The following is a 57671-nucleotide window of genomic DNA, read 5'->3' as shown; positions in this document are numbered from 1 at the left end:
ACAAAAATCTAAGGCCGAAATGAAAGACTGGATTGAGCACAATTTAGAGCTCGTTCATATGAGCCATGCCCTGCATAAACGACCTGATGAGATTTCGGGTGGTATGAAGCAGCGTGTTGGTATTGCTCGCGCATTAGCCATGCAACCAAAAGTACTGTTAATGGATGAACCGTTTGGCGCACTAGATGCGCTAACTCGTGCTCACTTGCAGGATTCTTTAATGGAAATCCAGCAAGAGTTAAACAACACGGTAATTATGATTACTCACGATGTAGATGAAGCGGTATTGTTGTCAGATAAAATTGTGATGATGACTAACGGACCAGCGGCAACCATCGGCGAAGTGCTTGATGTTAAACTTGAGCGACCGCGTGATCGAGTTGCTCTCGCTGATGATCAAGAGTATAACCATTATCGCTCGCAAGTGCTTAAATTCCTTTATGAGCGTCAGCGTAACCCGGCACAAGCTACAGAGAAAGCCAAACCGAAGTTGGTTAAATCAGGTGAAGCCGCTTAAATATTACTGTTTAAACCGCTGTTACTCAGATTTTTCTTAACAAGAAAGGCCACTACTTAAAGTTAGTGGCCTTTTTAGTGCGCGTGCTTCTCAATGGAATAAGTAACCTGAGCTTAGGATAATAAACCGGTTTCTAAGGGCTATTTTTACTTATTTCGGTGTTGAAACCACTTGCAATAGACCAGCTATTGGCGCGCAGCTTCGCCTAGAACTAAGCAAAACTATCTCGCCAGAAACATGAAGCTAGATTAAGTACAGGGTTGTAGAGTTCTCGTCACTTTCTTATCCCGAGTTCAGGTTAAATAGGTTTTTAAGCACTTTAGATTCATATTTAGGCTAAACCTCGTTTTATATAGCTTGCTTTGTTATAGTCGAGCCACAAATTAAGACGGGTGTGGCCAGTTTCAAAGGAGAATAAACATGTCGCAAGTTAGAGTGGCAATTGTTGGTTGTAACGGAAGAATGGGTAAGAATTTACTCGAAGCAGTAGATCAAAGTTCGGCCACAACCTTAGGTGCGGCAACAGAACGCCCTGGTTCAAGCTTAATCGGTGTTGATGCTGGTGAGCTAGCTGGTTTAGGCAAATTAGATATCGCCATTGTAGATAACATTGAGCAAGCAAAGGATGATATCGATGTAATCATTGATTTTACTGCACCTGTTGTTACTTTGGCTCATGTTGAGTGGGCACGCGCCAACAACAAGAAGATGGTTATTGGCACAACCGGTTTTAGTGATGAACAAAAACAGCAGTTAAAAGATGCAGCCGAAGATATAGCTATTATGTTTGCGCCTAACATGAGTGTTGGTGTTAACCTAGTATTTAAGCTTTTAGAAGTCGCCGCTAAAGTGATGGGCGACTACACTGACATCGAGATTATTGAAGGCCACCATCGCCATAAAGTGGACGCTCCATCTGGCACAGCGTTAGGCATGGGAGAGGCGATTGCCGATACACTGGGGCGTGATCTTAAAAAAGTAGCTGTATATGGCCGCGAAGGCATTACTGGCGAGCGCGATCGAGATACCATTGGCTTTGCTACTATTCGCGCCGGTGACTTAGTGGGTGAGCATACCGCTATGTTTGCTGATATTGGTGAACGCGTAGAGATCACGCATAAAGCCTCGAGTAGAATGACCTTTGCTAATGGCGCAGTACGTGCAGCATCTTGGTTACAAGACAAGCCAAAAGGTTTATTCAACATGCGAGATGTGCTCGATTTGAATGATTAATAAATAAGCTTTATTTATCTTTAATAGTGAACGTCGCTAAGCGGCGTTTTTTTATTCCCTAAATTTAATGGCAGTACTTTATCCTGAAAAAGATCTTGAAAACGTTATCAAGGTTTTCTTTGAAATCGTTTTCAAGAATTATGTTCTTTGAGCAGTCTCACAAAGCCTATAAAAAACACACTAATGTAATATTGTGTTACTCAAAGTAACGTTGTCGTCACAGTCCTTTTTGTCGCGAAATCCTACCTTATGTGCATCTCGTCCAACGGAAGGCGAGAGTAATTAAAACCCAAACATAAAAACAGTAATTTGCTGAATATCGGTTCAGTAAAAGGAAAGGAAAGGCTGACATGGATATAAAAATCAATAAGCTAGCCAAGCTTACCATGCCTATTGTAGCGACAGCTTTGCTGGCTGCTTGTGGTAGCGACGATGATAATAACGGTGGCGGTGGCAACGTCATTGATGGACTGTACACTGCAGGTGAAAACGAAGTTGTTATCTATTACAAGCGAGATGAAGCGCACGAGCGTGTAGATGAGTCTGCTTATGAAGGCTGGGGTTTACACCTTTGGAATGGTGAAGGCTGTACAAGTACTGACCTAGAAGCCATGGGCATTGCCGATGGTGGCACTGATTGGGGTGCTCCTCATCCCGCGACTGGTATCAGCGAAACTTACGGCGCTTACTACGTATTAACCGTTAACCCTGATGCTTCTGACCCGCATGAGTGTATGAACTTTATTTTGCACAAAGGTGACGACAAGGCATTTGGTAGCGCAAACTCAAAAGTTGAACTGACTAAACTTGAAGCTGACAAGGGTATATTTGGTTTCCATGGCAGCAGCGAATTGTTTTATGCGCCAATTGCAGAGCGTCCAGTTGCTATCGATGGCGCAAAAGCCCACTGGGTTGATGCCATAACAATCGCTTGGGAAGCTGCAGGTAATGCTACTCAGCTAGAACTTCGTTACGATCCTGAAAATGGCATTGCTATGGATCCAGATACTAAAGAAGTTACTGGTGGTACTGCTATAGCACTTGATGCTGGTACATTGACCGATGAAGCCAAAGCACGTTTCCCTCACTTATCTGGTTTAAGCGCAGCTGAAATCGATGTTGATGATGCAACGTTAAAAGCAATTCTTAAGAGCCAAATTGTTGTGGTTGCCATGGACGCTGAAGGCGTTGCAACTGCGGCTACTCAAGTTCAAAAACCAGGTGTAATCGATAAAGTATTCGTGGAAGGTGAAGGTGGTGCACTAGCTGAAGAGCTAGGTGCTATTGTTAGCGGCGATGATGTTAGCTTTAAAGTTTGGGCACCTACTGCACAGAGTGTAAAGCTTTATCTTTACAATGATGATATGACATCAGCTGGCGAAGCCATAATAATGAGTGAGGCTGCAAACGGTGTTTGGTCAGCAGATCAAGCTGGTGCAGTAGGTAAATACTACCGCTACGAAGTGACTGTTTACCACCCAACTACAGAAACTGTTGAAACGCGTATGGTTACTGACCCATACTCTTTAGCGCTTTCAACGAACTCTCTTTACTCTTTAGTTGTTGACTTAGATGCCGATGAGCTTAAGCCTGCTGATTGGGACAGCTACACTCGTCCTGAAATGGCTGAAGATGTAGACCACGTACTATACGAATCACATCTACGTGATTTCAGTGTTAGCGATACTCAAGGTACTGCTGCAAATAGCGGTAAATACCTTGCGTTAACAGAGCCTGAGCGTGAGTCGGTTACTCATCTGCAAGAGTTAAAAGATGCTGGTTTAACTACATTACACATTCTTCCTGCTTTTGATATTGCAACGGTAGATGAAGAAAACGCTATTGATATCGATGCTCCGCTAGCAGATCTTTGTACTGAAATTGAGAAAACTGATGGTTACTGTGCAGACGCTTCGGGTACTATTGAAGCTAAATTAGCAAGCTTCGACCCAACTACAGGTGATGCTCAGTCATTAATGAATGATCTGCGCGGTTTAGATAGCTTTAACTGGGGTTACGACCCATTCCATTACACTGTGCCAGAAGGCAGCTATGCTACTGACGCTGAGGGTACCACGCGTATCTTAGAATTCCGTCAAATGGTTAAAGCAACCCACGACATGGGACTTAAATTGGTTATGGATGTTGTATACAACCATACCAATGCTTCAGGTGTTAACGATAAGTCTGTTTTAGATAAAATCGTCCCTGGATACTACCACCGTCGTGATGCCAATACTGGTGGTGTAGAAACCTCAACCTGTTGTGATAATACCGCAACAGAAAACCTTATGATGGGTAAACTGATGACCGATTCATTGGTTACCTGGGCTAAGGAATATAATGTTGATGGTTTCCGTTTCGACTTAATGGGTCACCAGCCAAAAGACTTAATGGTTGATTCATTAGTTGCTGTTCGCGCCGTTGACGAAGATACTTTGTTCTACGGAGAAGGTTGGGACTTTGGTGAAGTAGCCAACAACGCGCGTTTCGAGCAAGCAACACAGTGGAACATGGCGGGTACAGAAATTGGTACCTTCTCAGACCGCTTGCGTGATGCTGTTCGCGGTGGTAGCCCATTCGATAGCGGAGAAGGTATTCGTAAAACTCAAGGTTTTGGTAATGCAGATACGCTTAACGAGTTAAACACTGATTCAGAAACATTCCGCACTGAAGCCCTTCATAACCAAGATTTAATTCGTGTTGGTATGGCGGGTAACTTGCAGAAGTTTGTAATTCTTGATTCCCAAGGCAATACCAAACGTGGCCAAGATGTTAACTATAATGGTGCGAAAGCAGGTTACACCTTAAACCCATCAGAGAATATCTCTTATGTGTCTAAGCACGATAACCAAACTTTATGGGATAACAACGCTTATAAAGCGTCAACGGGTACAAGTGCTGCAGATCGCTCACGTATGCAAGTAGTGAGTTTGTCTACTGTTATGCTAGGCCAAGGTATTCCATTCATTCACATGGGTTCTGAGTTACTTCGCTCAAAATCTATGCAACGTGATAGTTACGATTCTGGCGATTGGTTCAACCGGGTAAGATTCGACGGTTCAGACAATAACTGGAACGTTGGTCTACCGCGTGAAGATAAAGATGGCGGTAACTGGGATCTAATTAAAACTATTATTGCTGACGAAACTGCTGAGCCTGCGGTTGCAGATATTGAGCTTGCTAAAGATCAGTTCTTAGAGTTGTTAACCATGCGTTCGAGCAGTGACTTGTTCCGTTTAACCACTGCTGAAGAAGTACAAGCACGTGTTGACTTCCGTAACGTTGGTGAAGACCAAATACAGGGCTTAATTGTAATGTCTATCGATAACGGTACTGGTGCCGGCGCCGATTTAGACGCAAACAATGACGCAATCGTTGTAGTACTAAACGCCACTGATGAAGAGCAAGCTTTCCCGATTGCTGGAACTGCTGGCTTTGAGTTGCATGAAGTACAACAAGCTTCAGCTGATGCGGTAGTTCAAGGTGCTAGCTTTACTAATGCAACCTTTACTGTCCCAGCTCGTACTACAGCAGTATTTGTTCAGCCAAGGGATGGTGCTCGTGGCACCGGTCTTCCGGTAGATACGTCTAACAAAGACTTAAGTGCAATCCCACCTCTAGGTGATACCCAAGTATTTGTTCGTGGCCTAGGCGGCGAATGGGGTGCTGTTTATGAATTGGAATTCACTAAAGATGGTATGTATGAGTATACAACTACGTTAGATGCAGGTAGTTACGGCTTCAAGGTGGCTGATGCTGATTGGGGAGATGTTAACTACGGTGCTACTGAAGGTGAGCTTGTATTAGGCACAGCAAAAGCGCTTGAATATAACGCTGGTGATTTAAGCTTCGCGATTGATACTAAATCAGTTGTGAAATTTGTCACTGACTTCTCGACTGTTGATGCTCCTACTTTAGTGGTAACAGCTGAAGAAGTAGCGGGCTGTGGTTTGTTAGAGGACAGTGCTGATGCTGGACCTTTAGCAAGTCAACTAGCGGTGCGTGGTAGTCATTCTGACTGGGCTTGGAATGCAAGTTACGCGCTAAGCTACAAAGGTGATAATACTTATCAAGTATCTTTAGGTGCGGGCAGCTATGAGTTTAAACTTGCTGCCGATAGTGATAACTGGGATCCTCAGATGATTGCTTATTCAGATGGCGCTCGCGTAGAGAACCTCGTTATGAACGTTGACTACCAAGCTTGGGCACGTGTTGGCGATAGCGCCATTGGCGACCCAGGTAACAATAAGATTACTTTAGCTAGTGATAGCATTCTTACTCTTACTGTAAACGGCGAGTTAACTGACAACGTAGACAATGGTACAATTAGTATTTGTGAAGTTGAATAGTTAATCATTTTACTATGATGTAAAAGCCAAGGCGTATCGCCTTGGCTTTTTTATTTGGTGAGAGTGTTTGATCTCAACTAGAGTTAATGCTCAAAGATGCTGACTTAGGGTTCTTAGCCAAAACATTATATTTTGAGCCTTTCAGTTCATAAAACATCTATAAAGCTTATTTTTATAAGTTTGTATAAAAATTGATAGACCTTTCTCAATATCTCTTCTATAATCCGCGGAATTTGCCAAAATTTTATCGTATTGGGCTAAAGTTTACCCTTTAGTTCAACTTTGTCGTGTCGACAGTTCTTTGTTAGGAGGTTGCCTTGAGCAAATCAGCGCTGCTGGTATTAGAAGACGGTACCGTGTTCCGTGGAACCGCAATCGGAGCCAATGGTTCTGCCGTTGGAGAAGTTGTTTTTAATACTTCGATGACCGGATACCAAGAAATTTTAACTGACCCCTCATATGCTCGCCAAATTGTCACCCTCACTTACCCCCATATCGGAAACTACGGAACTACCCCAGAAGATGAAGAATCGAATGCTATTCACGCTTGTGGTCTAGTTATTCGTGATTTGCCTTTAGTGGCGAGTAACTTCCGAAGCCAACAAAGCTTAAGTGAATATTTGGAAGCAAGAAACGTAGTAGGTATTGCGGATATAGATACCCGTAAACTAACGCGTATTCTTCGTGAAAAAGGTGCGCAAGCGGGTTGTATTGTAGCGGGTGAAGATTTAGATGAAGCACAAGCTTTAGCTGAAGCGAAAGCCTTCCCTGGCCTAAAAGGGATGGATCTCGCCAAAGAAGTTACCACGGCTGATACTTACACTTGGGCACAGGGCTCTTGGGATCTTAAAGCTGGGCTTCCCGCCCGTAGTGAAGACAGTAAGTTTCACGTAGTTGCTTATGATTTTGGTGTTAAGCGCAATATTTTGCGTATGTTAGTGGACCGAGGTTGTAAACTAACCGTGGTTCCGGCTAAAACATCAGCTGAAGAGGTACTTGCCTTAAACCCTGATGGCATCTTCTTGTCTAATGGCCCTGGCGACCCAGAGCCATGTGATTATGCAATCGCAGCTACCAAAGCTTTCCTTGAAACAGATATCCCAGTATTTGGTATTTGTTTAGGTCACCAAATTCTCGCTTTAGCCAGTGGTGCTAAAACAGTGAAAATGAAATTTGGCCATCACGGCGGTAACCATCCGGTTAAAGATATCAAACATGACCGCGTAATGATTACTGCGCAAAACCATGGTTTTGCAGTAGATGAAAAAACCTTGCCAGAAAATCTGACAATGACTCACTTCTCATTGTTCGATCAAAGCTTGCAAGGCATTCATCGTACAGATAAGCCAGCGTTTAGCTTCCAAGGTCACCCAGAAGCCAGCCCTGGTCCGCATGATGCAGCGCCATTGTTTGACCACTTCATTGAATTAATTGAGCAGCGCCTTAACGGCCAAGCGTAGGTAGAGAGCAGCAGAACTTATGCCAAAACGTAGTGATATAAAAAGTATTCTAATATTGGGCGCAGGCCCAATTGTTATCGGCCAGGCTTGTGAATTTGACTATTCTGGCGCTCAGGCTTGTAAAGCCTTGCGTGAAGAAGGTTACCGAGTCATCTTGGTTAACTCTAACCCCGCTACTATTATGACTGACCCAGAGATGGCTGATGCAACTTACATCGAGCCCATTCACTGGGAAGTGGTAGAGCGAATTATTGAGAAAGAACGCCCAGACGCAGTATTGCCAACCATGGGTGGCCAAACCGCATTGAACTGTGCGCTAGAGCTTGAAAGCAAAGGCGTGCTAGAGAAATACAATGTTGAAATGATTGGTGCGACTGCTGATGCGATTGATAAAGCAGAAGATCGTAATCGTTTCGACCAAGCGATGAAAAGCATTGGCTTAGCTTGTCCCAATGCGGGCATTGCTCACTCAATGGAAGAAGCTTACGGCGTATTAGAAGAAGTTGGTTTCCCATGTATTATTCGTCCTTCTTTCACTATGGGTGGCACCGGTGGCGGTATTGCTTATAACAAAGAAGAGTTTGATGAGATCTGTGCCCGTGGCCTAGATCTTTCGCCAACCAGTGAGCTGTTGATTGATGAAAGCTTAATCGGTTGGAAAGAGTACGAGATGGAAGTGGTACGTGATAAAAACGATAACTGTATTATCGTTTGTGCCATCGAAAACTTCGACCCAATGGGTGTGCACACTGGTGACTCAATTACCGTAGCACCAGCGCAAACTTTGTCAGATAAAGAATACCAATTGATGCGGAATGCATCGCTTGCAGTTCTGCGTGAAATTGGTGTTGAGACAGGTGGTTCTAACGTACAGTTTGGTATTTGTCCAAATACTGGCCGTATGGTTATCATCGAGATGAACCCTCGAGTATCTCGTTCATCTGCGCTAGCGTCTAAAGCAACTGGTTTCCCAATTGCTAAAATTGCAGCTAAATTGGCAGTAGGTTTTACGCTGGATGAATTGCAAAACGACATTACTGGCGGCCAAACACCTGCTTCGTTTGAGCCTTCAATCGACTATGTTGTAACAAAAATTCCTCGCTTTAACTTCGAGAAATTTGCTGGCGCTAACGACCGCCTAACCACTCAAATGAAGTCGGTGGGTGAAGTTATGGCGATTGGTCGTAACCAACAAGAATCGCTACAAAAAGCCTTACGTGGCTTAGAAGTTGGCGTTGATGGTTTTGACCCAATTGTTGACTTAAATGCATCTGATGCAATGGAAACCATTCGTCACGAATTACAAAATGTCGGTGCAGACCGTATTTGGTATATCGCTGATGCTTTCCGTGCTGGTATGTCTGTTGAGGATGTATTCTCTCTTACTAACATCGACCGTTGGTTCTTGGTTCAAATCGAAGACATTGTATTGCTAGAAAACCAAGTAGCTAAAGACGGCGTAGCCAGTTTAGATGAAGCAACACTGCGTAAGCTAAAACGTAAAGGTTTCGCCGATGCTCGTTTAGCTAAATTAACTGGTGTATCGGATAAAGAGATCCGTAAGTTACGCCATCGTTTAGAAGTGCTGCCAGTTTACAAACGAGTGGACACCTGTGCTGCTGAATTTGCTACCGACACTGCTTACATGTATTCAACTTATGATGAAGAGTGTGAAGCTCAGCCATCTGATAAGAAGAAAATCATGGTGTTGGGCGGCGGACCAAACCGTATTGGTCAAGGCATCGAATTTGACTACTGTTGTGTACATGCCGCGCTAGCGATGCGTGAAGACGGTTACGAAACCATTATGGTTAACTGTAACCCAGAGACCGTTTCAACAGATTACGACACCTCAGACCGTTTGTATTTTGAACCGGTAACGCTTGAAGACGTACTAGAGATTGTACGCGTAGAGCAGCCAACCGGTGTTATTGTTCAATATGGTGGCCAAACGCCACTTAAATTGGCGCGTGAATTAGAAGCGGCTGGCGTGCCAATTATTGGTACGTCTCCAGATGCGATTGACCGCGCTGAAGATCGCGAACGTTTCCAAGTCGCAGTTGATCGCTTGAAGCTTAAGCAACCAGAAAACGATACGGTTTCAACTACTGAAGAAGCTGTTATCTCAGCAGAGCGTATCGGTTATCCATTGGTTGTTCGTCCATCTTATGTACTAGGTGGCCGAGCAATGGAAATTGTTTACGATGAGCAAGATTTACGTCGCTACTTTAAAGAGGCTGTAAGTGTGTCTAACGACTCACCAGTTCTTTTAGATAGCTTTCTAAATGATGCGGTTGAAATTGACATCGATGCAATCTGTGATGGCAAAGATGTGGTTATCGGCGGCATTATGGAGCACATCGAGCAAGCGGGCGTTCACTCTGGTGATTCGGCCTGTTCATTACCTGCTTATACGCTAAGCCCACAAATTCAAGACCGTATGCGTGAGCAAGTTCGTGCTCTAGCCCTAGAGTTAGGTGTAATTGGTTTAATGAACACCCAGTTTGCGGTTAAAGATGACGAGATTTACTTAATTGAAGTAAATCCACGTGCTGCGCGTACTGTACCGTTTGTATCTAAGGCAACTGGCGTACCTATTGCTAAAGTAGCAGCACGTGTAATGGCCGGTATTTCTTTAGCCGAGCAGGGAATAACTAAAGAGATTATTCCGCCGTTCTACTCAGTTAAAGAAGTGGTATTACCGTTTAACAAATTCCATGGCGTAGACCCAATCTTAGGCCCAGAAATGCGCTCTACTGGTGAAGTGATGGGAGTAGGTGCTACGTTTGCTGAAGCTTATGCAAAAGCTGAACTAGGTATTGGCAACGATGGCCCTAAAGGTGGTCGAGTATTGCTTTCGGTTCGTAACTCAGACAAGAAACGAGTTGCAGAGCTGGCTGCTAAACTGCTTGAACTTGGCTACGAATTAGATGCGACTCACGGTACTGCAGTTGCTTTAGGTGAAGCTGGCATTAACCCTCGCTTGGTGAACAAGGTTCATGAAGGTCGCCCGCATATTCTTGACCGTTTGAAAAACGGTGAATATAGCTACGTGATTAACACTACCGAAGGTCGTCAATCTATTGAAGATTCACGTCAATTGCGTAGAGCTGCGTTAGCGCAAAAAGTTAATTACACGACTACGCTTAACGGTGCCTTTGCGACTTGCCAGGCTCATAATGCGGATGATCGCGGCACTGTGACTTCTGTTCAAGATTTGCATAAACGTATCAGCTAATTGGCAATTATCGTTATAAGCAAAGTGGCGAAGATCTTCACCGCAGCGTAAAATAGCGTTACACTGCAATTATTAGTACAAGTAAATTTGGCTGTCATCGACAGCCAAATTTTTTTCTGTTTTTCTAGTTTTGTTGAGTTATTAAGTATGAAACCAGTTCCTATGACGGTGCGTGGCGAAACGCAATTACGTGAAGAGTTAGAGCATTTAAAAACAGTGGTTCGTCCAAAAATTATTGACGATATCGCGGTAGCTCGTGAGCATGGCGATCTTAAAGAAAACGCTGAATACCACGCTGCACGAGAACAGCAAGGTTTTTGTGAAGGGCGTATTCAAGATATTGAAGGTAAGTTAAGTAACGTTCAAGTTATTGATGTGACCAAAATGACCAACAACGGTAAGGTGATTTTCGGTTGTACAGTTACCTTATTAAACCTTGATACAGATAAAGAGGTTACCTACGGCATTGTGGGAGATGATGAAGCTGATATTAAGCAGAATCGTATTTCTGTTAACTCGCCAATTGCCCGTGGACTTATCGGCAAAAATGTAGAAGACGAAGTCACCGTGGTTACACCAGGTGGTGAAGTTGAGTACGAAATTGTAGCGGTTGAATATATTTAGATTCAGAACTTGTTAAAAAACGCAGCGTTATGCTGCGTTTTTTATTGGAGAAGCACCTTGTTAGCAATAGATTACGCGAAGTATGACGCCTTCATTTTTGATATGGATGGCACCTTGGTTGACTCAATGCCAGCGCACCTAGCAGCTTGGGAAGACGCTTTAAACAAGCAAGGTTTACCTGTTCATATTAATTTTGTAGCTGAGCGCGGTGGTATGCCAACACTCAAAATTGCAGAGCAATATCAGCAACATTACCAAGTAAATATTGATGGCTCAAAGCTATTAAACGACAAACGCGCGGGGTTTGACGCTTTGTGGCATAAGGTTGAGAGGATAGCTGCAAGCTGTGAAGTACTGGCTGAATTCGCAACCAGCAAAAAGTTAGGTTTAGGCACTGGCGCTGAGCGCGTTAACATGGACCGAATTACTAATAACCTAAAGCTTACTGATTATTTTCAGGCTATGGTGTGCGCTGAAGACGTGGCGGCGCACAAACCAGAACCGGACACTTTTTTGCAAGTAGCGCAGAGTTTAGAGGTTGAGCCAAAGCGCTGTTTAGTGTTTGAGGACACTCCTTTTGGTATTCAAGCAGCGCACAATGCGGGAATGGATTGTGTAGTTGTGAAAAACTTCCAACTGGCTGAATTTTTACCCTTGGCTTAACGTTGGTTTAAACGTCTGCTAAAAAGTTATTTAGTTTAGTTATTCTGTTGGCTTATTTTAGATATGCAGATGATTAATTGTGTGCGAAGTTGATGTTTGTTATAGTATAAAAGTTCACCATGGATTGGTTGTTTATTAACTGATTTAGAGGTGGCTTAATGTCTATGCAAGTAAACTCCAATTCGATGTATGCTTATTCTCCCGCTGCTACATCGACCTCAACTGCTATATCTAGTACCTCAAATAAGCCAAGCTATGGCGATATTGTTGATAAAATCTCCGATGAATACGATCAATTATCTCCAGAAGAGCAACGTAATGCGCGCTTATATGTTGGTGGAGAAGTTGAGAGCTATCAGCAAAAGCAACAAGCCGAAATAGATGGTAAGCGTAACACTGTTGTTGGCGTTTCAGCGGTTAATCATCAGCAAAATTTATTAGATATTTACTATACCAGCTCTACGGGTAACGAAACCAAAAGCAGTGAAAGCAATCCAGTAAGCTATAAAGCGTTAGAGAGCATTAACAGTAATTTAGAGCAGCAAAAGCAAGTTAATCAGCAATTAGCGATTGCTGAGTTTTATGCCAAGTATGGTGGTAGTTCTGGTTCAGACCCTCAGCCGGAGCCTTATCAGCCAGTCTCAATTGCAGTTTAGTTATAAAAAAAGCGGCTAAAGCCGCTTTTTTTATTTGCGTGGTAATTCAATCTTTTTATCTTCACTAGGGCGATAGATAATCAATATATGGCCAATCACCTGAACCTTCACCGCTGAAACTTTATCTGCAATGGTATCGGCAATAAGCTGCTTCATTTCACGATCGTCGGTAGCAATTTTTACCTTAATCAATTCATGATGAGCAATGGCGACTTCTATCTCTGCCAAAATTCCTTCGGTCAATCCATTTGAGCCAAGCATTACCACTGGCTTTAGGTTATGAGCCAAGGATTTCAGGTGCTGTTTTTGTTTGTTGGTTAGTTGCATGAAACTTTCTGCTTACTCGGGGTTGAAAAAAGCACATTCTAGCGCCATCTAATCACTAATACTATTTTATAATCATGATACCGTGCGGTTTTGTAACTATAGTGGAAACTATTTGTGACCAATAAAAAACATACTGCCAGCTCTAAACGCTGGTTAACTGAACATTTTGATGACCACTATGTGCAAAAAGCCCAAAAACTTGGCTTGCGTTCAAGAGCGGTATTTAAAATTGAAGAGATTCAAAATAAAGATAAGTTGCTAAAATCGGGCATGACCGTAGTTGACCTTGGTGCTGCACCCGGTGGTTGGTCTCAATACTGCGTCGAGCAAGTCGGTTTAGATGGTCATGTGATAGCTTGTGACATTCTACCTATGGACCCAATCGCTGGGGTGGATTTTCTTTGTGGCGATTTTCGCGAAGAAGAAGTGCTAAACGCTTTGCTCGAACGAGTGGGTGAGAAGAAAGTGGATGTTGTGTTGTCAGACATGGCGCCCAACATGAGTGGCAACAATAATGTTGACCAATCACGTGCCATGTATTTAGTTGAACTAGCATTAGATATGTGTCGTGAAGTGCTTGCGCCAAAAGGCAGCTTCGCAGTAAAGGTATTCCAAGGCGAAGGCTTTGATCAATATCTCCAGCAAGTACGTTCTATGTTTACCAGTGTGAAAACTCGTAAGCCAGATTCCTCAAGGGCTCGCTCTCGAGAAGTCTATATAGTGGCTAGTGGCTTTAAACTATAGTACGCTAGATAATAATTCTTATTTAAAAATAACCGGTGAGGTTTTCGTCTTGAGTGACATGGCAAAAAATCTGATTCTGTGGCTGGTAATAGCTGTGGTTTTGATGTCTGTATTCCAAAGCTTTAGCCCTGATTCAAGCAGTGGTCGGCAAATGGACTATTCCACCTTTGTAAAGGAAGTGAATCAAGAACAGATCCGCGAAGTGCGTATTAGTGGGCAAGATGTTAAAGGCATCAAGCGTACTGGTGAGCAATTTAGCACTATAATTCCCTTGCACGATAAAGACCTACTTAATGATCTTATCAACCACAATGTAAAGGTATTGGGTGAGCAACCAGAAGAGCAGGGGCTGTTAACCTCTATCTTCATTTCTTGGTTCCCGATGCTATTGCTAATCGGTGTATGGATATTCTTCATGCGTCAAATGCAAGGCGGTGGTGGTAAAGGCGCTATGTCTTTTGGTAAGAGTAAAGCGCGCTTAATGAGCGAAGACCAAATTAAAACCACTTTTGCTGATGTAGCAGGTTGTGATGAAGCCAAAGAAGAAGTGGGTGAGTTAGTAGATTACTTACGTGATCCAACTAAGTTCCAAAAGCTTGGTGGTAAAATTCCTACTGGCGTATTGATGGTCGGTCCTCCAGGTACCGGTAAAACCTTGCTTGCTAAAGCTATCGCTGGTGAAGCAAAAGTACCTTTCTTTACTATTTCTGGTTCAGACTTTGTAGAAATGTTCGTAGGTGTTGGTGCTTCACGTGTTCGTGACATGTTTGAGCAAGCTAAAAAGTCTGCTCCGTGTATCATTTTCATCGATGAAATTGATGCCGTAGGTCGCCAACGTGGTGCCGGTTTAGGTGGCGGGCACGATGAGCGTGAGCAAACACTAAACCAAATGTTAGTTGAAATGGATGGTTTTGAAGGCAATGAAGGCATTATTGTTATTGCTGCAACTAACCGACCAGACGTATTAGACCCTGCGTTATTGCGCCCAGGTCGTTTCGACCGCCAAGTAACGGTTGGCTTGCCAGATATTCGAGGCCGTGAGCAGATCCTAAAAGTACACATGCGTAAAGTGCCTTTAGGAGATGGTGTAGATGCCGCGGTAATTGCTCGTGGTACTCCTGGCTTCTCTGGTGCAGATTTAGCAAACCTTGTAAACGAGGCTGCACTGTTTGCCGCTCGCGGTAGCAAGCGCACTGTTTCGATGGAAGAATTTGAAAAAGCTAAAGACAAAATCATGATGGGCGCTGAGCGTAAATCGATGGTTATGACCGAAGCTGAAAAAGAGATGACTGCTTATCACGAAGCAGGCCATGCAATTGTAGGTCGTTTAGTACCAGAGCATGATCCTGTATATAAAGTGAGTATTATTCCGCGTGGTCGCGCTTTAGGTGTAACAATGTACTTGCCTGAGCAAGACAGAGTGAGCCATAGCAAACAGCATTTAGAAAGCATGATCTCTAGCTTGTACGGTGGGCGCTTAGCTGAGCGTATTATCTACGGTGATGAAAAAGTATCGACCGGTGCTAGCAATGATATTGAGCGAGCAACTGAAATTGCCCGTAAGATGGTTACACAATGGGGTCTTTCAGAGTCAATGGGGCCACTGCTTTATGCTGATGAAGAAGGTGAAGTATTCTTAGGACGCAGTGCTGCTAAAACTAAGCATATGTCTGATGATACCGCTAAGGCCATCGACTTAGAGATTCGCTCGGTCATTGATCGTAACTATCAGCGCGCTGAATCTTTGTTGACCGAAAACATGGATATTCTTCATACCATGAAAGATGCGTTGATGAAGTACGAAACCATTGATGCTCGACAGATAGACGATTTGATGGAGCGTAAAACTCCTCGTCCACCGGCTGATTGGGATGACTCAGACAAGCCAACACCACCTGAATCTAATGACAAAGGTGATGAAGCTAAAGCTGACGACGCAAAAACTGATGCACCTGAGCCACCTAAAACCATAGGTGAAGATCCTGCTCAGTAAGGCTTAAATTAAGTTGTTAGCCCTGTAAGTCGCTTACAGGGCTTTTTTGTAAGTAAAGAAAAATGACTATTGCATTCAATATTGGTCCTCATCAATTCAAACGCCCGGTGATTATGGGCATTCTCAATGTTACGCCTGATTCCTTTTCCGATGGTGGCTCTTATGTTTCTCATGAGCAAGCACTAGCACGTGTAGAGCAAATGCTTAATGAAGGTGCTGATATAATTGATGTGGGTGGAGAGTCTACGCGACCAGGCGCTGCGGATGTTTCGTTAACCGTGGAATTGCAACGAACGGTTGGTGTGATTAAGGCTATTAAGCAGCGTTTTGATTGCTTGGTTTCGATAGATACCAATAAAGCTCAAGTGATGCAGCAAGCTGTTGAAGCGGGCGCTGATATCATTAACGATGTTTGCGCCTTAACTAATCCAGGGGCGCTAGAAGTTGCGGCTGATTTAAGGGTGCCGGTGTGCATTATGCATATGCAAGGAAAACCTAGAAGTATGCAAGTTAACCCTCAATACGATAATGTCGTGAGCGAAGTAATTACTTACTTAATGCAACGAGTTGAGAGCTGTGTAGCGGCAGGCATTGTTGAATCGAATATAATAGTTGACCCTGGTTTTGGTTTTGGTAAAACTCTTGACCACAATTTTCAGCTGCTTGCCCAATTAAATGAGTTTAAGCAGCTCGGTTTGCCGATTTTGGCAGGCGTCTCCCGCAAGAGCATGTTTGGTAAGCTGCTGGGTAAATCTCCAGATAGCTTAATGGCAGCAAGTGTAGCAGGTGCTGTTTTAGCCGCTCAGCAGGGAGCACACATATTTCGTGTACATGACGTTCAAGAAACGGCTGATGCACTAAACGTTTATTCAAAAGTACAGATGAGTAAGTAATGACAAGACGATATTTTGGCACGGATGGTGTTCGCGGTAAGGTGGGTGAGTACCCAATTACCCCTGAATTCGCTTTAAAACTAGGATGGGCAGCCGGTAAGGTCTTGTCGAGCACAGGAACACGTAAAGTACTAATCGGTAAAGATACCCGAATCTCTGGCTACATGCTGGAATCTGCTCTAGAAGCAGGCCTTTCTGCTGCGGGTGTTCAAGCAAGCTTTGTAGGCCCTATGCCTACACCAGCGGTTGCCTACCTAACTCGTACTTTTAGGGCTGAAGCGGGCATTGTGATTAGTGCTTCTCATAATCCTTACTACGACAATGGCATTAAGTTTTTCTCTGCTAATGGCACTAAGTTACCCGATGAAGTGGAGTTAGCGATTGAAGCTGAATTGGATAATCCAATGACCTGTGTAGATTCGGCTGCTTTAGGTAAAGCTCGCCGTATTGAAGATGCAGCGGGCCGTTATATTGAGTTTTGTAAAAGTACATTTCCGAATAAATACAACTTATCAGGCCTTAAGATTGTAGTGGATTGTGCACACGGTGCCACTTACCACATTGCACCAAAAGTATTTAGCGAGTTAGGTGCAGAAGTAGTTGCTATTGGTAACCAGCCTGACGGTCTGAATATCAATGAGAAATGTGGTGCTACCGATACCGGCTTATTAGCTGAAAAAGTTTTAGAACACAAAGCAGATCTTGGTATCGCGCTCGATGGTGATGGTGATCGTGTCATGATGATCGATCAACATGGTGTACAAGTTGATGGTGACGAGATTCTCTATATTTTGGCCAAAGACGCTAAGTTAAGTAATCACTTAAGTGGTGGTGTTGTTGGCACACTAATGAGCAATTTGGCTCTAGAGCAAGCCTTTGCCGAAATGGATATTCCATTTAGCCGAGCTAAAGTTGGTGACCGCTACGTTATGGAGCAATTATCAGAACGGGGCTGGACTTACGGCGGAGAAAACTCTGGTCATATTATTTGCTTGGGTCATACCACAACAGGTGATGGTATCGTTGCTGCACTGCAGGTTCTAGCTGCTATGTTGGCACAAAAACAGAGTTTGCGAGGTTTACTAAGTGATTTAACGCTTTATCCTCAACTACTGGTCAATGTGCGCTTTAAAGGTGATAGCGATCCATTAAGCAGTGACTTAGTGAAAAAAGCTCAAGCCAAAGCCGAAAATCAACTAGGTGACTCTGGCCGAGTATTGCTACGTAAATCAGGTACAGAGCCATTACTGCGCGTAATGGTTGAAGGGGCGGATTCTGCTCTAGTAGAACAATGCGCTAACGATATCGCTGATGCTGTAAGAGCTGCTTGCAACTAAAGCGAACAATAATTAAACGGTTGAACACAGAGTAGAAGTTTTTTGAGCTTGGCGCTTGTATTAGTAGCAGAGGTTCGCTAATATTCGCCCGCTTTGGTGACTTGTGTTTCACTAAATGACGGTCGGAATGAAGACCGACCCACACTTAGGTGAAAGAGAATGTACGAAATTTTATTAGTAGTTTATTTAGTTGTTGCACTGGCTTTGATTGGTCTAGTGTTAATTCAGCAAGGCAAGGGTGCTGATATGGGCGCATCTTTTGGCTCTGGCGCATCTAACACAGTATTTGGTTCTTCTGGTTCAAGTAACTTCTTAACTAGAGCAACCGCTATTTGTGCAACGTTGTTTATTGTAATCAGCTTGGTGTTAGGCAACCTTTCAGCCAAACAAACCCAACAAGTTGATGAATGGAGCGATTTGTCTCAGCCTGCTGCTGAACAAGTGCTTCAAGATGCTGATGTTCCAGCATCACCAGCAAACCCTGGTAGCGACGTACCTAACTAATTTTAGCCGAGGTGGTGGAATTGGTAGACACGCTATCTTGAGGGGGTAGTGTCCTATGGACGTGCGGGTTCAAGTCCCGCTCTCGGCACCAATAGTTATTTTTGCATCCTGTCAGAGTGATTGATATAATCCTCGGCAATCGGACGCGGGATGGAGCAGTCTGGTAGCTCGTCGGGCTCATAACCCGAAGGTCGTCGGTTCAAATCCGGCTCCCGCAACCAACTATCAAATACTTAGGTAGTGATAGTGTTAAAGGCTCAGAAATTTTAAAGCCCCGCTTCATCGGGGCTTTTTGTTATTTTCTCGCCGCACCTTAGGTGCTAGAACTGGGCTTTACGCCCTTTTTTTGTTTCTGGAGGGGAACCTTGGCAACTGTAGAACAACGATTAACTGACATGCTTACTCCAGCGGTTGAAGCGCTGGGTTTTGAGCTCTTAGGTATCGAATATGTTAGTGCTGGCAAGCACTCTATCGTGCGTTTGTTTATTGACCACGAAAACGGCATTAATGTCGACAATTGCGCCGACGTAAGTCGACAAGCTAGCGCTATTTTGGATGTTGAAGATCCAATTAGCACTGAATACAACCTTGAGGTGTCATCTCCTGGTTTGGAACGCCCTCTTTTTAAAGCGGAACACTATCAACGTTTTATTGGTGAGATTGCTTTTCTACAGGTACGTATGCCTGTAAACAATCGCCGTAAATGGCAGGGTGAAATTATTGCTGTTGAAGACGACACAGTCGTTTTAGCAGTAGACAAAGAACAACATCGGATCGCGCTAGGTAATGTACAAAAAGCGCATCTGGTTCCCCAGTTTGACTAAAGAGGGTCAGGAATGAACAAAGAAGTCTTGTTGGTTGTTGATGCGGTATCGAACGAAAAAGCTCTACCGCGTGAAAAAATCTTTGAAGCTATGGAAATTGCTTTAGCAACGGCAACCAAGAAAAAGTATGAAGGCGATATTGAAGTTCGCGTTGATATCGATCGCAAAGACGGTAGTTTTGATACCTTCCGTCGCTGGATGGTTGTTGAAAATCAAGAAGCGATTGAGAATCCATACCGTGAAATTACTTTAGAAGCAGCCCAATACGAAGAGCCAGAAATTGAACTTGGTGATTATGTTGAAGAGCAAATTGAATCTGTAGTGTTTGACCGCATTACTACGCAAACTGCTAAGCAAGTTATCGTACAGAAAGTACGTGAAGCAGAGCGCGCTCAAGTTGTTGAACAATATTTTGACCAAGTGAATGAATTGGTAACAGGTGTTGTTAAAAAGGTAAGCCGTGAAAATATCATCGTTGACCTAGGTAACAATGCTGAAGCAGTTATTCATCGCGAAGAATCACTTCCTCGTGAAGCTTTCCGCCCGGGTGACCGTGTTCGTGGTTTGCTGTACGAAGTGAAACCAGAAGCTCGTGGTGCTCAATTGTTTATGAGCCGTACTCGCCCAGAGATGCTGATCGAGTTGTTCCGCATCGAAGTGCCAGAAATTGCTGAAGAGATGATTGATCTTAAAGCTGCTGCTCGCGATCCAGGTTCACGTGCGAAAATTGCTGTGAAAAGTAATGACCGCCGCATCGATCCTGTTGGAGCTTGTGTTGGTATGCGTGGTGCGCGTGTTCAAGCCGTTTCAGGTGAACTTGATAACGAGCGTGTAGATATTGTGTTGTGGGACGATAACCCAGCTCAATTTGCTATTAACGCCATGGCTCCAGCAGAAGTTGCGTCAATCATCGTAGATGAAGATAGCCACTCAATGGATATCGCTGTTGAAGCTGACAACCTTGCCCAAGCAATTGGTCGTAACGGTCAAAACGTACGTCTAGCGTCTCAACTTACTGGTTGGGAACTAAATGTAATGACTGTTGAAGATGCAAACAATAAACACCAAGCTGAAGCTCAAAAAGCTATCGATACGTTTGTTCAATACCTAGATATTGATGAAGAGTTCTCAACCGTTCTTGCTGAAGAAGGTTTCACTTCTTTAGAAGAAATTGCTTACGTACCAGTAAGCGAACTACTCAGCATTGACGGCCTAGATGAAGATATCGTTAACGAGCTGCGTGAGCGTGCTAAAGCGGCACTAGTAACCGAAGCTCTAGCTAAAGAAGAGTCTTTAGATAACGCCGAGCCAAGTGAAGAGCTACTTGCTCTTGAAGGTATGGAACGTCACCTAGCGTTTGTACTGGCAAGTAAAGGCGTGATTAGCTTAGAAGATCTTGCAGAGCAAGGTATAGACGAGCTAGAAGATATTGAAGAGTTGTCGGAAGAGAAAGCCGGCGAACTGATTATGGCCGCCAGACAGATTTGCTGGTTTGGCGACGAAGAATAAGGTCGACGGAGGACAATAGCCCGATGACAGAAGTTTCAATTAAACAACTCGCGACCGACGTGGGAACAAACGAAGACAAATTAATTCAGCAATTTGCAGATGCTGGTATTAAAAAGTCTTTAACCGACAATGTTACTCAAGAAGAGAAAACTAAGCTTCTTGAGCATCTAAAACTACAGCATGGTGAAGAAAGCTCGCCAAGCCGCATGACCTTAAAGCGTACAACCAAGAGCACCCTAAGTGTGTCTGGTACCGGCGGTAAGTCTCGCGCAGTTCAAGTAGAAGTGCGTAAAAAGAAAACTTACGTTAAACGCAGCGCTGTAGAAGAACAAGCGAAGCAAGAAGCTGAAGAAAAAGCACGCCTAGAAGCTGAAGAAGCAGCGCGTGTTGAAGCTGAAGCCGCTGCAAAGAAAGCCGCTGAAGATAAAGCTAAGCGTGAAGCAGAAGAGAAAGTGAAGCGCGAAGAAAAAGCGGCAGCTGCAGCAGCTGCGGCAAAAGCTAAAGAAGCTGAAAAACAGTCTGACGCAGAGAAATCTCCTGAGCAATTAGCTGCAGAGAAAGAAGCTGCCGATATCTTGCGTAAGCAAGAAGAAGCTGCAATTGCGAAAGCTGAGGCCGAAGCAGAGAAAAAAGCAGAAGAAGCGAAGAAGCTAGCAGAAGAAAATGCCGCGCGTTGGGCCGAAGAAGAAAAAGCCCGTAAAAAGCGTGAAGAATCTGCCGATTACCACACAACTACATCTACTTATGCTCGTGCTGCAGAAGATGAGCAAGAGCAAAAAGCTGAAGCTCCTCGTCGCAAAAAGCGTAAAGCTAAGCAAAACGACGATAACAATAACAATCGTCGTGGTGGCCGCAAAGGTAATAAGCGTCAAGTAGCTACTCCAACTACTATGCAGCATGGCTTCAACAAGCCTGCGCAACCGGTTGAGCGTGAAGTACGCATTGGCGAAACCATTTCAGTTGGTGAATTAGCTAGCAAAATGGCAATCAAAGCCACTGAAGTGATTAAAGCCATGATGAAGATGGGCGCAATGGCGACCATTAACCAAGTTATTGACCAAGAAACTGCAACGTTGGTTGCTGAAGAACTTGGCCATAAAGTGGTTCTAGTTAAAGAAAACGCGCTTGAAGAACAAGTAATGCAAGAAGCGGAATCAACCGGTGAGCAAACAACTCGTGCACCAGTTGTAACTATTATGGGTCACGTTGACCATGGTAAAACCTCGCTACTAGATTACATTCGTCGCGCTAAAGTTGCCGATGGTGAAGCTGGCGGTATTACCCAGCATATTGGTGCTTACCATGTTGAAACTAACGACAACATGATCACCTTCTTAGATACTCCAGGACACGCTGCGTTTACCTCGATGCGTGCTCGTGGTGCTAAAGCAACCGATATTGTTGTATTGGTAGTGGCTGCAGATGATGGTGTAATGCCACAAACTATTGAAGCGATTCAGCACGCCCGTGCTGCTGAAGTGCCGTTAGTTGTAGCGGTAAACAAAATCGATAAAGAAGCAGCTGATCCAGATCGCGTTAAAACTGAACTATCGCAACACGATGTTATTCCAGAAGACTGGGGCGGCGACGTGCAATTTGTTCACGTATCAGCGAAAAGCGGTGAAGGTATTGATGACTTATTAGAAGCGATTGTGCTTCAGTCTGATGTACTAGAGCTTACTGCTAGCCATGTTGGCGCTGCATCGGGTGTAGTAATTGAATCTCGCCTTGATAAAGGTCGCGGTCCAATTGCATCTATCTTGGTACAACACGGTCAGTTAGAAAAAGGCGACATCATTCTTTGTGGTCTCGAATACGGTCGTATTCGTGCCATGAAAGATGAAAACGGTAAAGACATCGAAACTGCCGGCCCTTCAATCCCTGTTGAGATTCTAGGTCTATCTGGTGTGCCACAAGCTGGTGACGAAGCTACTGTGGTTCGTGATGAGAAGAAAGCTCGTGAAGTTGCACTTTACCGTCAGGGTAAATTCCGTGATGTTAAATTAGCGCGTCAGCAAAAATCTAAACTTGAAAACATGTTTGCCAACATGGAAGAAGGTGAAGTTCAAGAGCTTAACATTGTACTTAAATCTGATGTACAAGGTTCGCTTGAAGCGATTGCTGATTCTCTGTCTAAGCTTTCAACTGACGAAGTTAAAGTTAACATTATCGGCCGTGGTGTTGGTGGTATTACCGAAACTGATGCAACGCTAGCCGCTGCGTCTAACGCTATCGTACTTGGCTTTAACGTTCGTGCCGACGCAACTGCGCGCCGTATCATCGAAACTGAAAGTGTAGATCTACACTACTACAGCGTAATCTATGACTTAATCGATGAAGTTAAGAGTGCAATGACCGGCTTGCTTGCTCCAGAATTTAAACAACAAATTATGGGCTTAGCTGAAGTTCGTGACGTATTTAAGTCACCTAAGCTTGGTGCTATTGCAGGTTGTATGGTACTTGAAGGTCAGGTTAAGCGTTCTAACCCAATTCGTGTTTTACGTGAAAACGTGGTTATTTATGAAGGTGAGCTAGAGTCACTTCGCCGCTTTAAAGATGACGTAAACGAAGTACGTAACGGTATGGAATGTGGTATCGGCGTTAAGAACTATAATGACGTTCGTGCTGGTGACCAAATCGAAGTATTTGAGATTGTTGAAGTTAAGCGTAGCTTGTAAGCTCGCCACTTAATTAATCTCTAAGATGGGGGCTTGCGCCCCCATTTGTGTTTTCAATACTCCCTTGGGAGTGGTATCAGGAGAAATGTGATGCCTAGAGAATTTAGCCGCCCAGATCGGGTAGCCCAACAAATTCAAAAAGAAGTTGCGATGATTTTGCAACGAGAAGTACGAGACTCACGTTTGAGCTTAGTGACAGTATCTGCCGTTGAAGTAACCCGTGATCTTGCTTACGCTAAAGTGTTTGTGACCTTTTTAGACGATAGTGAAGAGGCGGTAAAAGCTAGCTTAGAAGCGCTAGAAGAGCACGTAGGCTACGTTCGTCATTTGTTAGCAAAAGCAATGCGCCTGCGTGCTGTACCAGAATTACGCTTTCAGTATGATGGCTCACTACGTGAAGGTTTGCGTATGACTGAGCTGGCGACTAAAGCAGTTAAAGATGACCAACAAAAAGCCGAAGCATCAGGTCGTAGCTTGGGCAACGGTGAAGAGCAAGAGGGCGAGTAATGGGACAAGGACGCAGAAAAAAGGGTAGAGCTATTGACGGTATCCTTCTGCTGAATAAACCTACTGGTGTTTCTTCAAACGGAATTTTGCAGCGAGTTAAGCGAATTTATTTCGCTCAAAAAGCCGGACATACTGGGGCTCTAGATCCGCTTGCCACTGGTATGCTGCCAATTTGCTTAGGGGAAGCCACTAAGTTTTCACAGTTTTTGTTAGATTCCGATAAACGTTATCAGGTTACTGCTCAACTCGGTGTTCGAACAAATACCTCTGATTCTGATGGCGAAGTGGTTGAACAGCGTGATGTGAATGTTAATCAAGCCGAGATTGAAGCTGCATTAGCATCATTTCGTGGTGCGATAAATCAAGTGCCTTCTATGTTCTCTGCGCTAAAGCATAACGGTAAGCCTTTGTATTCTTATGCCCGAGAAGGCATTACGATTGAACGTGAAGCGCGGCCAATTACTGTTTATGAAAACAACTTTATTTCATTAGATGGCGATATGCTGACCTTAGATGTTCATTGCAGCAAAGGTACTTATATTCGCACCATTATTGATGATCTAGGTGAAATGCTAGGTTGTGGCGCGCATGTAGTTAAATTGCATCGCTCGCAGGTAGCGACTTACCCAAGCGAACGAATGGTGACACCAGAACAATTAGAGGCGTTATTAGAACAAGCTAACGAGCAAGATATTGCTCCTAAAGAGTTGCTTGACCCTTTATTGTTGCCAATGGATTCAGCTGTCGCCCATTTGGCAGAAGTGAATATTCCAGAGGCATTAGGTGGATATTTAATGCAAGGCCAAGCGATGCAAGTCGCTGGGGCTCCGTTAAATGAGGTGTTCAGGTTAACCATTGGTGAGCAGCATCGTTTTGTTGGCATTGGTCAATTAAACGATGATGGCTTAGTGGCACCTAAACGCTTGATTCAAAATAACGATAGTTAGGCGAGTTGCTTGCAACTCATTAGGGCGCACTATATAATGCGCGTCCTTCTTCGCTGAGTTAGTGATTGGCGGAGAGTAAATTTACATTTTTAGGAGTTAGTATGTCACTAAGTAGCACTGAAAAAGCAGCAATCGTTGCAGAATACGCACGTGAAGCAGGAGACACTGGTTCTTCTGAAGTTCAAGTTGCTTTGTTAACTGCACAGATCAACCACTTGCAAGGTCACTTCAAGAAGCACATCCACGATCACCACAGCCGTCGTGGTCTACTACGCATGGTTAGCCAGCGTCGTAAATTGCTTGACTACTTGAAGCGTAAAAACCAAGCGAGCTACGCTGAATTGATCGCTAAATTGGGCCTACGTCGTTAATTTTAACGTCGCCAAGAAAGAATACCGAAAGGGAGCCGAATGGCTCCCTTTTTTGTTGCTTAAATAAAAGTCACAAAGTGGTGTGATAACAGTGGTTTTAGTAAGGATAAAGTTATCTTTTGACAAGCCATTGCTTTATACTTTAGCGCGAATTGAAAAGAGAACATAAATTAAAGGAAATTCACGTGAATCCTATCGTAAAAACGTTTAAATACGGTGAGAATACAGTCACCATTGAAACTGGCGCTATCGCTCGTCAAGCTACAGCTGCCGTAATGGTTACTATGGACGATACAACAGTATTTGTATCAGTAGTGGGTAAAAAAACTGCTACACCTGGCCAAGATTTCTTCCCGTTGACTGTGAACTACCAAGAACGTACTTACGCAGCAGGTAAAATTCCTGGTGGTTTCTTCAAGCGCGAAGGTCGTCCTTCCGAAGAAGAAACGTTAATCGCACGTTTGATTGACCGTCCAATCCGTCCATTGTTCCCAGATGGCTTCGTAAACGAAGTACAAGTTGTGGCAACAGTGGTTTCTGTAAATCCACAAGTTCAGCCAGACATCGTGGCGTTAATCGGTACTTCTGCGGCGCTAAGCCTTTCAGGTATTCCATTTAACGGCCCAATTGGTGCTGCTCGTGTTGGTTACATCGATGGTAACTACATCCTTAACCCAACCACTGAAGAGCTACCAGAAAGCAAGCTAGACCTTGTTGTAGCAGGTACCGAAAGTGCCGTTCTTATGGTTGAGTCAGAAGCAGAATTACTTTCAGAAGAAGTAATGCTTGGCGCGGTTGTTTATGGTCATGAGCAATCAAATGCGGTAATTACTGCCATTAACGAACTGTGTGAAGAAGCTGCTAAACCTGCTTGGGAATGGGAAGCGCCAGAAGTTAACGTTGCACTTAAAGATAAAGTAGCAGCATTAGCAGAAGCTAAGTTAACTGAAGCTTACCAAATTACCGACAAAGCAGAGCGTTACGCTGAAGTTGGCGAAATCAAAAAAGCGGTTGTTGAAGCATTAACTGCTGAAGACGAAGCGCTAGACAGCCAAGAAATTGGTGACGAGCTAGGCAAGTTAGAGAAAAACGTAGTTCGTTCACGCATTATTGCTGGTGAGCCGCGTATCGATGGTCGTGAACCAGATATGATCCGTGCGCTAGACGTAATGACTGGCGTATTACCACGTACTCACGGTAGCTCTGTATTCACCCGTGGTGAAACTCAGGCTCTTGTAACATGTACACTAGGTACAGAACGTGATGCACAGATGATTGACTCGCTAGCTGGCTTGCAAACATCTCGCTTCATGCTTCACTACAACTTCCCTCCTTACTGTGTTGGCGAAACGGGCTTCATCGGTTCACCTAAGCGTCGTGAAATTGGCCACGGTCGTTTGGCTAAGCGTGGTGTTGCTGCGGTAATGCCAAGTGCTGAAGACTTCCCATACACTGTACGTGTAGTATCTGAAATCACTGAATCAAACGGTTCTAGCTCGATGGCTTCTGTTTGTGGTAGCTCACTAGCGCTTATGGATGCGGGTGTACCAATTAAAGCTTCTGTTGCGGGTATCGCAATGGGTCTAGTAAAAGAAGGCGACAAGTTCGTTGTTCTTTCTGACATTTTAGGTGATGAAGATCACTTAGGTGACATGGACTTTAAAGTGGCTGGTTCTTCTGAAGGTATCTCTGCATTGCAGATGGATATTAAGATTGAAGGTATCACTAAAGAAATTATGGAAATTGCCCTACGCCAAGCGCAAGGTGCACGTTTACATATTCTAGGTGTGATGGACCAAGCTATCGGTACTTCTCGTGAAGAGATTTCTGAGTTTGCTCCACGTATCCACACGCTTAAGATCAACCCAGAGAAGATCAAAGACGTAATTGGTAAAGGTGGTGCAACTATTCGTGCACTTACTGACGAAACTGGCACTACTATCGAAATTGAAGATGACGGTACAGTGAAAGTTGCAGCAACTGATAACGCGCAAGCTCAAGAAGCGATTAAGCGTATTGAGCAGCTAACTGCTGAAGTTGAAGCGGGCCAATTCTACGAAGGTAAAGTTGTTCGCCTTGCAGACTTCGGTGCATTTGTTGAAATCTTGCCAGGTAAAGATGGCCTAGTACACATTTCGCAAATCTCTCAAGAGCGTGTTGCTAATGTTTCTGACCACCTAACTGTTGGCGACATAGTGAAAGTTAAAGTACTAGAAGTAGACCGCCAAGGCCGTGTACGTCTAAGTATTAAAGAAGCGGCTGCGCCTAGCGAAGCACCAGCAGAAAAGCCTGCTGAATAAACGTTTCAATAAATAGCTAAGCCGGCCTTGTGCCGGCTTTTTTGTTTTTGTTAAAGAGTAGGGGGCTTGTTGGGGGCTTTAGTCAGGCAGCTTTCAGGTTTACAATGTGGCGAGTAAAACAGGCAAGGATAAGTACTTGGACAATACCGATATTGACTGGATGAAACATGCACTGCTGTTAGCAGATAAAGCAGAAGCACAAGGAGAAGTGCCAGTTGGAGCAGTGGTTGTTTACCAAGGCGAAGTAGTGGGAGAAGGCTGGAATCAAACGATTACTCTTAACGATGCTACTGCCCATGCTGAGATACTAGCACTGCGAGAAGCAGGCAAGAATATCGGCAATTACCGGCTATTAGATACCACGCTTTACGTTACTTTAGAGCCCTGCTCTATGTGTGCGGGAGCCATGGTGCACGCACGCGTGAAACGATTGGTTTATGGTGCTAGCGATCTTAAAACAGGCGCTGCGGGAAGTGTGTTTAATATTATTGATTGTGAGCAGTTAAATCATCGAGCTGAGGTAGAAGCTGGAGTACTAGCGGAACAGTGCAGTGAGAACATTAGTCGTTTTTTTCGCAAGCGTCGTGAACAACACAAGCTGCGAAAAAAACAACAGAGCAGTGGTCTACTCAGCGACGCTGACTAAACCCATTTCAGTCAAAACATAAGAACGTTGTCTTAACAAAACCTTACGGTGCTGACGAGCCAATTGAATTCGGCGACGTGGCGAGTGAAGGGTAACGCGTTTCTTTCTAATCATACTATCCTCTCCATTGCGTAGGCAGGACGCTTTACAGTTTTTAATCTCCATTACAGATTAAGCATAAAACATGACAGTTATGTGACAAATCGTCAAGATTATTCTTTAGTTAATGGTGTCAACTTCTGTTTTATTTGGTTCACTAGCCTCGATGCTGGGATTATTCACTGGATAAGGTGCACGATTCTTCATTAACTCCTGACGGCGTTGCGACTCTTTTTTCTGAGCATCTAGCCACAAAAGACTTTGATAATACTGCCTAATGTTGTTTACATAGTTGTAGGCTTCTTGCCCGCGAGCGTAACCATAACGAGTTTGTTGATACCATTTTTTACGCATAAGCAGTGGCAAGTTTTCTTTAACATCTACCCAAGCATCTGGGTCGCCGCCACGCATTCGAGTAATTCGCCTAGCATCTAACATATGGCCAAAACCAATGTTGTAAGAGACAAGAGCAAACCATATTTTGTCATCTTCACGGACGCTATCAGGCACTCGGTTTATTAGCTTTTGCAGGTATTCAGCGCCGCCACGAATGCTTTGTTCTGGGTCTAAACGATTAGTTACACCCACAGATTTAGCTGTTGGCAGAGTTAACATCATCATGCCGCGCACACCGGTGAAAGATTTAGCATGCGGGCGCCAGTGAGATTCTTGATAAGACACTGCTGCGATCAGGCGCCAGTCTAACTTACCTGCGTATTGCTTAAACCAGTCTTCGTATTTGGGAAGCCGAGTACTAGTAGAGCGCAAGAAGGCCCGAGTATCGACATAATCGAAACGTTGAATATGGCCAAAATAGCGTTCGTACAAACGAGTAATGTCACCATTGCTGTGTTTATCACCAATAAATTCGATTAGCGCGCTGTATAAACTGTCATCACGCAGGCGGTTTACCATCCAAACTACAGACGTAGATTCGCTTAAGGTAAAGGCTTCAGCTAGGTCTGGATAAAAACGCTGATGCAAGGCGAGGGTGGTGTCATCCACTAAGGCGAAGCGGATGTCTTCATCAACAATGCTTTTGAGTAATTCGCTACTGTCTAGGCGGTCTGTGGCTTCAATGGTTAATTCTGGGTGTTCTTTGCGGTAGCTCTTAAGCAAAGGTTGATGATAGCTACCTGTGGTAATCCATAATGGAGAATCCACTTGGCTAATATCACGCGGTCGGCGCGTATTTTTTTTATAGACAACCTTGGCGTCTACTTTATATATCTCTGGAGAAAAGCGAAAGTTTTCGCGTAGCGCTTTGGTTGGCGATAGCGCTGCCGCTAATAGATCGACCTGATTGTTATGCAAACCTCGATAAAGTTCCGTTTGGTTATATAGAGGCACCATTTGCAACTCAACACCTAAGTAGTTAGCAAAGTCTTCCAATAACTCGTATTCCATGCCCGTAGGTTGTTCATGTTGGTCGTAATAGAAGATTTGCTGGCTATACAAGGTGCCCACGCGCAGTTTTCCACGTTGGCGAATTTGCTCTAGCTCTGAGACAAAGGGGTTGGGTTCGCAGCCTTGTAATACAAACAAAGCGAGCAACGCTAGAAGCAGGGTGAAGCGTTGCTGTTTAATCATCAAATCTGGTTTCCACGCTATTATTTTTATTCGATTTTAGGGATATACGCTTGGCTGTCTAGCTTTAAGCGTTGTTTTCCTCGTCAAGCTAACGTTTTGTTTACCATTGTCGCAGTTTTTATCTATAATACGCGCAATTTTCCCCCTCCCACCTCCATCTGGAAAAGCGAGCACATAAATATGTTGGTACTACGTGGTGCACCTGCACTGTCTGAGTTTCGAATTGCGCAATTGTTAAAACGCTGCGCAGAGCAAGACCTTCCTGTTACAGCTATCTACGCTGAGTTTATGCATTTTGCTGATATCTCAAGTGATTTGACTGATGCTGAACAACAAGTATTAGATAAGTTATTGACCTACGGCCCTACTATTGCTGAGCATCAGCCTGCTGGCCAGTTGCTATTGGTAGCTCCCCGTCCAGGTACAATTTCTCCTTGGTCTTCTAAGGCAAGTGATATTGCACATAACTGTGGTTTGGCCAATGTAACGCGCTTGGAGCGTGGTATTGCTTACTATGTAGATACCAGTAGCGAACTAAACGAGCAACAAAGCAAACAGCTTAAAAGCTTAATTCACGACCGTATGATGGAAGTGGTATTTGCAGATACCGAACAAGCTAGCGCATTGTTTGAACACGCAAGCCCTGCACCGTTTGAGTCGGTAGATATCTTATCTGGCGGTAAGCAAGCCTTAGAACAAGCTAACCAAGAATTAGGTTTGGCCTTGGCCGATGACGAAATCGACTACCTAGTCGAAAATTTCGAAAAAATGAAACGCAACCCTAATGACGTAGAGCTAATGATGTTTGCTCAAGCAAACTCAGAGCACTGCCGCCATAAAATCTTTAATGCTGATTGGACAATCGATGGGGTAAAACAGCCAAAATCATTGTTCAAAATGATTAAGAATACCTATGAATTGAACAGCGACTACGTACTGTCGGCGTATAAAGATAACGCAGCGGTAATGACCGGTTCAGTGGCTGGCCGCTTCTTCCCAAATGCTGAAACCAAGCAATACAATTACCATCAAGAAGATATTCATATCTTGATGAAAGTAGAAACGCATAACCACCCAACGGCAATTTCTCCTTACCCAGGCGCAGCTACCGGCTCTGGTGGCGAAATTCGTGATGAAGGTGCAACCGGTCGTGGTTCTAAACCTAAAGCTGGCATGGTTGGTTTTACCGTTAGTAACCTACGCATTCCAGGTTTTGAGCAAAGCTGGGAAAGTAACTTTGGTAAGCCAAGCCGTATTGTAGATGCTTTAGAAATTATGGTTGAAGCCCCATTAGGCGGCGCGGCGTTTAATAACGAATTTGGTCGCCCTAATATTTTGGGTTATTTCCGTACCTACGAAGAGCAAGTAGAAAGCTTTAACGGTAGTGAAGTACGTGGTTACCACAAACCAATCATGTTGGCGGGTGGCCTAGGTAACATTCGCGAAGACCACGTTGAGAAAGGTGAGATTCCGGTTGGTGCTAAAATCATCGTACTTGGTGGCCCAGCCATGAACATTGGTTTAGGTGGTGGTGCTGCCTCTTCAATGGCTTCTGGTCAATCGAGTGAAGATTTAGATTTTGCTTCTGTACAGCGTGAAAACCCAGAAATGGAGCGTCGCTGTCAGGAAGTTATCGACCGTTGTTGGCAGCTAGGTGATGCTAACCCTATTGCGTTCATTCACGATATTGGTGCTGGCGGTTTATCGAACGCTTGTCCTGAATTGGTTGATGACGGCGGCCGTGGTGGTATTTTTGATTTGCGCAGCGTGCCAAATGATGAACCAGGCATGTCACCACTAGAAATTTGGTGTAACGAATCTCAAGAGCGTTACATGCTAGCTGTTGCACCTGAGCATTTGGATGTGTTCGACGCAATTTGTAAGCGCGAACGTGCATTATATGCGGTTATTGGTGTAGCAACAGAAGAGCGTGATTTAATTCTTCACGATTCTCACTTTAACAACGATCCTATTCGTATGCCGCTAGAAGTACTTTTAGGTAAAGCACCTAAAATGCATCGCGACGTTAAAACTGCAACGTTTAATGGCCCGGCCTTTAATGGCGATAAGCTTGATTTAGCAGAAGCCGCAGAACGTTTGTTACGTTTACCAGCCATTGCAGAGAAAACTTTCTTAATCACTATTGGTGACCGTAGTGTTACCGGTTTAGTGGCGCGTGATCAAATGGTTGGTCCTTGGCAGGTTCCGGTTGCTAACTGTGCGGTAACAGCGGCAAGTTACGATACATATCATGGCGAAGCTATGTCGGTGGGTGAGCGCACGCCTGCAGCATTGATTGACCATGCAGCCTCGGCACGTTTAGCGGTAGCGGAAGCATTAACTAACATTGCAGCCACTAACATTGGTTCGTTAAACAACATTAAGTTGTCGGCTAACTGGATGTCAGCAGCTGGTCACCCAGGCGAAGACGCAGGTTTATACGCTGCAGTTAAAGCAGTAGGTGAAGAGCTTTGTCCAGCATTGGGTCTTACTATTCCGGTAGGTAAAGACTCGATGTCGATGAAGACTGCTTGGCAAGATGAAGGTCAAGACAAAGCGGTTACTTCACCACTTTCTTTAATTATTAGTGCCTTTGCTAAAGTTGAAGATATTCGCTTAACGGTTACCCCGCAATTACGAAATGATGCTGGCGATACCGACCTAATTCTTATCGACTTAGGCCAAGGTAAAAACCGCTTGGGCGCCTCTTGTTTAGCGCAGGTTTATAAACAGCTTGGTAACAAAGTACCGGATGTAGATTCACCAGAACTACTAAAAGGTTTCTTTAACGCGATTCAAGTACTTACTGCTGAGCAGAAACTGCTTGCTTACCACGATCGCAGTGATGGTGGCTTGTTCACTACTGTTGCTGAAATGGCTTTTGCTGGCCATTGTGGTGTAGACGTAGCGCTAGACTTATTGGCTGGTGATACATTAGACGTGCTCTTTAGTGAAGAGCTTGGTGCGGTGATTCAGGTTAAAACTGAAGAAAAAGAAGCCGTACTAAACGTTCTAGCTGGACACGGTTTAGCATCTTGTAGCCATGTTATTGGCTCACTAAACGATGATGACGCGATTCGCTTCACCCGTAACGGTGAAGTTGTACTGGCGAATACGCGCACTCATTACCGCGGTATTTGGGCAGAAACAACCTACCAAATGCAAGCGCTGCGTGATAACCCTGAATGTGCCAAGCAAGAATTTGATGCCAAATTTGATGCCGCAGATCCAGGCCTTAATATTGGTTTAAGTTTCGACATCAACGAAGATGTGGCCGCGCCTTACATTGTTAAGGGCCTAAAACCAGAAATGGCGATTTTACGTGAGCAGGGTGTTAACTCGCATCACGAAATGGCAGCCGCCTTTGACCGAGCTGGCTTCGCAGCAGTAGATGTTCATATGAGTGATATTTTGGCTGGCCGAGTTAGCCTAGATAAGTTCGCAGGTTTAGTAGCTTGTGGTGGCTTCTCTTACGGTGACGTACTTGGTGCTGGTGAAGGTTGGGCAAAATCTATTTTGTTTAACAGCCGAGCGCGTGAACAGTTCAGTGCATTCTTCGAGCGTAACGATTCTTTTGCTCTTGGTGTATGTAATGGCTGTCAGATGCTATCGAACCTGAGCGAGCTAATCCCAGGAGCTGATTTATGGCCGCGTTTTGTACGCAACGAATCTGAGCGTTTTGAAGCACGCTTTAGTTTGGTAGAAGTGCAGCAATCACCTTCTATCTTCCTAAATGGTATGGCAGGTTCACAAATGCCTATCGCGGTTTCTCATGGGGAAGGCCGTGTGGAAGTACGTGACCAAGCGCATCTAGATTCCTTAGCGAGCAGTGGTACTGTGGCGCTACGTTATGTAGATAACTATGGCGAAGCTACAACTCAATACCCAGCTAACCCTAATGGCTCGCCGCTAGGTATTACTGGCCTTTCTTCAAAAGATGGCCGAGTAACCATTATGATGCCTCACCCAGAGCGTGTATTCCGCACAGTAGCGCACTCTTGGCACCCTGATGACTGGCGCGAAGATAGCCCTTGGATGCGTATGTTCCGTAATGCACGGGTTAATGTTGGTTAAACAGCACTAAATGAAAAAGCCACCTTAGGGTGGCTTTTTTGTTATTAGAAAGATTGTTTGAGTTTACAAGGTAAAGCGTTTTACCAGCTCTTCTAGTTGCTCGGCACGCTCGTTAAGGTTTAGGCTACCTGCACGGTTCTCTTGGGCGAGACTGGCTGATTGACTCGATTGATCGGCAATTTGCACAATACGCTGAGATATTTCTTGGCCTACGTGGCTTTGCTCTTCGGTAGCGGTGGCAATAAGCGCATTCATATCCATGATGTGTTGAATCGACTCTTTAATCAGCTGCAGCGCATCACTGGCGGCATTGGCACCACTAACGGCTTCGCTACTGCGCTCTTGGCTCGTATCCATTGCGGTTACCGCTGCGTCAGAGCCACTTTTTAATCGTTCAATCATTTCATGAATTTCACCGGTGCTTTGTTGAGTGCGGCTGGCTAATTGGCGAACCTCATCAGCAACAACGGCAAACCCTCGGCCTTGCTCACCAGCACGTGCAGCTTCAATGGCAGCATTTAGCGCTAATAGGTTAGTTTGCTCGGCAATGCCTTGAATTACCCCTAAAGCTGAGGAAATATTCTGTACATCGCCTTCTAACTTGCTAATCACTTCACTGGCTTGACCAATCTCATCGGCCAGATGTTGCACAGTGGTGACCGCACTGCCTACCGTCGTCATAGCTTGACCTGCATTGTTATCAACTTCTTGTGCCGAGTTGGCTGCTTGATTAGCGTTGTCGGATACGTCATGAGCCGAAGCGGTCATTTCAGTCATCGCCGTGGCCACTTGTTCAGTTTCTTCACGTTGTTCCACAAGCAGTTGGTCAACGCTGTTGGCGCGATCAGACATCGATGAGGTTTCTTTAGCGACATCAGAAGAGACTTTACCCACCATGCTAATAATGTCGTGAAGAAGCGAGATGAAGGCATTAAAGTTATTGGCTAATTGGCCAAACTCATGAACATAGTCGGTTCGCAGGCGAGCGCTTAAGTCTGCGTCGCCACTGGCGAGCTTTTCGAAGGACTGATTTAAGTCTTGTAGCGGGGCCATAATGCTGCGGTTAATAAAGTAACTGATCACCACGGCTAAGCCGAGCAGGGCAATGCCGGTAATAAAGATAAATAGCATTGACGACTCAAGGCTAGCTTGAGCTTCGGCTTCCAGTTTTGCAATTACGGCGTCAACATCATCGGTATAAAAACCAGTGCCAATGAATAAGTCCCATTTATCTAGGTAGATGGCGTAACCTAGTTTTGGTAATGCTTCACTACCACCTGGTTTAGGAAAGTAGTAAGTATAGAATTCACCGTTTTTTGAAGCTTTTAGTAAATCACGGATGATGTATTGGTTGTGTTTGTCTTGCAGTGACCAAAAGTTATCGCCAATGCCTTTATCGCTAGCGCCAAGTAACTTTCGTACCCCGGTCTTGTCATAGCCAAATATGTAACCACTCTCGCCATACTTTAACCGTTTAAGCGTTGGCATCGCTTGCTCTAGGCTTCCACCGTTTTCATAAATTTCAGCTATTGAGGAGTAGGCCATATCTAAATATGCCTTTAGCTCCGCTTTTTTCATCTCCATCATGTTTTCTTGTGTTTCTGATGATTGAGCCTGACTCAGAGCTTTAGTTTCGGAGTAGCTTAAAAAAAGCATACTAGCTGCCAAAATAAGAACCGGCCCTAAGGCCAAAATAAGTAAACGTTGGCGTATAGTTAGAGACATAGTTCGCTCCCTGCGATTGATATTTTTTAGAGGTATTGTTGAGTTGTTATCGGCAGACTAGCACAAGGATTTAAGCTTTTTTGTGAATTGATTCTGCTACTTAGCAATAGATATAAAAAAGCCCCTTTTAATAAAGGGGCTTTACTAAAAACTCTTTATAAAGTGAAGCGTTTCACTAATTCTTCAAGCTGTTCTGCGCGTTCATTGAGGTTAACACTGCCACTGCGATTTTCTTGCGCTAAACCAGCAGATTGACTGGATTGGTCAGCAATATGCACAATGCGCTGGGAGATCTCTTGTCCCACATGGCTTTGCTCCTCAGTTGCCGTTGCGATGAGGGCATTCATGTCCATGATGTGTTGAATAGATTCTTTAATCAGCTGCAGCGCATCACTGGCCGCGTTAGCACCACTTACGGCTTCACCACTGCGCTCTTGGCTACTATTCATGGCTGACACAGCTGCATCGGAGCCGCTCTTGAGGCGCTCAATCATGCCATGAATTTCACCGGTGCTTTGTTGGGTGCGACTGGCTAATTGACGTACTTCATCGGCCACTACCGCGAAGCCTCGGCCTTGTTCACCAGCTCGGGCCGCTTCAATGGCTGCGTTTAGGGCCAGTAAGTTTGTTTGTTCGGCAATGCCTTGAATCACCCCTAAAGCAGAAGAAATATTTTGCACATCCCCTTCAAGCTTACCTATCACCTCACTCGCTTGGCCTATTTCATCGGCCAGTTGCTGCACAGTTGTTACTGCGGTACCCACGGTACTCATAGCTTGACCAGCGTTAGTATCAACTTGTTGGGCAGAGTTCGCCGCTTGATTTGCGTTGTCAGAAACATCGTGAGCAGATGCCGTCATTTCTGTCATAGCAGTGGCCACTTGCTCGGTTTCTTCACGTTGTTCTACCAGCAATTGGTCAACGCTATTGGCGCGGTCTGACATTGAAGAGGTTTCTTTGGCAACGTCGTGGGCAACGTTACCTACCATGCTGATGATTTCGTGGAGTAATTCGATGAAGGAATTAAAGTTGGTTGCTAGTTGACCAAACTCATGCACGTAGTTGGTGTCGAGTCGGGCGCTTAAGTCCGCATCGCCACTGGCGAGTTTTTCAAAGGAATTATTTAAGTCTTGCAGCGGCGCCATTATGCTTCGATTAATAAAGTAACCGATGATAAGTGCAAAGCCGAGTAAGACAGCTGCTGTTAGCCCTAGGAACATTAGAGATGATTGCAGGCTGTCTTTTGCATGTTCTTCTAAGCTTGTAATTACCGCTTCTACATCATCGGTGTAAAAACCAGTGCCCATCATTAAATCCCAGCGGTCTAAGTAAATGGCGTAGCTGAGTTTCGGCAAAGCTTCGCTGCCACCAGGTTTAGGGAAATAGTAGGTGTAAAACTCACCTTTTTTCGAGGCTTTAATCAGATCTTGAATTAAGTACTGGCCTTGTTTGTCTTGCAGTGACCAAAAATTATCGCCAATGCCTTTATCTAATGTGCCCATAAATACCCGAACGCCTTTATTGGTGTAACCGAACATATATCCGGTTTCGCCATATTCTAAGCGTTGTAATATGGGTAAGGCTTGCTCTAAGGTTCCACCATTTTCATAGATTTCGGCCACCGCAGAGTAGGCTAAGCCCATATAGGCTTTTAGCTCATCCTTTTTCATATTAACCATGTTTTCTCGGGTTTCTTTAGATTGCCCTTGGGTGAGCTTTTGGGTCTCGGTGATGGTCAGGAGCAAAATACTAACGGCCAAAATAAGCACGGGCGCTAGTGATAAAAAGAGTAAGCGTTGGCGAATAGTTAGTGACATAGTCTACGTTCCGAATAGTTTATTCTTTTTGGTTTTTTTAAGTGTAGACGGCTATGCGCTTTACAGGCTGTGAAGCGGTTTTAGTAGCTTGAAAACGTGATCAAGCCATTGTTTTAAATATGTTTGTTGTCAGCTTGTGGAGCAGGGTGCTGTTGGTGCCATATTTTAGCCGGCACGATGTTAATGGCAGTTTGATAACCGGTGTCGAATAAACGTAACTTTGCTTCATCGTTGAGGTGAAAATCGACCGGAGAGGTATTGCCAGTATTTACTACGATGGTTCTATGCCAAAACTTCTCATTAACATACTCTCTTGAAATGGTGGTCATGAAAGTTCTAATTAACAATGAGATGTATGCGGCAAGGGGAAAAATTCCATTAGTTTGCAATGGCTTTATGTCATTGTCGCCTCGTAGTCTAAAGCAAATGACAGGGGTGCCATCTTCAGCCCAATCTTGATGAAGAGCATCTTCCGACAATATGCTGCCATCTACCATTAAGTGGTCTTGGTAGGGCTTAAAAGAAAAAATTAGTGGAATAGACATAGAAAAACGCACTGCTCGCGATACTTTTTCGTGAGGGGTGCGAATAGCATCAAATACAACTGGTGAGCCAGAGCGTACATCGGTGGCTACTACATGTAACTGCATTGGCAGCTGACTAAAGGTAACGCCATTAAGTAAGTCATCGATCCATTCTTCAAACTTGTCGCCTGAACAAAGCCCGCCATTTCGTAGTAAGCTGATCAGCGAAAAACCTTTGAACTGCTCGAAGTCGGTATCTAAGGCAATAGCTTTTATTTGCTCTACATCCATACCGCTAGCAAATAAGGAGCTGATGATACTGCCTCCAGAAACGCCCACAATATGTGAAAAATGAACATTTAGCTCTTTTAAGCCGGCTAGAATCCCAATATGGGCGGGTAGGCGGGTGCCACCGCCAGCAAATATGGGAACTAGTGTCCTTGGCTCTTGAGATTGCATTTGCTTATCCATTATTTGATGATAGCTCAAGTATGTCGCAAATTTGCCAAGCCGCTAGGCTTTGCCAAAATATCTTTCTATTTACGGGCTGTTTTATCCTTTTTGTTTTTGTATCTAAGTTTTGCATGAGGGCTTAATGTGCGAGTGATGCGTTGGTTTTTCCAAGCTCTGTTAATAAGCAGTTCGTTTGTTTTATTAAGCTCTGCTGCTTATGCGCAGCTGCCCGTTTGTGACAATCAAACGCTAGATTACCACCCTGCGAATATACAGAATATTCAAGCCCTGCCAGATACTGCAGACTTTTCTGTTTTAGTTTGGAATAGCTATAAAGGCCAAAATCAAGGCTGGACAGAACAGCTAGAACAGTTCTCGAAACAAGTCGATTTTATGCTGCTTCAAGAAGCCAGCAGAGAGCGCATGTTGGCTTGGTCTGAAGGACCTCTATGGCACCAATATCAAGCTATCGCCTTTGAGTGGCTTGGTGATGGCCTAGGAGTGATGAACTTGGCCAAGTTTGCTAGTGAGGAAAACTGTTTGGCCTTAAGTACTGAGCCGTGGATAAGAGTACCGAAATCAGCGTTACTGCAGTTATACCAATGGCAACAGCAGCAATTATTGCTGATTAACATGCATAGTATTAATTTCACTCTCAGTGAAGAAGATTATTTACGGCAACTTCAGCAGCTTGGTCCGTGGCTGGCGGGGTACCATGGTGCTGTGATTTTAGCCGGTGATTTTAATACTTGGAGCAGTGCGCGTTTAGCAGTGCTAGAGCAGTTTATTACTGCGCACCAATTAAAAACTGTGAGGTTTAAGCCAGATAAGCGAACCCGATTTTTTGGAAAAGCTTTAGATCATGTGTTTTATCGTGGATTACGGGTGAATCAGAGCGAGAGCATTGTGACCGAGAGTTCCGATCACAATGCCTTGTTGGTGCACTTCCGTTTTGCTATGCGCTAACTTCAGCCACGTTAATATACAGCTTTAACTTCTGACCAGGCTGTAAATAGTGGTTTTTGTTTAGATCATTCCACTTCAATAAATCGGTCACTGACACTTTAAACTTTTGCGCAATGCGAGACAGTGAATCTCCGTTGCGTACTTTATAGGTAACGGTTTGAATGTGGTTTTTATTGGCTTGAGATTTTTGCCAAATCACCAGCTTTTTACCCGGTTTTAAAGTGTCGGTTGGCGCCATGCTATTCCATTTTGCAATGTTGCGGTGCGACACCTTATATTTCTGCGCAATGCTCCAAAAGCTATCCCCTGACTTCACCGTGTAATTTAGCTTAATGTCGCCACGAGGTTTGTTTTGTTGGCTAGCTAAACGTTGGCTTTGGCTAAGGGTGTAAGCATTCTGATTACGCGAAGATACTGGTACCAACAAATGTTGACCAATACGAATAGTATTGCTGCTTAGCTGGTTAAGCTCTCGGATCTGTTTGCTGGTAGTGTTATAACGTTTGGCGATGACACTAAGGCTGTCACCTGACTTCACTTTATAACGCGCCCATTGCATGCGCTCTTGTTTAGACAAAGAGGCAAGGGCTACTTCAAAATTAGGAACATTCTTCTTTGGCACTAACAAGTAGTGCGGGCCATTAGGTGCGGTAGCCCAACGGTTAAAACCTGGGTTCAGTTTATGTAATTGATCAAGTTTGATATTGGCTAAATCGGCCGCTAGCGCTAAGTCGATTTGGCTATAAGTATCAACTTTTTCAAAATGCGCTTTGTTGGCGATTTCAGGGATATTTAGCTGGTACTCATCGCGATGTTGTAACATTTGGCTTAGTGCCAATAGTTTAGGCACATAAGCGCGGGTTTCTCTAGGCAGGTTTAGCGACCAAAAATCAGTAGCTTTGCCAGCGTTAGCGTTGGCGCGAATAGCACGTCGAACGCGACCTTCGCCAGAGTTATAGGCAGCAAGAGCATGTAACCAATCGCCATCAAAGTATTTATGTAGATACTCAAGGTAATCGAGTGCGGCATGAGTAGAGGCATATACATCGCGGCGTCCGTCGTACCACCAATTTTGCTCAAGACCAAAGCGTTTACCTGTACCAGGGATTATTTGCCAGATACCCGCTGCACGCCCATGGGAGTATGCAAAGGGTTGAAAAGCACTTTCTACGATGGGCAAAAGCGCTAGCTCCAAAGGCATTTGGCGGCGTTCAATTTCTTCAACAATAAAAAACAAGTAAGGGTCGGCTCTAACTGATACACGGCGCATGTAGTCGGGGTGTTTTAAAAACCAGTTAAGTTGAGCTTGTAGGCGTTTGTTGTTCTCTGGTAGAGGAATGGCCAGTTGGTCCTCAATTCTAACCCAAACGTCGTGATAAACCGGAGCTTGAGGCTCTGGCTCTGCTTCAGGTTGCACTTGAACCTTTGCTTCTTCAACTTCCTTTACTTGTTCTGCTTTAGTTTGCTGCTCGTTAGCGTCTATAGCATTAGCATCTACTAATTGTTCAGTAACTTGAGGATTAGTGAGTTGGCAAGCGCCCAATAATAAAGAAAAAAGGCCAACAATGAGCGCTTTCATGATTTATCCATTTACGTAAAATTCAGTGCCCAATGGTATTGAGCTAAAGCTAGTTTGGCAAGTCAGAAGCGGTCTTTCCATGATCTTAGGCCAGCGAATACTGCTATCTCATTGTTTAATGGTTGTAATTCAGCCAACTCTACTGCTGCCTTAATATTTGCATTGTTGCAGCGTAAAAAAGGATTTATTGCCAATTGCTGATTTAAGCTAGTAGGCAGGCTAGGTAGGCCCATTTGGCGCAGCTTACTTACTTGCTGCTGGTAACTCAGTAAGTCTGCATTATCTGGTTCTACACTAAGTGCAAATTGTAAGTTGGCTTGAGTGTATTCATGCGCTGCATAAATTAGGGTGTCGTTTGGTAAGTCCTTTATTTTTTCTAAAGACTGGTGCATTTGTTGGGCGCTGCCTTCAAATAACCTACCACAACCCGCCGAAAATAAAGTATCGCCAATAAACAGGTGTTCTTCGCTTAGGTAGGCAATATGGTCAAGTGTGTGACCAGGCACTTCAAGCACCGAGAAAGGCTGGTTTAAACCTTCGGGAGTGAAGCTATCTGATTGTTTTACTGCTTGATGTTTAAACGTGTATTTAGCATTTTTGGGGGCATAAACCTTAGCCTGCGGATAACTGGCCAATAGCCTTTCAACACCGCCAATGTGATCGGCATGATGGTGAGTGATAAGTATGGCGCTTAACTGGCCGCCAATATCTTTAAGTCGCTGCTCTACTGGCGCAGCGTCTCCTGGGTCAACCACAACACAATCGTTTGAATTTGCCTCTTTTATTAACCAGATATAGTTATCATTAAAGGCGGGTATATGGATGATTTGCATTATGATATCTCTGTCGTTAAAGTCGATGACACATTATTGCCTTAACTGCAGTAGATTGGTACGGGGAATTGATGAAACCGGCGAAAATTCGTGAAGTAATTGCAAGCCCTGACTTCTGGCAAGAACTGCCATTAGGCGATTGGTTAATGGAGCAGCAGCAAAGTTTGCTTGACCAGCATCTGCCTGTGGCCTTTGGTTATCACATGTTAAAACTGGGTAATTTAAGTGCTCAGTTAAACTGCCATGCCTCGATGATACGTCACCAACTAAATGTGGCTAAACAAGGACACTTAATTGGCTTACGTGCTCATCCCGAGCAACTTCCTTTTCAAGAAAGCAGTATTGATTTATGCCTGCTAGCCCACAGTTTAGATTTTTCGAAAGATCCCCATCAGATATTGCGTGAGGTAGAGCGAGTACTTACAGCCGATGGTTACCTGATTATCAGCGGTTTTAATCCATTTAGCTTGTTGGGCATGCGTCGTTATTTTCCCTTCAGAAAACGTGGAATGCCTTGGTCGTGTCGCATGTTTACCCCTGCGCGGGTGAAGGATTGGTTAAACCTATTAGGTTTTGAAGTGCTTAATGATGAACGTTTTGCTTATACCTCGTTTGTTAATAGCCGGCCCGCGCCGCAATGGTTTGAGCGTTGGGGCAAGCGTTATTTTCGCGCTACGGCATCGGCGTATTTTATCGTGGCGCGTAAACGCCGCGCACCGCTAACTCCGGTAAAAAAGGCCTGGAGAGTGAAACAACGTATTCCGGTGCCTTCGTCAATTAGTGGCTAGGTTTGTTGTTCGTACACTTCGTCGATTAAATTAGCGTTGTTAGTGGCCGCTTCGCGGGCGAGGTCGTCTACTCGTTCGTTTTCTGGGTGGCCTGCATGGCCTTTCACCCAGTGCCATTCAACTTGATGGCGTTGACAGGCAGCATCTAAGCGCTTCCATAAATCGGCATTTTTTACCTCGGCTTTTGCAGCGGTTTTCCAATCACGCTTTTTCCAGTTGTGGATCCATTGGGTAATACCTTGGCGAACGTATTGACTATCGGTAGTTAATATCACCTTGCAGGCTTGGGTTAGGCTTTCTAGGCCAACAATAGCCGCTAGCATTTCCATCCGATTGTTGGTGGTTAGTCGGTAGCCTTGGCTAAGCTCCTTACGATGTGCTTGGTAAATTAACAATGCTCCATATCCACCAGGACCTGGGTTACCTAAACATGAGCCATCGGTAAACAAGTGGACTTCTTTTGCCATATTTTTGTTAAACTTGCAGGATTATCTGCTTAGTGTCGCATAGGAGTTGTTGTGAACCAATCCAAGAGCCATCGCTTAATTGTATTTGATACTGAAACCACCGGTATGAATGATAGTGGCGGACCTATCTATCAAGGACACCGCGTTATTGAAATTGGTTGTGTCGAAGTTATCGACCGAAAGCTAACCGGTAATACCTTTCATGTGTATATCAACCCTGAGCAGTTGATTGATGAAGAGGCGATTCAAGTTCACGGTATTACCGATGACTTTGTCGCAGATAAGCCTTTATTTAGAGATATTGCCCATGATTTTGTTGAGTTTATTCGGGGCGGCGAGTTGGTGGCACATAACGCAAACTTCGATATTAGCTTCCTAGATCACGAGTTTGAGATGATGTCGCGAACCTTGGCTCAAGCGATGCCCAAATGTGCCGATATCTGTACTATCACCGATTCATTATTGGTGGCGCGGCGTGGTGAATACAATAAACGTGAAGTACAAATGGCGGGCAATAAGCCTTTACCTTCACGTAAAAACTTAGACTCCTTAAGTGATTACTATGGTGTAGATCGCACATCACGGACTTACCACGGCGCATTACTGGATGCCGAATTGCTGGCCGACGTTTTCTTAAAAATGACCGGTGGCCAAAATAAGTTAAATTTAAAGCAAAAGGGCAGTGGGGATGGAGTTGGCGTTCGTTTGATTGATTCTAATCGTGCCCCTCTAAAAGTAGTATTTGCAACAGAACAAGAGCTCAGCGAGCACCAGGAGCGCTTAGACCTTGTCGAGAAAAAGGGAGGCCAGTGTCGCTGGCGCAACTAAACTTGATGATAAATAAACTTTTGTGGCTGTTGTTGTGTGTTGTGATTCCTGTACAAGCATCAACCATTTTCGAAAATCGAGATATTCCTTTAATCGATAATCGTTTTCGCCTCGATCAAACTATTGATAAGGCAACTTTTCTTTTATATCGCTCTCCCGGTTCTCCTGCCGCTATTTTGGTGCGCCCCGATGGCAGCAAAATTTATGCTTGGGATGTGCCGAAAAATGTCAGTTGGCTAGAAACCGACGAACTCGACATTGTGACCATTGAAAAACCGATGCGAGGCCCTTGGCAGGCGGTGGCTGAAAACAAAGGCCGTAACCGCATTCGTATTCTCAGTGATATCGACTTAACAGTTGATCCAATCCCTCACCAACTCTATCAAGGAGAGCGTTTGCGTGTAACGGCGCGCCTAAGCAGTAAAGGCGAGCGGATTGACTTAGAAGTTATGCTTCAAGAAGCACTAATGAACGTTGCCTTGATGCGTCAGCAACTGCTCGAAGACCAAACTGTAGAAGTGCGTCGCGACGAGTTAGGTAAGTTTTTTGACGATGGTAAAGATTATGATGAGTATGCCGACGATGGCGTGTTCACTACTTTTATCAAGTTAGAAGCTCGCCCCGGCAAGTACGAAATGATCGTTAGCACCTTAAACCAGATTTTTACTCGTGCTCAAATCTCTCCGGTGCTGATATATCCTAATCCTGTAGAAATAAAGGTTATGTCGCCAAAAGACGAAGAGCGTCAAGCGCGGATGGCCTTGGTGATAGATACCGACGAAATTAGGCCAGAGTCGGTAGTGATTAGCGGTAAGGTTTATAACAATGTAGGTTGGGAGCAAGATTTCCAAACTTATGCTGAAAGTGATGAATTTACCGTAGACCTTCCCACACCCACCGAGCAAGGGCGTTACCGTGTTATGGGCACCTTATTGGCGACCACTATTCAAAATCGCGAGATAGTTATCGACTTGCCTGAGGAAGACTTTGTGATCCTTCCTCCGCCGCCACCGCCGCCAGAGCCAGTGGTAATAGAAGAGGTGGTTGTTCCAGAGCCAGAAATGTCGCTGTGGCTAGTTATTTTATTTTATGTCTTTGGCTTTTTGCTGTTAGCAGGCGCTGCTTTTGGTTTTATATGGTGGCGAAAACGCAAGGCCTTTGAGGCGGCGTTAAAAGGCGCTAGAGAAGCTCCCGCAGCAGAGCCAAGCGCAGAACCCAAAATGGATGAAGCCAGTAGCTTAAAGATGCCATCGGAGTGATTTATAAGCTGGTTTGGCTAAAAGCTCGACGCTTTGGCTAAAACATCAGCGCTTGAACGAATTTTTAAAGAAATAAGACAATTCTTTGTTGACTCGTAATAGGCATAACCGTATTATCTGCGCCGCACCAGACGAGATGGTTCTGCGGAGTGGTAGTTCAGTTGGTTAGAATACCGGCCTGTCACGCCGGGGGTCGCGGGTTCGAGTCCCGTCCACTCCGCCAAGTCTGTTTAGTCTGTGTGTAATGTTTCGATGTAGCGGAGTGGTAGTTCAGTTGGTTAGAATACCGGCCTGTCACGCCGGGGGTCGCGGGTTCGAGTCCCGTCCACTCCGCCAACGACGAAACAATTTAATGCGTAGGAGTGGTAGTTCAGTTGGTTAGAATACCGGCCTGTCACGCCGGGGGTCGCGGGTTCGAGTCCCGTCCACTCCGCCAGCATTAAAGTAGTAATACAATCGTGACGTTAGTATATGCGGAGTGGTAGTTCAGTTGGTTAGAATACCGGCCTGTCACGCCGGGGGTCGCGGGTTCGAGTCCCGTCCACTCCGCCACTACTAAACAAGAGCCTCGTTAAGCGAGGTTTTTTTGTGCCTAAAATTTGAGGGATTAGGCTTTAAGGTTGACTCAAAGCCTTAATTGGTAGGCTTAGTCTTGATACTTATCTCTAATTTTTACAAATCGAGCAAAGTTGTTGAGCAGCGCATCCACAAGCTGTGGATCAAACTGTTTACCGCGTTGTTGTTCTAAATACTCAATAATCTCTTGGTCATTCCAGGCATTTTTATAACAGCGTATGCTGCCTAGGGCATCAAACACGTCAGCAATGGCGGTTAAACGGCCGCTAATTGGGATCTCTTCACCTTTTAAGCCTCTTGGGTAACCACTGCCATCCCATTTCTCATGGTGCGAGCCAGCGATTTCTGAAGCAAGTTGCATCACTTCAATATTTGAGTCTTTAAGCATGTTTTCGCCAATGGCCGCATGGGTTTGCATTACTTCCCATTCCTCGGGGGTAAGCTTGCCCGGTTTGTGTAGTATTGCATCGGGAATGGCCACTTTGCCTACATCATGTAAGGGTGATGCCAGCTTTAACTGTTCAACTTTCATGGCTGGTAAGTCAAGTAACTCGGCGAGTAAAGCAGTAAAAAGGGCAACTCGGCGAACGTGCATGCCCGATTCTTTAGAGCGAGTTTCAACTATTTCCCCGAGGCGATACAGTACTTCTTTTTGGTTGGTGCTAATCACTTCGTTAAGCCGAATGTTTTCTAACGCAACCACGATGTTTTCACTAAGCAAGTTAATAAAATGCTGATCTGCTTGGTTAAACGGCGTATTCCTAGTGATATAAAACAATAAATTGTAAGCGCTGTTTTCACAGTAAATCGCTAAGGCATTGTCTTGGAAAACATTGGTTTTTTGATTTATTGCTTGGCTGAATATTTGCTGTTGATTACTGGGGAATTCTGATAAATGTTGATGCGCTTTACTAGGGCGTTGTTGCCCTTGATAAGCTAATAACTGCAATTGAGTAGAGTTAACTTTATAAGCATATTGTTCTACTTGATAGATACAGCTGTCTTCTATATTTAGTATTACGGCCAGTTGTTCTAAGGCACCTTCCACAAAAGTAAACAAGGCATTTTTTTCAAATATGCCGCGCGAGGCCTTCACGACTTTTTCTAGACCCAGTTTATGTTTCTCAAGCGAACAAATATCTCGGTAGGAGCGCAAGCTAGCTCTAATAAGGGTACGTAGTTTTTGAGAGGTGAGCTCGGTTTTGTCTTTGTAGTCGTTAATGTCGTAGTTTTCTACAACTTCATCTTCGGGAGCTTGCCCAGGTTGGCCGGTGCGTAATACGATTCGAACGCTTTGGTTATCCAGATCTTGGCGAATATGACGAACTAAACATAAGCCTGCATCGTCGGTTTCCATGACAACATCTAATAGGATTAAGGCGATGTCGTTGTGTTCGGCCAATATAAGTTTGGCTTCTTGGGCTGAGTTGGCATGTAGAAATAATATCGATTTGTTGTCAAAAACAAACTGCGACAACGTCATGCTAGTGATGTGGTGAACTTCCGGCTCATCGTCAACAACCAATAGTTTCCATTGATCCTGTTGCTCTTGAGTTTCGGTGGCTGTGTCATCTAGTAAAAAGATGTCGTCGCTCATTCGCTATCCATTGCTTATGTTTTTCTTTTAGTTAAGTGTATTTTAGACTCAAATTCAATGCCTTGCTTCTGATACTGATAAAAAAAGCGAGCTATTGTTGCTCGCTTATTTTTGATTGATGAATTTTTGTATTAAGCGACGGAGTCTAAATCAGCTGCGTCTGTTTTGGTTAGGTTAGGGCGATTCTCTAATTGCTCATGGTCAAAGTCATCTACGTTAATTGCAGCCAACCTGCCTTGTTCTGTTCGGCGCATTAAGGCGGCTTCTTCGGCGTTAACTACACCAAGTTTTATACCTTCGTCGGCAAGTTTATCTAGCTGAGTGAAGGGGCGTTTCTCGCCTAGTGCTTTACATACTTTGTCGTATAGCGCTTCGCAAGCCAGTACATCCTCTAAAGTTTGCTCTAACTCACCATAAACATTGCCTTCTACTCGACTATCAAAGCGGCCCTGTCCTACGCGACTTCGGGTTTCACTTGGCTCTTGTAGAATACGTGCAAGTTTATGGTCTAACACATCACTGGGGGCATGGAAGGGCTTACCTAGCGGGAACATCACTAAGCGCATTGCTTTACCTACCCATTTATTCGGGAAGTTAAGCAGTAACTCATCTAAGGCATTCTGTAATTGAAACAGAGAGTCTTGCATGCTCCAGTGCAACAAGGGCAAATCTTCTTGTTTGCGGCCGTCATCGTCAAAACGTTTTAAAGTGGCCGAGCACAAGTAAAGCTGGCTTAACATGTCGCCTAGGCGAGCTGATACTCGTTCTTTACGTTTTAAGTTACCGCCTAGCGTTCCCATAGCTACATCAGACAACAGCGCTAAATTGCTACTAAAACGAGTTAGTTGTTTGTAGTAGGTAGCCGTTTGGTCGGAGTAGGGAGTGCTAATTAAACTGTTGCTAGTTAGGCCAAACCAAAAACTGCGAACAAAGTTGCTGGTGGCAAAACCTAGGTGGCTAAATAGCGCTTTATCAAACTGTTGTAAGCCTTGGTTAAAATCGGGGTGTTGAGTAGCTTCCATTTCTGCAAGCACGTATGGGTGACAACGAATGGCGCCTTGCCCGTAAATAATCATGCTTCGAGTTAGAATGTTTGCACCCTCAACGGTAATGGCAATAGGTGCCCCCTGATAAGAGCGAGCTAAAAAGTTTTTCGGACCTAAACAAATGCCTTTACCGCCCACTACATCCATTGCATCAATGCTGGCGCGCTGGCCACGGTGAGTTAGGTGGTATTTTACTATGGCAGAAATAACTGAGGGTTTTTCGCCTAGGTCGATGGCGGTTACGGTTAAATCAGACGCCGCTCCCATCATGTAGGCATTACCGGCTAAGCGGGCTAATGGCTCTTCTACACCTTCCATTTTACCAATGGGTAATTTGAATTGGCGACGGATGCGGGCGTAAGCACCGGTAGCTAAAGCCGCATTTTTAATGCCGCCAGTTGCACTAGAAGGCAGGGTAATTCCGCGACCAACCGACAAACACTCCACTAGCATGCGCCAACCTTGGCCCGCCATTTCTTTACCTCCAATGATAAAGTCGATAGGCACAAACAGGTCGTTAGCGCGGGTAGGGCCGTTCATGAAAGGAACGTTAAGTGGGAAGTGACGACGACCTACTTCAACCCCTTCAATGTCGGTTGGAATAAGTGCGCAGGTAATACCAAGCTCTTCCTGCTCGCCAAGTAGTTTGTCGGGATCTGATAATTTGAATGCTAGGCCTAAAATAGTCGCCACCGGCGCTAAGGTGATATAGCGTTTATTCCAAGTAATTCGCATACCCAGCACTTGCTCACCTTGCCATTCACCCATGCAAACTACACCTGCATCAGGAATCGACCCGGCATCTGAGCCAGCTTCTGGGCTGGTTAAGGCAAAACAAGGAATTTCTTTACCCTCTGCTAAGCGGGGTAGGTAGTGGTCTTGTTGTTCTTTTGTTCCGTAGTGTTGCAATAATTCGCCTGGGCCAAGCGAGTTAGGCACACCTACTGTGCTAGATAGTACTGCTGAAATACTGGCGAGTTTTTGTAGCACACAAGATTGCGCGTAGGCAGAGAACTCTAGACCACCGTATTTCTTTTTGATGATCATGGCGAAGAATTTATGCTCTTTCAAAAAGTCCCAAATTTCTTCGGGTAAGTCTGCTAGTTCATGGGTTATTTCCCAGTCTCTAGTCATCGCACATACTTGCTCAACCGGACCATCTAAAAAGGCTTGTTCTTCTGCACTTAGGCGTGGCGCCGGGTAGCTATGAAGCTTTTTCCAGTCAGGCGCTCCGCGAAATAGCTCGCCTTCCCACCATGTGGTACCTGCCTCGATGGCTTCTTTTTCGGTACGCGACATTTCGGGCATGATTTTTTTGAAGGTTTTGAACAGCGGTTTAGAGATCAGTTGTTGACGCAAAGGCTTAAAATTCAACCCACCAACAATTAACAAATAGGCTAGCCAGAACAGCTCGCTAAAGGGCGAGACAAAACTGTAAGCAGCCAGTGAGGCGGTTAGCACTAGGCTAAATGCCAGTAACGACGCTCTAAAATAAGCGAGCCCGCCCATTAATAATAGGCCACCAATGGCAGCAAAAAGGGGTAAGTAACTTTGCATCAATCTCTCCTTGGACTTGTAAGAGGTCTGACCTCTTTGGGTATTTGTAACGCAGTAGTTAACAAACTTCAAGTCTTTTACAAAATATCAACATAAGTTTAGTTGTATTTTTTAGTTAACAAATTGAGATATGCGCTGAATAGAACGCTGATCCTTACTAAAAAAAAAGTTATAGTGTGCAGCTAATAAGCCTTGCCCAGATAAGGGAACCTAGATGAAAAATTTGATAGTTGAAGAGTTACAAGAAGCAGTAACTGTTCTAAATGCTTTTATTGCCGATGAGAAAAACATTGACGCGATCGAACAAGCGGCTCGCTTGTTAGCTGACAGCTTTAAGCAACAAGGCAAAGTATTATCTTGTGGTAATGGTGGTTCTCATTGTGATGCCATGCATTTTGCCGAAGAGTTAACCGGCCGCTATCGTGAAAACCGCCCTGCTTACCCTGCTATTGCTATCTCTGATCCTAGCCACTTATCTTGCGTGAGCAATGATTATGGCTACGAGTATGTATTTTCTCGTTATATTGAAGGTTTAGGTCAAGCTGGTGATGTTCTCTTTGGCATTAGTACTAGTGGTAACTCAGGTAATATCATCAAGGCGATAGAAGCGGCTAAAGCCAAAGGCATGAAAGTGATTATTTTGTCTGGCAAAGATGGTGGCAAAATGGCGGGTCAAGCGGATGTAGAGATTAGAGTTCCGCACTTTGGTTTTGCTGACCGCATTCAAGAAATCCACATTAAAGTGATTCATATTTTGATTCAGTTAATCGAGAAATACATGGCCGAGTAAGCCTATTATTTCCGTAATGTAAGTAGCGAGTAGTTGTATGTGTGAGTTACTAGGAATGAGTGCCAATGTTCCTACTGATATTTGCTTTTCCTTTACCGGCTTGGTTCAGCGCGGCGGCGTTACTGGACCGCATGTAGACGGCTGGGGTATTACTTTTTATGAAGGTAAGGGTTGTCGCAGTTTTAAAGATCCTGCGCCAAGTTGTAAATCTAAAATTGCAGAGTTGGTTCAGGCTTTTCCGATTAAAAGCCAGGCAGTAGTAGGACATATTCGCCAAGCTAACCGCGGGTGTGTTTCTTTGGAGAATACCCATCCTTTTACCCGTGAGTTATGGGGACAAAACTGGACCTATGCTCACAATGGGCAATTAAAAGGATATAAGCAGCTTGATACAGGCTTCTTTAGGCCAATTGGTGCAACCGATAGCGAGCGTGCTTTTTGTTGGATCCTCGAACAGTTGCGTATTAAGTACCCACGTAAACCCGCTAACATGAAAGCTATGTTTAAATTTGTGGCGAGCCTAGCCGATCAGCTACGTGCAAAAGGCGTATTTAATATGCTGCTGAGCAATGGCGAGTTTGTGATGGCTTATTGTTCAACAAATTTACATTGGATTACTCGCCGTGCTCCTTTTGGAGAGGCTCAGCTGGCCGATGCCGATGTTACTATCGACTTTTATAAAGAAACTACGCCAAATGATGTAGTGACAATGATTGCAACTCAGCCTTTAACCAATAACGAACAATGGCAAAAAATTGCTAGCGGCTCTTATGTATTGTTTAAAGACGGTGAAGTGCAATAAAGCTTTTAAGCTAACTAAGCTTTATGCGAAAACAAATAGAAAAAAAGCGCCTTTAGGCGCTTTTTTTTATGAGTTAGCGTAACCGCTAGTAGGGAGTATATTGCTGTCGAGTAGGGCGCTGTCATTTTCCATGCTCAAGCGTCCTTCAACAAACCAATTAACGACCAATGGGTATATGGCATGTTCTTGCACTTGTACCCTTGCTGCTAGTGTTTCGGCATCATCATCGCTAAATACGGGAACTTTGGCCTGCAAAATTACCGGGCCTCCGTCTAACTCGGGTGTGACGAAGTGAATGCTGCAACCGTGTTCTTGGTCTTGGGCATCAATGGCGCGCTGATGGGTATTTAAACCTTGGTACTTGGGTAGCAAAGAGGGGTGAATGTTTAGCATCTTGCCGCTAAAACGTTCCACAAATGCTTGGCTAAGAATACGCATGAAGCCAGCCATCACGATTAAGTCAGCTTTATGCTGCTCGATCACCTCGGCCAAGGCCATGTCATAGCTTTCGCGATCGCTATACTCTTTAGGGTTTACAACTACCGTGTTAATGGCTGCCTGCTTAGCGCGCTCAAGGCCATAAGCGTCGGCCTTGTTGCTTACTACAGCAGAAATAGAGGCGTTGATACGCCCCTCTTTACAGGCATCAATAATGGCTTGCAGGTTAGTCCCTGAACCTGAAATCAATACAACAATGTTGCGTGCCATTATTTACCCTATTTAAATTCTACTTGGCCTTCGCCTTCAGCTACATCTTCAATGTGGCCAATTTTCCAAGCTGTTTCGCCGTGTTCTGCTAGTAAGGCTAGAGCAGCGTCTACTTCAGCTTCTGGTAAAGCGATAACCATGCCTACACCACAGTTAAAGGTGCGGTACATTTCTTCACGAGCCACGTTGCCGTTCTCTTGCAACCAGTTGAATACTTCAGGCCATTGCCAGCTATTTTCATCAACCACAGCTTTTGCACCAGCTGGTAATACGCGAGGAATGTTCTCCCAGAAACCACCACCAGTGATATGCGATAAAGCATGTACTTCACATTGCTTAAGCAAGGCTAATACAGACTTAACGTAGATTTTTGTTGGGGTTAATAGGGTTTCACCTAGCGTGCTATCACCTAAAACTTGTTTAGGATCGGCATTAGATACCTCTAAGATCTTGCGAATTAGTGAATAACCGTTTGAGTGAGGGCCACTTGACGCTAAAGCGATTAACGCGTCACCGCTTGCTACTTTAGTGCCGTCGATAATTTCTGACTTTTCAACAACACCCACACAGAAACCTGCGATGTCGTAGTCGTCGCCATGGTACATACCAGGCATTTCTGCAGTTTCACCACCAATTAAGGCACAGCCAGATTGCTCACAACCTTGACCAATCCCTTTAACTACGTCTGCTGCAGTATCAACTTCAAGCTTACCAGTTGCGTAGTAGTCTAAGAAAAATAGCGGTTCAGCACCTTGTACAATAAGGTCGTTTACACACATTGCTACCAAGTCGATACCAACGGTGTCGTGTTTTTCCAAATCTAACGCTAAGCGTAATTTAGTACCTACACCATCGGTGCCAGCAACTAATACAGGCTCTTTGTAACCAGTTGGCAATTGACACAATGCACCAAAGCCTCCTAGTCCACCCATTACTTCTGGGCGCTGGGTACGTTTACTAACACTTTTGATACGTTCTACTAATGCATTACCAGCTTCGATATCAACGCCAGCATCTTTATAACTCAGAGGGGTGTTTTGTTTGGTCACGGGATTACCTTGCAACGAACATGGAAAAAAATTTCGCGATATTTTAGCAGTGTTAGCTGTCCGGTAACAGTAATAAACGATAACTAAGACATTTTGTTGATATTTGCTAACATATCTCCATTGAGCCTGATTTAAACTAGCGGCTCACAATTCGGTAAATCAAAGGAATAGAGATGAAAGTTGTTGAAGTAAAGCATCCTTTAGTTCGTCATAAAATTGGCCTAATGCGCGAAGCAGACATTAGCACAAAGCGTTTTCGCGAATTAGCACGTGAAGTATCTGCATTACTTACCTACGAAGCGACAGCCAACTTAGAAATTGAAGAAGTGACTATTGTCGGTTGGAATGGCCCAGTAAAGGTTGAACAAATTAAAGGTAAAAAGGCTACGGTTGTGCCTATTTTGCGCGCGGGCCTTGGCATGATGGACGGTGTGCTAGAGCATATGCCTTCAGCAAAAACCAGCGTGGTGGGGATTTATCGTGATGAAGAGACTCTAGAGCCAGTTCCATACTTTCACAAACTAGTTAGCCAAATTGATGAGCGTTTGGCTCTTGTGGTAGACCCTATGCTAGCTACTGGTGGCTCAATGATTGCCACCATCGACCTACTTAAAGAGCAAGGCTGTAAAGACATTGTAGTATTAGTATTAGTTGCTGCTCCCGAAGGTTTAAAAGCTTTGGAGGCTGCACACCCCGATTTGGTCTTGTATACTGCGTCAATTGATGAAAAGCTAAATGAGCAAGGCTACATCCTTCCTGGTTTGGGTGATGCCGGCGATAAGATTTTTGGTACTAAATAGTACGCAAAAATAGTTAATTGAATCTCTAGGAGAGCGCAGTGATTAGAAAGTGGTTGTTGGTACTTAGTTTGGCAGTTGTGATGTTGCCGGTTCAAGCCTCGCTGCAAGAGGAACTTTACCGAGTTGAAGCACAAGCCACTGGCGATACCCAACAAGATCAGCAACAAGCTTTTGAGTTATTGGTACTGCGCTTAACTGGGGAGCAAGCTAGCAATGCAAACCCGTTAGTTGCTAAAGCAAGAGCCAATATTAACCCGTATATTCAACAGTTTGCTTATCGGGACGATGCAATTTCGGTGCTATTTAACGAAGCAAAAGTAAATCAACTGTTGATGCAAGCTCAATTGCGTTTATGGGGGAAGCAACGCCCGGACATCGTATTGTGGTATGCCAACGAGCAGAATTTTAATCGAGAATTGTTAGCTGATAGTGCTCAACAAGATTGGTTAGAGGCTGGCCGCGAACAGGCGCAGCTACTAGGTTTGCCTGTTCGCCTCCCTGTTATGGATTTAGAAGATAGCATGGCGGTAAGTGTAAATGATGTATGGGGTGGTTTTGATGGCCCATTGTATGCGGCTAGCGAACGTTACTCTGTGCCACTTATCTTGAGCTTTCGCCAATATCCACAAGGTCAAAATTGGCAGATCCAATGGCGATTGTTAGACAGTGCAAGCCAAGTTCAACTTGATAGCGGCCAAGTACAAGCGCCACTAGCAGACGTTAGCGCAGCCGCTATGAGTGCGGTAAGTGCCAGTTTGGCCGAGCGTTATGGCGTGATATTAGGCGAGAATGCTGACGAAGCGATGTTAGTTAGTTTTGCTAACATAACCAGCATGAACAAATATGTTGAGTTGGAGCGCTTTCTAAACCAGCAACCTAGTGTGGCAAGAGTGACCTTACACAATGTAAAACAAGATACCTTTACTTTTGAGGTGCAACTGCTTAGCCCTTGGGAAGACCTTAAATCTTCACTTGATATCGCTCCGCGCCTGCAAGCGGATGAAACGCGAACAAAGTACTACTATTACCAGTAGCAAAAATTTTTCATCTTAATAACGAGCTGGTACAATGCCCCTAGACTTGTATCAGCTTTGATTTATCACTTTGAGTTTTTCCCCGCAATTATCACTTCCTGTACTGCTACCTGACGATGAAACCTTGGTAAGTTTTTACCCGGGCGACAATCAACAGTTACTAAGTGCACTGCGCAATCTTGCTTTAGATAAAGGCGAGAGGATGCTTTATTTATGGGGCAGTGAGGGATCGGGTAGAACCCATTTGTTGCATGCCAGCTGCACCGAAATGGCAGATGTGGGCGCGGCAAGTGCTTACTTACCCCTAGAGATGCACGCAGCAATGTCTCCTAAAATGCTCGAGGGTCTCGAGAGCATGGCCTTAGTGTGTTTAGACAATATTGATGCGATAGTGGGAATTTCGGCCTGGGAAGAGGCGATTTTTGATTTTTATAATCGTCGAAAAGAGCTAGCGTCTACCACCCGTTTAATTGTTACCGCTAATGCGCCAGCCCCTCAGTTATCTTTTGCCTTGGCTGACTTACAGTCTCGCTTAAATTGGGGCGTTACCTATAAGTTGCATGAGCTAGATGATGAGCAAAAGCTAAGTGCTTTGCAATTACGCGCGGAACTACGTGGTTTGAAAATGCCGTTAGAAGTTGCCAGATTTTTATTAAAACGATTATCTCGTGATATGCCTACTTTGTTGAACAAGCTTGATCTGCTCGACCAAGCCTCAATTACTGCTCAACGTAAGCTAACGGTTCCCTTTGTAAAAGAGATCTTAGAGCTTTAGTCTTTAGATTTATCTTTTAGCTTTTTTAAGCCTATCCCCAGCTCTTTACCGCGAAACTTCGCGTACTGTAATCCAAACCAAAACGCACTGAGTACTAACACTAATTCTACTGCAGCTAACCAGCGTTCGGTGTCGGATACTACTAACAGCGTGGTGCTGTGAAGCACGTATAACAGCAGCACAAAACAACTCCAAGCATAGGTATAAGGTTTACCAGCCAAAATGCCTTTTAGCGGGAACAGCAATGGCACAACCCAAAAGGTCAACATTAAACCTAGGCTAATATCAACCGGTGGTGATAGCCATAAATGCCATAACAGCACCCAAGCAAGAAGCGCCAAGTAACTACTCTTGGCAATTAGCAATAGTTGAGATGTGCTTAGCTTAGACAATCTCTAACACCTGCTCTGGTGGTCGGCCAATACGTGCTTTATCTTGATTAATCACAATTGGGCGTTCAATCAGTTTAGGGTTTGCATGCATAGCGGCTACCAGTTGAGCAGGAGTGAGCGATGCATCGGCTAAATTCAATTCTTTGTAGAGCGCCTCTTTAGTGCGCATTAACTGGCGAGGCTCAAGTTGCATCATGTCGAGCATCTTGCTGATATCCGCTTCGCTTGGCGGAGTTTCTAGATAAAGCACGATCTCTGGCTCGATGCCTTTTTCTTGAAGAAGCTGCAAGGTTTGGCGACTTTTAGAGCAGCGCGGGTTATGAAGGATCTTAATAGTAGACATGCTTATTCCTTGTATACATCTAGTTGAGCGACTCGAGCTCTTGCTCAGCAGCCTTAAATTGTTCAATTCTAGCTTGGATGCGAGCTTGCTCAAGATTGTTTTCTGTTAGGTTGTAGGCGCTATGTAGTTCGTCAATGGCGCGGCGATAATCCGAATGCAATGAAAGGTACTCGGCTCGCGCAGTATGGCTAGCCGCCATATTTTTGAGGCGTCGTTGGCTGCGGCTAAGCTCTCCCCAAGCCAGAGCGTCGTTGGGGCGCTCGCGCAGGTAACGATCAAGCAGTTTGGCACCTTCTTCAAATTGGCCATTTTCGCTAAATGCGTGTGCCAAGTTGAGCACAATTACTTGGTTATTGGGGTAGCGAGTCTGCGCTACTTGCAAACGCTTAATCGCAGGTTGGTAGTTCTTCATTGCCAAATCGATGTCGGTTTGGGTATCGATTACAAAAAGGTTGTCGGGATGGCGTGTGGCAAGACCATCAACGATTGTTTTCGACTCTTTGTATTTACCCATGCCAAACAGTGCTAAGGCTTTGCCATAGAGGGCTGCATCTTCAATCCGGTATTCTTTGCGCTTTATTACTCGGTTGTAGTGCTCTAAAGCTTCGGAAGGAGAAAAGGTGCCATGACGCACAATAATCCGTGATTTGGCAAACTGGAACGAAAGGGAAGGCGCAACGTAACGATTAGGGTATTGATTTGCCCGAGCGCGCGCTTCACTAACCCGCGTTTCTGGCAATGGGTGAGTGATTAGCATTTGAGGTGGTTTGCTCGCGTAGCGGTATTTCTCGGACAGCTTACCAAAAAAGTTACCCATTCCTATTGGGTCATAACCGGCCTTGGCCAAGGTACGAAGGCCAATTCGGTCTGCTTCAAA

At 44.6% G+C, this 57671-nt stretch carries 46 protein-coding genes and 6 tRNA genes (2 of these 52 cut by a window edge); 37 read left to right on the top strand and 15 right to left on the bottom strand.

The genetic code is table 11. The features are described from left to right. The 8 genes from OV592_RS15515 to OV592_RS15480 form a co-directional block, all read left to right on the top strand. A protein-coding gene (locus tag OV592_RS15515) for an ABC transporter ATP-binding protein (RefSeq protein ID WP_152779759.1) crosses the window boundary here: on the top strand, nucleotides 1–517 show its 3' portion. Its footprint begins 323 nt before the window's first position; only the last 517 of its 840 coding nucleotides appear in the window; the start codon falls outside the window, past its left edge; the stop codon is at nucleotides 515–517. A gap of 420 nt (nucleotides 518–937) precedes the next feature. Beyond that, a complete protein-coding gene (gene dapB, locus OV592_RS15510; RefSeq protein ID WP_406609191.1) occupies nucleotides 938–1750 on the top strand; it encodes a 4-hydroxy-tetrahydrodipicolinate reductase in 813 nt (270 codons plus the stop codon). 350 nt (nucleotides 1751–2100) lie between these two features. Further along, nucleotides 2101–6102, top strand: a complete 4002-nt coding sequence (gene pulA, locus OV592_RS15505; RefSeq protein ID WP_406609190.1) for a pullulanase-type alpha-1,6-glucosidase — start codon at nucleotides 2101–2103, stop codon at nucleotides 6100–6102. Between the two features lie 317 nt (nucleotides 6103–6419). After that, entirely contained in the window at nucleotides 6420–7562 is a 1143-nt protein-coding gene (gene carA / locus OV592_RS15500; protein ID WP_406609189.1) for a glutamine-hydrolyzing carbamoyl-phosphate synthase small subunit, read from the top strand. 19 nt (nucleotides 7563–7581) lie between these two features. Next, nucleotides 7582–10800 (top strand): carbamoyl-phosphate synthase large subunit, encoded by a 3219-nt coding sequence (carB, locus tag OV592_RS15495; RefSeq protein WP_406609188.1) that lies wholly within the window; start codon nucleotides 7582–7584, stop codon nucleotides 10798–10800. A gap of 147 nt (nucleotides 10801–10947) precedes the next feature. Beyond that, complete coding sequence (gene greA / locus OV592_RS15490) at nucleotides 10948–11424, top strand: transcription elongation factor GreA (RefSeq protein WP_040307331.1); 477 nt, start codon at nucleotides 10948–10950, stop codon at nucleotides 11422–11424. Between the two features lie 57 nt (nucleotides 11425–11481). Next, on the top strand, nucleotides 11482–12087 hold the full coding sequence (locus tag OV592_RS15485) for an HAD family hydrolase (RefSeq protein WP_406609187.1): 606 nt from the start codon (nucleotides 11482–11484) through the stop codon (nucleotides 12085–12087). 158 nt (nucleotides 12088–12245) lie between these two features. After that, nucleotides 12246–12743 (top strand): hypothetical protein, encoded by a 498-nt coding sequence (locus tag OV592_RS15480; RefSeq protein WP_406609186.1) that lies wholly within the window; start codon nucleotides 12246–12248, stop codon nucleotides 12741–12743. A gap of 30 nt (nucleotides 12744–12773) precedes the next feature. Here the strand turns inward: OV592_RS15480 and yhbY are convergent, their stop codons facing one another. Further along, a complete protein-coding gene (gene yhbY / locus OV592_RS15475) occupies nucleotides 12774–13070 on the bottom strand; it encodes a ribosome assembly RNA-binding protein YhbY (RefSeq protein ID WP_163132304.1) in 297 nt (98 codons plus the stop codon). A gap of 114 nt (nucleotides 13071–13184) precedes the next feature. Here yhbY and rlmE point away from each other — a divergent pair, with 114 nt between their 5' ends. From rlmE to tadA, 15 genes are all read left to right on the top strand, one after another. Next, nucleotides 13185–13814 carry a 23S rRNA (uridine(2552)-2'-O)-methyltransferase RlmE gene (rlmE, locus tag OV592_RS15470; RefSeq protein ID WP_406609185.1) on the top strand — a complete coding sequence of 210 codons (630 nt, stop codon included), beginning with the start codon at nucleotides 13185–13187 and terminating at the stop codon, nucleotides 13812–13814. A gap of 49 nt (nucleotides 13815–13863) precedes the next feature. Beyond that, nucleotides 13864–15807 carry an ATP-dependent zinc metalloprotease FtsH gene (gene ftsH, locus OV592_RS15465; RefSeq protein ID WP_152779749.1) on the top strand — a complete coding sequence of 648 codons (1944 nt, stop codon included), beginning with the start codon at nucleotides 13864–13866 and terminating at the stop codon, nucleotides 15805–15807. A 62-nt stretch (nucleotides 15808–15869) separates the two neighbouring features. Further along, nucleotides 15870–16700, top strand: coding sequence for a dihydropteroate synthase (gene folP / locus OV592_RS15460; RefSeq protein ID WP_406609184.1), 831 nt, complete (start codon nucleotides 15870–15872; stop codon nucleotides 16698–16700). Then, nucleotides 16700–18037 carry a phosphoglucosamine mutase gene (glmM, locus tag OV592_RS15455; RefSeq protein ID WP_040307319.1) on the top strand — a complete coding sequence of 446 codons (1338 nt, stop codon included), beginning with the start codon at nucleotides 16700–16702 and terminating at the stop codon, nucleotides 18035–18037. Before folP ends, glmM begins: the two co-directional genes overlap by 1 nt. 159 nt (nucleotides 18038–18196) lie before the next feature. Continuing rightward, complete coding sequence (gene secG, locus OV592_RS15450) at nucleotides 18197–18541, top strand: preprotein translocase subunit SecG (protein ID WP_016402378.1); 345 nt, start codon at nucleotides 18197–18199, stop codon at nucleotides 18539–18541. A 5-nt stretch (nucleotides 18542–18546) separates the two neighbouring features. Beyond that, nucleotides 18547–18632: transfer RNA gene (locus tag OV592_RS15445), tRNA-Leu, on the top strand. A 53-nt stretch (nucleotides 18633–18685) separates the two neighbouring features. Beyond that, nucleotides 18686–18762: transfer RNA gene (locus OV592_RS15440), tRNA-Met, on the top strand. 144 nt (nucleotides 18763–18906) lie between these two features. After that, a complete protein-coding gene (gene rimP / locus OV592_RS15435) occupies nucleotides 18907–19365 on the top strand; it encodes a ribosome maturation factor RimP (RefSeq protein WP_016402377.1) in 459 nt (152 codons plus the stop codon). Nucleotides 19366–19377: 12 nt separating this feature from the next. After that, nucleotides 19378–20874: a transcription termination factor NusA gene (gene nusA, locus OV592_RS15430; RefSeq protein ID WP_406609183.1), complete on the top strand. Its 1497-nt coding sequence runs from the start codon at nucleotides 19378–19380 to the stop codon at nucleotides 20872–20874. A gap of 23 nt (nucleotides 20875–20897) precedes the next feature. Continuing rightward, the gene (gene infB, locus OV592_RS15425; protein WP_406609182.1) at nucleotides 20898–23552 is read left to right on the top strand and encodes a translation initiation factor IF-2; all 2655 of its coding nucleotides are present in this window, start codon (nucleotides 20898–20900) and stop codon (nucleotides 23550–23552) included. Between the two features lie 90 nt (nucleotides 23553–23642). Continuing rightward, nucleotides 23643–24059, top strand: a complete 417-nt coding sequence (rbfA, locus tag OV592_RS15420; protein ID WP_338621896.1) for a 30S ribosome-binding factor RbfA — start codon at nucleotides 23643–23645, stop codon at nucleotides 24057–24059. Further along, on the top strand, nucleotides 24059–25006 hold the full coding sequence (gene truB / locus OV592_RS15415; RefSeq protein WP_406609181.1) for a tRNA pseudouridine(55) synthase TruB: 948 nt from the start codon (nucleotides 24059–24061) through the stop codon (nucleotides 25004–25006). The genes rbfA and truB overlap by 1 nt, the downstream gene beginning before the upstream one ends. Nucleotides 25007–25107: 101 nt before the next feature. Further along, complete coding sequence (rpsO, locus tag OV592_RS15410; RefSeq protein ID WP_016402372.1) at nucleotides 25108–25377, top strand: 30S ribosomal protein S15; 270 nt, start codon at nucleotides 25108–25110, stop codon at nucleotides 25375–25377. A 185-nt stretch (nucleotides 25378–25562) separates the two neighbouring features. Beyond that, entirely contained in the window at nucleotides 25563–27677 is a 2115-nt protein-coding gene (pnp, locus tag OV592_RS15405) for a polyribonucleotide nucleotidyltransferase (RefSeq protein ID WP_016402371.1), read from the top strand. A gap of 106 nt (nucleotides 27678–27783) precedes the next feature. Continuing rightward, the gene (gene tadA, locus OV592_RS15400) at nucleotides 27784–28323 is read left to right on the top strand and encodes a tRNA adenosine(34) deaminase TadA (RefSeq protein WP_338621894.1); all 540 of its coding nucleotides are present in this window, start codon (nucleotides 27784–27786) and stop codon (nucleotides 28321–28323) included. A gap of 219 nt (nucleotides 28324–28542) precedes the next feature. On the opposite strand, the gene mltF is transcribed toward tadA, so the two are convergent. Then, complete coding sequence (gene mltF / locus OV592_RS15395) at nucleotides 28543–30012, bottom strand: membrane-bound lytic murein transglycosylase MltF (protein WP_406609180.1); 1470 nt, start codon at nucleotides 30010–30012, stop codon at nucleotides 28543–28545. 180 nt (nucleotides 30013–30192) lie between these two features. Here mltF and purL point away from each other — a divergent pair, with 180 nt between their 5' ends. Next, nucleotides 30193–34086 carry a phosphoribosylformylglycinamidine synthase gene (gene purL / locus OV592_RS15390; protein WP_406609179.1) on the top strand — a complete coding sequence of 1298 codons (3894 nt, stop codon included), beginning with the start codon at nucleotides 30193–30195 and terminating at the stop codon, nucleotides 34084–34086. A 63-nt stretch (nucleotides 34087–34149) separates the two neighbouring features. Here purL and OV592_RS15385 read toward each other — a convergent pair whose 3' ends face one another. The 3 genes from OV592_RS15385 to OV592_RS15375 all read right to left on the bottom strand — a co-directional run bounded on the left by OV592_RS15385 (nucleotide 34150) and on the right by OV592_RS15375 (nucleotide 38611). Continuing rightward, the gene (locus OV592_RS15385; protein WP_406609178.1) at nucleotides 34150–35811 is read right to left on the bottom strand and encodes a methyl-accepting chemotaxis protein; all 1662 of its coding nucleotides are present in this window, start codon (nucleotides 35809–35811) and stop codon (nucleotides 34150–34152) included. Between the two features lie 155 nt (nucleotides 35812–35966). Then, a complete protein-coding gene (locus OV592_RS15380; protein ID WP_406609177.1) occupies nucleotides 35967–37628 on the bottom strand; it encodes a methyl-accepting chemotaxis protein in 1662 nt (553 codons plus the stop codon). Between the two features lie 113 nt (nucleotides 37629–37741). Then, on the bottom strand, nucleotides 37742–38611 hold the full coding sequence (locus tag OV592_RS15375; protein WP_152779731.1) for a patatin-like phospholipase family protein: 870 nt from the start codon (nucleotides 38609–38611) through the stop codon (nucleotides 37742–37744). Between the two features lie 147 nt (nucleotides 38612–38758). Between OV592_RS15375 and OV592_RS15370 the strand changes: the two genes are divergently transcribed. After that, on the top strand, nucleotides 38759–39571 hold the full coding sequence (locus OV592_RS15370; protein WP_406609176.1) for an endonuclease/exonuclease/phosphatase family protein: 813 nt from the start codon (nucleotides 38759–38761) through the stop codon (nucleotides 39569–39571). Here the strand turns inward: OV592_RS15370 and OV592_RS15365 are convergent. After that, entirely contained in the window at nucleotides 39561–41150 is a 1590-nt protein-coding gene (locus OV592_RS15365; protein ID WP_406609175.1) for a LysM peptidoglycan-binding domain-containing protein, read from the bottom strand. The genes OV592_RS15370 and OV592_RS15365 overlap by 11 nt on opposite strands. A 62-nt stretch (nucleotides 41151–41212) precedes the next feature. Further along, nucleotides 41213–41983, bottom strand: coding sequence for a hydroxyacylglutathione hydrolase (gloB, locus tag OV592_RS15360; protein WP_406609174.1), 771 nt, complete (start codon nucleotides 41981–41983; stop codon nucleotides 41213–41215). A gap of 71 nt (nucleotides 41984–42054) precedes the next feature. On the opposite strand from gloB, the gene OV592_RS15355 reads away from it, so the two are divergent. Further along, nucleotides 42055–42771, top strand: a complete 717-nt coding sequence (locus OV592_RS15355) for a methyltransferase domain-containing protein (protein ID WP_406609173.1) — start codon at nucleotides 42055–42057, stop codon at nucleotides 42769–42771. On the opposite strand, the gene rnhA is transcribed toward OV592_RS15355, so the two are convergent. Beyond that, nucleotides 42768–43238 carry a ribonuclease HI gene (gene rnhA, locus OV592_RS15350; protein WP_406609172.1) on the bottom strand — a complete coding sequence of 157 codons (471 nt, stop codon included), beginning with the start codon at nucleotides 43236–43238 and terminating at the stop codon, nucleotides 42768–42770. The two genes, OV592_RS15355 and rnhA, sit on opposite strands and share 4 nt — an antisense overlap. A gap of 51 nt (nucleotides 43239–43289) precedes the next feature. Here rnhA and dnaQ point away from each other — a divergent pair, with 51 nt between their 5' ends. The 6 genes from dnaQ (at nucleotide 43290) to OV592_RS15320 (ending at nucleotide 45877) form a co-directional block, all read left to right on the top strand. After that, the gene (gene dnaQ / locus OV592_RS15345) at nucleotides 43290–44066 is read left to right on the top strand and encodes a DNA polymerase III subunit epsilon (protein WP_406609171.1); all 777 of its coding nucleotides are present in this window, start codon (nucleotides 43290–43292) and stop codon (nucleotides 44064–44066) included. A gap of 5 nt (nucleotides 44067–44071) precedes the next feature. After that, nucleotides 44072–45325 carry a TIGR03503 family protein gene (locus OV592_RS15340; protein WP_406609170.1) on the top strand — a complete coding sequence of 418 codons (1254 nt, stop codon included), beginning with the start codon at nucleotides 44072–44074 and terminating at the stop codon, nucleotides 45323–45325. Nucleotides 45326–45471: 146 nt separating this feature from the next. Continuing rightward, nucleotides 45472–45548 (top strand) — tRNA-Asp (locus OV592_RS15335). 36 nt (nucleotides 45549–45584) lie between these two features. Beyond that, a tRNA-Asp gene (locus OV592_RS15330) sits at nucleotides 45585–45661 on the top strand. Between the two features lie 23 nt (nucleotides 45662–45684). Then, nucleotides 45685–45761 (top strand) — tRNA-Asp (locus OV592_RS15325). A gap of 39 nt (nucleotides 45762–45800) precedes the next feature. Beyond that, nucleotides 45801–45877: transfer RNA gene (locus OV592_RS15320), tRNA-Asp, on the top strand. A gap of 94 nt (nucleotides 45878–45971) precedes the next feature. On the opposite strand, the gene OV592_RS15315 is transcribed toward OV592_RS15320, so the two are convergent. Together OV592_RS15315 and fadE are read right to left on the bottom strand one after the other, a co-directional pair. After that, nucleotides 45972–47498, bottom strand: coding sequence for an HD domain-containing phosphohydrolase (locus tag OV592_RS15315; RefSeq protein WP_406609169.1), 1527 nt, complete (start codon nucleotides 47496–47498; stop codon nucleotides 45972–45974). Nucleotides 47499–47629: 131 nt separating this feature from the next. Further along, nucleotides 47630–50101, bottom strand: coding sequence for an acyl-CoA dehydrogenase FadE (fadE, locus tag OV592_RS15310; RefSeq protein WP_406609168.1), 2472 nt, complete (start codon nucleotides 50099–50101; stop codon nucleotides 47630–47632). A 214-nt stretch (nucleotides 50102–50315) separates the two neighbouring features. On the opposite strand from fadE, the gene lpcA reads away from it, so the two are divergent. Continuing rightward, entirely contained in the window at nucleotides 50316–50891 is a 576-nt protein-coding gene (gene lpcA, locus OV592_RS15305; protein WP_152779719.1) for a D-sedoheptulose 7-phosphate isomerase, read from the top strand. Nucleotides 50892–50928: 37 nt separating this feature from the next. Beyond that, nucleotides 50929–51693 carry a class II glutamine amidotransferase gene (locus OV592_RS15300; RefSeq protein WP_016403659.1) on the top strand — a complete coding sequence of 255 codons (765 nt, stop codon included), beginning with the start codon at nucleotides 50929–50931 and terminating at the stop codon, nucleotides 51691–51693. A 66-nt stretch (nucleotides 51694–51759) separates the two neighbouring features. On the opposite strand, the gene purN is transcribed toward OV592_RS15300, so the two are convergent. Further along, nucleotides 51760–52404 carry a phosphoribosylglycinamide formyltransferase gene (purN, locus tag OV592_RS15295; RefSeq protein ID WP_406611436.1) on the bottom strand — a complete coding sequence of 215 codons (645 nt, stop codon included), beginning with the start codon at nucleotides 52402–52404 and terminating at the stop codon, nucleotides 51760–51762. Nucleotides 52405–52409: 5 nt separating this feature from the next. Further along, a complete protein-coding gene (gene purM / locus OV592_RS15290; protein WP_016403657.1) occupies nucleotides 52410–53450 on the bottom strand; it encodes a phosphoribosylformylglycinamidine cyclo-ligase in 1041 nt (346 codons plus the stop codon). Nucleotides 53451–53623: 173 nt separating this feature from the next. On the opposite strand from purM, the gene upp reads away from it, so the two are divergent. From upp to hda, 3 genes are all read left to right on the top strand, one after another. Next, nucleotides 53624–54250, top strand: a complete 627-nt coding sequence (upp, locus tag OV592_RS15285; protein ID WP_406609167.1) for a uracil phosphoribosyltransferase — start codon at nucleotides 53624–53626, stop codon at nucleotides 54248–54250. Nucleotides 54251–54288: 38 nt separating this feature from the next. Further along, nucleotides 54289–55284, top strand: coding sequence for a DUF2066 domain-containing protein (locus OV592_RS15280; protein ID WP_406609166.1), 996 nt, complete (start codon nucleotides 54289–54291; stop codon nucleotides 55282–55284). 70 nt (nucleotides 55285–55354) lie between these two features. After that, nucleotides 55355–56059, top strand: a complete 705-nt coding sequence (gene hda / locus OV592_RS15275) for a DnaA inactivator Hda (protein ID WP_016403654.1) — start codon at nucleotides 55355–55357, stop codon at nucleotides 56057–56059. Here hda and OV592_RS15270 read toward each other — a convergent pair. The 3 genes in view from OV592_RS15270 to OV592_RS15260 are tightly spaced (at most 19 nt apart) and all read right to left on the bottom strand, a layout consistent with a single transcriptional unit that may run on beyond the window. Then, on the bottom strand, nucleotides 56056–56451 hold the full coding sequence (locus OV592_RS15270) for a DUF2069 domain-containing protein (protein ID WP_406609165.1): 396 nt from the start codon (nucleotides 56449–56451) through the stop codon (nucleotides 56056–56058). The two genes, hda and OV592_RS15270, sit on opposite strands and share 4 nt — an antisense overlap. Continuing rightward, a complete protein-coding gene (gene arsC, locus OV592_RS15265) occupies nucleotides 56444–56794 on the bottom strand; it encodes an arsenate reductase (glutaredoxin) (RefSeq protein ID WP_016403652.1) in 351 nt (116 codons plus the stop codon). The genes OV592_RS15270 and arsC overlap by 8 nt, the downstream gene beginning before the upstream one ends. A gap of 19 nt (nucleotides 56795–56813) precedes the next feature. Further along, on the bottom strand, nucleotides 56814–57671 hold the 3' portion of the coding sequence (locus OV592_RS15260) for a M48 family metalloprotease (RefSeq protein ID WP_406609164.1). It continues 582 nt past the right edge of the window; 858 of the gene's 1440 nt are visible here — the last part of the coding sequence; the start codon falls outside the window, past its right edge; the stop codon is at nucleotides 56814–56816.

Source organism: Agarivorans sp. JK6 (assembly GCF_045277145.1).
Classification (GTDB): Bacteria; Pseudomonadota; Gammaproteobacteria; order Enterobacterales; family Celerinatantimonadaceae; genus Agarivorans; species Agarivorans albus.
Note: the sequence above shows the minus strand (reverse complement) of the source record. Positions and strands in the feature narration are given on the sequence as shown.

Coding starts and splice junctions, on each gene's coding strand:
- OV592_RS15355 (WP_406609173.1), top strand. CDS start 42,055: ATGAAACCGGCGAAAATTCGTGAAGTAATTGCAAGCCCTGACTTCTGG.
- rpsO (WP_016402372.1), top strand. CDS start 25,108: ATGTCACTAAGTAGCACTGAAAAAGCAGCAATCGTTGCAGAATACGCA.
- OV592_RS15365 (WP_406609175.1), bottom strand. CDS start 41,150: ATGAAAGCGCTCATTGTTGGCCTTTTTTCTTTATTATTGGGCGCTTGC.
- lpcA (WP_152779719.1), top strand. CDS start 50,316: ATGAAAAATTTGATAGTTGAAGAGTTACAAGAAGCAGTAACTGTTCTA.
- yhbY (WP_163132304.1), bottom strand. CDS start 13,070: ATGCAACTAACCAACAAACAAAAACAGCACCTGAAATCCTTGGCTCAT.
- greA (WP_040307331.1), top strand. CDS start 10,948: ATGAAACCAGTTCCTATGACGGTGCGTGGCGAAACGCAATTACGTGAA.
- OV592_RS15375 (WP_152779731.1), bottom strand. CDS start 38,611: ATGCAATCTCAAGAGCCAAGGACACTAGTTCCCATATTTGCTGGCGGT.
- pulA (WP_406609190.1), top strand. CDS start 2,101: ATGGATATAAAAATCAATAAGCTAGCCAAGCTTACCATGCCTATTGTA.
- carB (WP_406609188.1), top strand. CDS start 7,582: ATGCCAAAACGTAGTGATATAAAAAGTATTCTAATATTGGGCGCAGGC.
- rnhA (WP_406609172.1), bottom strand. CDS start 43,238: ATGGCAAAAGAAGTCCACTTGTTTACCGATGGCTCATGTTTAGGTAAC.
- OV592_RS15380 (WP_406609177.1), bottom strand. CDS start 37,628: ATGTCACTAACTATTCGCCAACGCTTACTCTTTTTATCACTAGCGCCC.
- folP (WP_406609184.1), top strand. CDS start 15,870: ATGACTATTGCATTCAATATTGGTCCTCATCAATTCAAACGCCCGGTG.
- truB (WP_406609181.1), top strand. CDS start 24,059: ATGGGACAAGGACGCAGAAAAAAGGGTAGAGCTATTGACGGTATCCTT.
- fadE (WP_406609168.1), bottom strand. CDS start 50,101: ATGCAAAGTTACTTACCCCTTTTTGCTGCCATTGGTGGCCTATTATTA.
- OV592_RS15370 (WP_406609176.1), top strand. CDS start 38,759: ATGCGTTGGTTTTTCCAAGCTCTGTTAATAAGCAGTTCGTTTGTTTTA.
- arsC (WP_016403652.1), bottom strand. CDS start 56,794: ATGTCTACTATTAAGATCCTTCATAACCCGCGCTGCTCTAAAAGTCGC.
- nusA (WP_406609183.1), top strand. CDS start 19,378: ATGAACAAAGAAGTCTTGTTGGTTGTTGATGCGGTATCGAACGAAAAA.
- dapB (WP_406609191.1), top strand. CDS start 938: ATGTCGCAAGTTAGAGTGGCAATTGTTGGTTGTAACGGAAGAATGGGT.
- glmM (WP_040307319.1), top strand. CDS start 16,700: ATGACAAGACGATATTTTGGCACGGATGGTGTTCGCGGTAAGGTGGGT.
- infB (WP_406609182.1), top strand. CDS start 20,898: ATGACAGAAGTTTCAATTAAACAACTCGCGACCGACGTGGGAACAAAC.
- gloB (WP_406609174.1), bottom strand. CDS start 41,983: ATGCAAATCATCCATATACCCGCCTTTAATGATAACTATATCTGGTTA.
- mltF (WP_406609180.1), bottom strand. CDS start 30,012: ATGATTAAACAGCAACGCTTCACCCTGCTTCTAGCGTTGCTCGCTTTG.
- OV592_RS15480 (WP_406609186.1), top strand. CDS start 12,246: ATGTCTATGCAAGTAAACTCCAATTCGATGTATGCTTATTCTCCCGCT.
- OV592_RS15300 (WP_016403659.1), top strand. CDS start 50,929: ATGTGTGAGTTACTAGGAATGAGTGCCAATGTTCCTACTGATATTTGC.
- OV592_RS15340 (WP_406609170.1), top strand. CDS start 44,072: ATGATAAATAAACTTTTGTGGCTGTTGTTGTGTGTTGTGATTCCTGTA.
- upp (WP_406609167.1), top strand. CDS start 53,624: ATGAAAGTTGTTGAAGTAAAGCATCCTTTAGTTCGTCATAAAATTGGC.
- OV592_RS15385 (WP_406609178.1), bottom strand. CDS start 35,811: ATGTCTCTAACTATACGCCAACGTTTACTTATTTTGGCCTTAGGGCCG.
- OV592_RS15315 (WP_406609169.1), bottom strand. CDS start 47,498: ATGAGCGACGACATCTTTTTACTAGATGACACAGCCACCGAAACTCAA.
- secG (WP_016402378.1), top strand. CDS start 18,197: ATGTACGAAATTTTATTAGTAGTTTATTTAGTTGTTGCACTGGCTTTG.
- purL (WP_406609179.1), top strand. CDS start 30,193: ATGTTGGTACTACGTGGTGCACCTGCACTGTCTGAGTTTCGAATTGCG.
- rbfA (WP_338621896.1), top strand. CDS start 23,643: ATGCCTAGAGAATTTAGCCGCCCAGATCGGGTAGCCCAACAAATTCAA.